The sequence below is a fragment of the Flagellimonas sediminis genome, from assembly GCF_010500845.1.
Classification (GTDB): Bacteria; Bacteroidota; Bacteroidia; order Flavobacteriales; family Flavobacteriaceae; genus Flagellimonas; species Flagellimonas sediminis.
This window is the reverse complement of record NZ_JAAAMI010000012.1, coordinates 57,672-98,171: the sequence shown is the minus strand read 5'-3', so window position 1 is coordinate 98,171 and position 40,500 is coordinate 57,672. Positions and strand designations below refer to the sequence as shown.

Annotated in this window: 39 protein-coding genes (1 of these 39 cut by a window edge); 23 read left to right on the top strand and 16 right to left on the bottom strand. The window is 43.1% G+C overall.

The features are described 5' to 3' along the window. Positions 1-16: 16 nt before the first annotated feature. From GTK07_RS17730 to GTK07_RS17700, 7 genes are all read left to right on the top strand, one after another. The gene (locus tag GTK07_RS17730; RefSeq protein ID WP_203583840.1) at positions 17-5,575 is read left to right on the top strand and encodes a beta strand repeat-containing protein; all 5,559 of its coding nucleotides are present in this window, start codon (positions 17-19) and stop codon (positions 5,573-5,575) included. 70 nt (positions 5,576-5,645) lie between these two features. Next, complete coding sequence (locus GTK07_RS17725) at positions 5,646-7,619, top strand: T9SS type B sorting domain-containing protein (RefSeq protein ID WP_163636512.1); 1,974 nt, start codon at positions 5,646-5,648, stop codon at positions 7,617-7,619. Positions 7,620-7,642: 23 nt separating this feature from the next. Next, entirely contained in the window at positions 7,643-8,578 is a 936-nt protein-coding gene (locus GTK07_RS17720) for a PorP/SprF family type IX secretion system membrane protein (protein ID WP_417939657.1), read from the top strand. A gap of 55 nt (positions 8,579-8,633) precedes the next feature. Beyond that, complete coding sequence (gene idi / locus GTK07_RS17715) at positions 8,634-9,167, top strand: isopentenyl-diphosphate Delta-isomerase (RefSeq protein ID WP_163636503.1); 534 nt, start codon at positions 8,634-8,636, stop codon at positions 9,165-9,167. After that, complete coding sequence (locus GTK07_RS17710; RefSeq protein WP_163636502.1) at positions 9,164-9,571, top strand: 6-pyruvoyl trahydropterin synthase family protein; 408 nt, start codon at positions 9,164-9,166, stop codon at positions 9,569-9,571. The genes idi and GTK07_RS17710 overlap by 4 nt, the downstream gene beginning before the upstream one ends. Next, positions 9,571-10,539 (top strand): type I phosphomannose isomerase catalytic subunit, encoded by a 969-nt coding sequence (locus GTK07_RS17705; RefSeq protein ID WP_163636501.1) that lies wholly within the window; start codon positions 9,571-9,573, stop codon positions 10,537-10,539. The genes GTK07_RS17710 and GTK07_RS17705 overlap by 1 nt, the downstream gene beginning before the upstream one ends. 26 nt (positions 10,540-10,565) lie before the next feature. Beyond that, a complete protein-coding gene (locus tag GTK07_RS17700) occupies positions 10,566-10,838 on the top strand; it encodes a hypothetical protein (protein ID WP_119645592.1) in 273 nt (90 codons plus the stop codon). Here the strand turns inward: GTK07_RS17700 and GTK07_RS17695 are convergent. The 5 genes from GTK07_RS17695 to GTK07_RS17675 all read right to left on the bottom strand — a co-directional run bounded on the left by GTK07_RS17695 (position 10,835) and on the right by GTK07_RS17675 (position 14,502). Continuing rightward, positions 10,835-11,533 carry a DUF4369 domain-containing protein gene (locus tag GTK07_RS17695; protein ID WP_163636500.1) on the bottom strand — a complete coding sequence of 233 codons (699 nt, stop codon included), beginning with the start codon at positions 11,531-11,533 and terminating at the stop codon, positions 10,835-10,837. The genes GTK07_RS17700 and GTK07_RS17695 overlap by 4 nt on opposite strands. A 41-nt stretch (positions 11,534-11,574) precedes the next feature. After that, a complete protein-coding gene (locus GTK07_RS17690; RefSeq protein ID WP_163636499.1) occupies positions 11,575-12,837 on the bottom strand; it encodes a DUF819 family protein in 1,263 nt (420 codons plus the stop codon). Positions 12,838-12,920: 83 nt separating this feature from the next. After that, a complete protein-coding gene (locus GTK07_RS17685; protein ID WP_163636498.1) occupies positions 12,921-13,316 on the bottom strand; it encodes a VOC family protein in 396 nt (131 codons plus the stop codon). Between the two features lie 31 nt (positions 13,317-13,347). Continuing rightward, positions 13,348-13,713 (bottom strand): helix-turn-helix domain-containing protein, encoded by a 366-nt coding sequence (locus GTK07_RS19495; RefSeq protein WP_417939656.1) that lies wholly within the window; start codon positions 13,711-13,713, stop codon positions 13,348-13,350. A gap of 138 nt (positions 13,714-13,851) precedes the next feature. Continuing rightward, on the bottom strand, positions 13,852-14,502 hold the full coding sequence (locus GTK07_RS17675) for a DMP19 family protein (protein WP_163636496.1): 651 nt from the start codon (positions 14,500-14,502) through the stop codon (positions 13,852-13,854). A 169-nt stretch (positions 14,503-14,671) separates the two neighbouring features. On the opposite strand from GTK07_RS17675, the gene GTK07_RS17670 reads away from it, so the two are divergent. After that, positions 14,672-14,839: a lmo0937 family membrane protein gene (locus tag GTK07_RS17670; RefSeq protein WP_163636495.1), complete on the top strand. Its 168-nt coding sequence runs from the start codon at positions 14,672-14,674 to the stop codon at positions 14,837-14,839. Between the two features lie 131 nt (positions 14,840-14,970). Here the strand turns inward: GTK07_RS17670 and GTK07_RS17665 are convergent, their stop codons facing one another. After that, positions 14,971-15,555 carry an SRPBCC family protein gene (locus tag GTK07_RS17665; protein WP_313790831.1) on the bottom strand — a complete coding sequence of 195 codons (585 nt, stop codon included), beginning with the start codon at positions 15,553-15,555 and terminating at the stop codon, positions 14,971-14,973. A gap of 9 nt (positions 15,556-15,564) precedes the next feature. Continuing rightward, positions 15,565-16,035, bottom strand: coding sequence for an SRPBCC family protein (locus tag GTK07_RS17660; RefSeq protein ID WP_163636494.1), 471 nt, complete (start codon positions 16,033-16,035; stop codon positions 15,565-15,567). Positions 16,036-16,169: 134 nt separating this feature from the next. On the opposite strand from GTK07_RS17660, the gene GTK07_RS17655 reads away from it, so the two are divergent. Further along, positions 16,170-17,153 (top strand): GlxA family transcriptional regulator, encoded by a 984-nt coding sequence (locus tag GTK07_RS17655; protein WP_163636493.1) that lies wholly within the window; start codon positions 16,170-16,172, stop codon positions 17,151-17,153. 43 nt (positions 17,154-17,196) lie between these two features. Here the strand turns inward: GTK07_RS17655 and GTK07_RS17650 are convergent, their stop codons facing one another. Continuing rightward, on the bottom strand, positions 17,197-19,395 hold the full coding sequence (locus GTK07_RS17650; protein WP_163636492.1) for a DUF5916 domain-containing protein: 2,199 nt from the start codon (positions 19,393-19,395) through the stop codon (positions 17,197-17,199). Positions 19,396-19,544: 149 nt separating this feature from the next. Here GTK07_RS17650 and GTK07_RS17645 point away from each other — a divergent pair, with 149 nt between their 5' ends. After that, positions 19,545-20,315: a S1/P1 nuclease gene (locus tag GTK07_RS17645; RefSeq protein WP_163636491.1), complete on the top strand. Its 771-nt coding sequence runs from the start codon at positions 19,545-19,547 to the stop codon at positions 20,313-20,315. 7 nt (positions 20,316-20,322) lie between these two features. Here GTK07_RS17645 and GTK07_RS17640 read toward each other — a convergent pair whose 3' ends face one another. Further along, a complete protein-coding gene (locus GTK07_RS17640; protein ID WP_119642068.1) occupies positions 20,323-21,192 on the bottom strand; it encodes an AraC family transcriptional regulator in 870 nt (289 codons plus the stop codon). 213 nt (positions 21,193-21,405) lie between these two features. Between GTK07_RS17640 and GTK07_RS17635 the strand changes: the two genes are divergently transcribed. After that, the gene (locus GTK07_RS17635) at positions 21,406-21,786 is read left to right on the top strand and encodes a hypothetical protein (protein ID WP_163636490.1); all 381 of its coding nucleotides are present in this window, start codon (positions 21,406-21,408) and stop codon (positions 21,784-21,786) included. A 50-nt stretch (positions 21,787-21,836) separates the two neighbouring features. Here GTK07_RS17635 and GTK07_RS17630 read toward each other — a convergent pair whose 3' ends face one another. Together GTK07_RS17630 and GTK07_RS17625 are read right to left on the bottom strand one after the other, a co-directional pair. Beyond that, positions 21,837-22,469, bottom strand: coding sequence for an MOSC domain-containing protein (locus GTK07_RS17630; protein WP_163636489.1), 633 nt, complete (start codon positions 22,467-22,469; stop codon positions 21,837-21,839). Between the two features lie 63 nt (positions 22,470-22,532). Further along, the gene (locus GTK07_RS17625; protein WP_163636488.1) at positions 22,533-22,886 is read right to left on the bottom strand and encodes a DUF6249 domain-containing protein; all 354 of its coding nucleotides are present in this window, start codon (positions 22,884-22,886) and stop codon (positions 22,533-22,535) included. Between the two features lie 133 nt (positions 22,887-23,019). Between GTK07_RS17625 and GTK07_RS17620 the strand changes: the two genes are divergently transcribed. After that, positions 23,020-23,598 carry an RNA polymerase sigma factor gene (locus GTK07_RS17620; RefSeq protein WP_163636487.1) on the top strand — a complete coding sequence of 193 codons (579 nt, stop codon included), beginning with the start codon at positions 23,020-23,022 and terminating at the stop codon, positions 23,596-23,598. Then, complete coding sequence (locus tag GTK07_RS17615; protein ID WP_163636486.1) at positions 23,591-24,007, top strand: hypothetical protein; 417 nt, start codon at positions 23,591-23,593, stop codon at positions 24,005-24,007. Before GTK07_RS17620 ends, GTK07_RS17615 begins: the two co-directional genes overlap by 8 nt. Here the strand turns inward: GTK07_RS17615 and GTK07_RS17610 are convergent. The 3 genes from GTK07_RS17610 to htpG form a co-directional block, all read right to left on the bottom strand. Then, complete coding sequence (locus GTK07_RS17610) at positions 23,999-24,355, bottom strand: DoxX family protein (RefSeq protein WP_163636485.1); 357 nt, start codon at positions 24,353-24,355, stop codon at positions 23,999-24,001. The two genes, GTK07_RS17615 and GTK07_RS17610, sit on opposite strands and share 9 nt — an antisense overlap. A 4-nt stretch (positions 24,356-24,359) precedes the next feature. Then, positions 24,360-25,697, bottom strand: coding sequence for a YfhO family protein (locus GTK07_RS17605; RefSeq protein WP_163636484.1), 1,338 nt, complete (start codon positions 25,695-25,697; stop codon positions 24,360-24,362). 90 nt (positions 25,698-25,787) lie between these two features. Continuing rightward, positions 25,788-27,671, bottom strand: coding sequence for a molecular chaperone HtpG (htpG, locus tag GTK07_RS17600; protein WP_163636483.1), 1,884 nt, complete (start codon positions 27,669-27,671; stop codon positions 25,788-25,790). Positions 27,672-27,997: 326 nt separating this feature from the next. Here htpG and GTK07_RS17595 point away from each other — a divergent pair, with 326 nt between their 5' ends. From GTK07_RS17595 to GTK07_RS17585, 3 genes are all read left to right on the top strand, one after another. Continuing rightward, positions 27,998-28,654, top strand: coding sequence for a TetR family transcriptional regulator C-terminal domain-containing protein (locus GTK07_RS17595; protein WP_163636482.1), 657 nt, complete (start codon positions 27,998-28,000; stop codon positions 28,652-28,654). 6 nt (positions 28,655-28,660) lie between these two features. Further along, entirely contained in the window at positions 28,661-29,971 is a 1,311-nt protein-coding gene (locus GTK07_RS17590; protein ID WP_163636481.1) for an ABC1 kinase family protein, read from the top strand. Positions 29,972-30,067: 96 nt separating this feature from the next. After that, positions 30,068-31,075 (top strand): 3-oxoacyl-ACP synthase III family protein, encoded by a 1,008-nt coding sequence (locus tag GTK07_RS17585; protein WP_163636480.1) that lies wholly within the window; start codon positions 30,068-30,070, stop codon positions 31,073-31,075. 114 nt (positions 31,076-31,189) lie between these two features. On the opposite strand, the gene GTK07_RS17580 is transcribed toward GTK07_RS17585, so the two are convergent. Further along, positions 31,190-33,640 (bottom strand): TonB-dependent receptor, encoded by a 2,451-nt coding sequence (locus GTK07_RS17580; protein WP_163636479.1) that lies wholly within the window; start codon positions 33,638-33,640, stop codon positions 31,190-31,192. Positions 33,641-33,990: 350 nt separating this feature from the next. On the opposite strand from GTK07_RS17580, the gene GTK07_RS17575 reads away from it, so the two are divergent. Further along, a complete protein-coding gene (locus GTK07_RS17575) occupies positions 33,991-34,350 on the top strand; it encodes a CoA-binding protein (RefSeq protein WP_163636478.1) in 360 nt (119 codons plus the stop codon). On the opposite strand, the gene GTK07_RS17570 is transcribed toward GTK07_RS17575, so the two are convergent. Then, on the bottom strand, positions 34,334-35,815 hold the full coding sequence (locus GTK07_RS17570; RefSeq protein WP_163636477.1) for a sodium:solute symporter: 1,482 nt from the start codon (positions 35,813-35,815) through the stop codon (positions 34,334-34,336). The genes GTK07_RS17575 and GTK07_RS17570 overlap by 17 nt on opposite strands. Before the next feature lie 76 nt (positions 35,816-35,891). On the opposite strand from GTK07_RS17570, the gene recR reads away from it, so the two are divergent. The 6 genes from recR to GTK07_RS17540 all read left to right on the top strand — a co-directional run. Then, complete coding sequence (gene recR / locus GTK07_RS17565; protein WP_163636476.1) at positions 35,892-36,512, top strand: recombination mediator RecR; 621 nt, start codon at positions 35,892-35,894, stop codon at positions 36,510-36,512. Positions 36,513-36,607: 95 nt separating this feature from the next. Further along, positions 36,608-37,966 (top strand): dihydrolipoamide acetyltransferase family protein, encoded by a 1,359-nt coding sequence (locus tag GTK07_RS17560; protein WP_163636475.1) that lies wholly within the window; start codon positions 36,608-36,610, stop codon positions 37,964-37,966. Positions 37,967-38,045: 79 nt separating this feature from the next. Beyond that, the gene (locus tag GTK07_RS17555) at positions 38,046-38,819 is read left to right on the top strand and encodes a 3'-5' exonuclease (protein ID WP_163636474.1); all 774 of its coding nucleotides are present in this window, start codon (positions 38,046-38,048) and stop codon (positions 38,817-38,819) included. A 24-nt stretch (positions 38,820-38,843) separates the two neighbouring features. Next, a complete protein-coding gene (locus GTK07_RS17550; RefSeq protein ID WP_163636473.1) occupies positions 38,844-39,455 on the top strand; it encodes a fumarylacetoacetate hydrolase family protein in 612 nt (203 codons plus the stop codon). Beyond that, a complete protein-coding gene (locus GTK07_RS17545; RefSeq protein WP_163636472.1) occupies positions 39,455-39,793 on the top strand; it encodes an Hpt domain-containing protein in 339 nt (112 codons plus the stop codon). The genes GTK07_RS17550 and GTK07_RS17545 overlap by 1 nt, the downstream gene beginning before the upstream one ends. Before the next feature lies 1 nt (position 39,794). Beyond that, on the top strand, positions 39,795-40,500 hold the 5' portion of the coding sequence (locus GTK07_RS17540) for a competence/damage-inducible protein A (RefSeq protein ID WP_163636471.1). Its footprint extends 542 nt past the window's final position; only the first 706 of its 1,248 coding nucleotides appear in the window; it begins with the start codon at positions 39,795-39,797; the stop codon falls past the right edge of the window.

The window sequence follows — 40,500 nt, the reverse complement described above, 5'->3', positions numbered from 1 at the left end:
TACAGATGACCAGACCTTGAGCCTATCCGGGAACACCCTATCCATCGCCGATGGTAACAGTGTGGACCTATCCGTTTTCAATAACAGCGGAACCGATGATCAGGCCTTGAGCCTGAGCGGCAACACCTTGACCCTTGAGGACGGTGGCAACGTGGACCTGAGTGGATATTTGGACAACACCGATGCACAGACCCTTTCCTTGAGTGGAACCGATCTTAGCATTGCCGGTGGCAACACCATCGACATCAGTTCCATTGACACGGATACCGATGACCAGACCTTGAGCATTTCAGGTTCGGATCTGACCATTTCCGAAGGAAACACAATAGACATTTCCGGTGTGAACACGGATTCCCAGACGCTTTCCTTAAGCGGAACAGATTTGAGCATCACCGGTGGCAACACCATCGACATCAGTTCTATCGACACCGATACCGACGATCAGACCTTGAGCCTATCCGGAAACACCCTTTCCATCGCGGACGGGAACAGTGTGGACCTGTCGGCCCTGGACAACAGCGGAACGGACGACCAGGCCCTGAGCCTGAGCGGCAACACCTTGACCCTTGAGGACGGTGGCAACGTGGACCTGAGCGGATATTTGGACAACACGGATGCACAGACCCTTTCCTTGAGCGGAACAGATTTGAGCATTGCCGGTGGCAACACCATCGACATCAGTTCCATTGACACGGATACCGATGACCAGACCTTGAACCTATCCGGAAACACCCTTTCCATCGCGGACGGGAACAGTGTAGACCTTTCGGTCTTCAACAACAGTGGAACGGATGACCAAGCATTGAGCCTGAGCGGCAACACCTTGACCCTTGAGGACGGTGGCAACGTGGACCTGAGTGGATACTTGGACAACACGGATGCACAGACCCTTTCCTTGAGTGGAACCGATCTTAGCATTGCCGGTGGCAACACCATCGACATCAGTTCCATTGACACGGATACCGATGACCAGACCTTGAGCATTTCAGGTTCGGATCTGACCATTTCCGAAGGAAACACAATAGACATTTCCGGTGTGAACACGGATTCCCAGACGCTTTCCTTAAGCGGAACGGATCTGAGCATCACCGGTGGCAACACCATCGACATCAGCTCCATTGACACGGATACCGATGACCAGATCTTGAGCATTTCAGGTTCGGATCTGACCATTTCCGAAGGAAACACAATAGACATTTCCGGTGTGAACACGGATTCCCAGACTTTATCCTTGAGCGGAACGGATCTAAGCATTACCGGTGGCAACACCATCGACATCAGTTCCATCGACACGGATACGGATGACCAGACCCTTTCAACCAATGGAACAGCGGGGCACATTGCCATCTCGGAAGGTAACAATGTGACCATCAATGTGGATGATGCGGACTCTATTGTCGGGAACGAATACAATACAGGGGTATCCATGAACTCAGGAAGCCTTCAGGTTACCGACAATGGTGGGACCCTGTCCACAGGATTGATCAGTACCGATGCCAACAACAACATTACTGCCGGTACCGATGGTGCCCTTTACCTGAACGTGGCCTCGGTATCCATAGCGGAGACCAACACGTCACTTTCCTTTAATAGCGGTACCAACCAACTGACCTATACTAACGAATTGGGCAACAACCCGGTCATCGACCTATCGGCATTGGACAACAGCGGAACTGACGACCAGACCCTAAGTTTGAGTGGTAATACCTTGACCTTGGAAGATGGTGGCAACGTTGACTTGAGTGGATATTTGGATAATACTGACGACCAAGCATTGAGCTTGAGTGGCAACACCCTTACCTTGGAAGATGGCGGTAGCGTAGACCTGTCCACCTTCGACAACAGTGGAACGGACGACCAGGCCCTGAGCCTGAGTGGCAATACCCTTACTTTGGAAGACGGTGGCAACGTGGACCTGAGCGGATATTTGGACAATACGGATGCACAGACCCTTTCCTTGAGTGGAACCGATCTTAGCATTGCCGGTGGCAATACCATCGACATCAGCTCCATTGACACGGATACCGATGACCAGACCTTGAGCATTTCAGGTTCGGATCTGACCATTTCCGAAGGAAACACAATCGATATTTCAGGTGTGAACACGGATTCCCAGACCCTTTCTTTAAGTGGAACGGATCTGAGCATCACCGGTGGCAACACCATCGATATCAGCGGCATCGACACCGATACGGATGACCAGACCTTGAGCCTTTCCGGTAACACCCTTTCCATAGCGGACGGGAACAGTGTGGACCTTTCGCCCTTCAACAACAGTGGTACCGATGACCAGGCATTGAGTTTGAGTGGCAATACCCTTACTTTGGAAGACGGTGGTAGTGTAGACCTGTCCACCTTCGACAACAGCGGAACGGATGACCAGGCATTGAGCCTGAGCGGCAACACCTTGACCCTTGAGGACGGTGGCAACGTGGACCTGAGCGGATATTTGGACAACACCGATGCACAGACTTTATCCTTGAGCGGAACAGATTTGAGCATCACCGGTGGCAACACCATCGACATCAGTTCCATTGACACGGATACCGATGACCAGGCACTTAGCCTGAGCGGCAACACCTTGACCCTTGAGGACGGCGGCAACGTTGACCTGAGCGGGTACTTGGATAATACCGATGCGCAGACACTATCCTTAAGTGGAACGGATTTGAGCATCGCAGGTGGGAACACCATCGATATCAGCGGCATCGATACGGATACAGATGACCAGACCTTGAGCCTTTCAGGGAACACGCTTTCCATCGCGGACGGGAACAGTGTGGACCTGTCCGTTTTCAACAACAGCGGAACGGATGACCAGGCATTGAGCTTGAGTGGAAATACCTTGACCTTGGAAGATGGTGGCAACGTGGATTTGAGTGGATACTTGGACAACACGGATGCACAGACCCTTTCCTTGAGTGGAACCGATCTTAGCATTGCCGGTGGCAATACCATCGACATCAGCTCCATTGACACGGATACCGATGACCAGACCTTGAGCATTTCAGGTTCGGATCTGACGATTTCCGAAGGAAACACGATAGATATTTCAGGAGTGAACACTGATTCCCAGACCCTATCCTTGAGCGGAACGGATCTGAGCATTGCCGGTGGCAACACCATCGACATCAGCGGCATCGACACGGATACCGATGACCAGACCTTGAGCCTATCCGGAAACACCCTTTCCATCGCCGATGGCAACAGTGTGGACCTATCTACTTTCAACAATAGCGGTACGGATGATCAGGCCTTGAGCCTGAGCGGCAACACCTTGACCCTTGAGGACGGTGGCAACGTGGACCTGAGCGGATATTTGGACAACACGGATGCACAGACCTTATCCTTGAGTGGAACCGATCTTAGCATTGCCGGTGGCAACACCATCGACATCAGCGGCATCGACACCGATACCGATGACCAGACCTTGAGCATTTCAGGTTCGGATCTGACCATTTCCGAAGGAAACACAATAGACATTTCCGGTGTGAACACGGATTCCCAGACGCTTTCCTTAAGCGGAACAGATTTGAGCATTGCCGGTGGCAACACCATCGATATCAGTTCCATCGACACCGATACAGATGACCAGACCTTGAGCCTGTCAGGGAACACGCTTTCCATTGCAGATGGTAACAGTGTGGACCTATCCGTTTTCAACAACAGCGGAACGGACGACCAGGCCCTGAGCCTGAGCGGCAACACCCTGGCCCTTGAGGACGGTGGCAATGTGGACCTGAGCGGATATTTGGACAACACGGATGCACAGACCTTATCCTTGAGTGGAACCGATCTTAGCATTGCCGGTGGCAACACCATCGACATCAGCGGCATCGACACCGATACCGATGACCAGACCTTGAGCATTTCAGGTTCGGATCTGACCATTTCCGAAGGAAACACAATAGACATTTCCGGTGTGAACACGGATTCCCAGACGCTTTCCTTAAGCGGAACAGATTTGAGCATTGCCGGTGGCAATACCATCGACATCAGCTCCATTGACACGGATACCGATGACCAGACCTTGAGCATTTCAGGTTCGGATCTGACCATTTCCGAAGGAAACACGATAGATATTTCCGGTGTGAACACGGATTCCCAGACGCTTTCCTTAAGCGGAACAGATTTGAGCATCACCGGTGGCAACACCATCGACATCAGCGGCATCGACACGGATACCGATGACCAGACCTTGAGCCTATCCGGAAACACCCTTTCCATCGCCGATGGCAACAGTGTGGACCTATCTACTTTCAACAATAGCGGTACGGATGATCAGGCATTGAGCCTGAGCGGCAATACTTTGACCTTGGAAGATGGTGGCAACGTGGACCTGAGCGGATATTTGGACAACACGGATGCACAGACCTTATCCTTGAGCGGAACCGATCTGAGCATCACAGGAGGCAACACCATCGATATCAGTTCCATCGACACCGATACAGATGACCAGACCTTGAGCCTGTCAGGGAACACGCTTTCCATTGCAGATGGTAACAGTGTGGACCTATCCGTTTTCAATGACAGCGGAACGGACGACCAGGCCCTGAGCCTGAGCGGCAACACCTTGACCTTGGAGGACGGTGGCAACGTGGATTTGAGTGGATACTTGGACAACACGGATTCCCAGACGCTTTCCTTGAGCGGAACAGATTTGAGCATTGCCGGTGGCAACACCATCGACATCAGTTCCATTGACACGGATACCGATGACCAGACCTTGAACCTATCAGGGAACACCCTATCCATCGCCGATGGTAACAGTGTGGACCTATCCGTTTTCAACAACAGCGGAACCGATGACCAGGCACTTAGCCTGAGCGGCAACACCTTGACCCTTGAGGACGGCGGCAACGTTGACCTGAGCGGGTACTTGGATAATACCGATGCGCAGACACTATCCTTAAGTGGAACGGATTTGAGCATCGCAGGTGGGAACACCATCGATATCAGCGGCATCGATACGGATACAGATGACCAGACCTTGAGCCTTTCAGGGAACACCCTTTCCATCGCGAACGGGAACAGTGTGGACCTGTCCGTTTTCAACAACAGCGGAACGGATGACCAGGCATTGAGCTTGAGTGGAAATACCTTGACCTTGGAAGATGGTGGCAACGTGGATTTGAGTGGGTATTTGGATAATACAGATGATCAAACTGCCTCAGAAGTAAATTCTGACACTCCAGTAGATATAGATGGAGATGGCGCTACCGAAACCACCGTTGAAGATGTGATTCAGGCCATTGCACCAATCACTTCCAAAGCCGCTCGTATTTTCTATCCACCTTCGATTGCTATTGATGCATCATCCAATGGAACTGGACTTACCGTTAACCTTTATGCCCAATATGTGGCTCAATATGGTACGCCGGCAGTGGCCAGTACAGGTGCTCCCGCAGCGCTTCCAACCTATGCGGCAACAGATTTATATTATTATGTAACCTATGCAGATCCAACGGTTTTTGCCAATATGAGCATTAATGCCAGTGGGGTTCTGACTTATGATATTATCGGACAACCAGCAGATTACAATGCCTTGATCAATGTGGTATTCGTTGTAAAATAATAATGATTAAAGACGCATAGATTTGAATTCAACTAACCCATACAAGTCTTTACTCATTGGACTGTTCCTCATGTTCATAGGAGCGGGTACAGTAAATGCCCAGTTTTTGCTCCAGGCACCTAACACCGGCGATGAGAACAATTATAGATGGTACGAAGCTTCGGATTTGGCTACCGTTTTAGGGACCAATTCCTTTTACGAAGCTACCCAACCGGGAATATACTTTGCCACTTATGATGGTACCCTTTGTGGTTCCAATGCAACAGGATACTTCATTCTAACAGACTGTAATGCTCCCAACAATCAGGTAACTCTGGATATTTCTGCCAGCATTCCTTCAGGGGTAACCGTAAGTTGGAGCCCTGCGGTCAGTGGAGACCAATCCCGGCCAACGGTGACGAGTACCCAAACGGTGACAAGATATGTGGCGACCATAACCAAAGCAGGAAATAGTTCAGCTTTACCCAGGTTTACAGTGGTGTGTATGAGTCAGGCTGCAAATTTGGTGGATGACCTGATTGCTGTTAACGAGGATGAAAGTATCGTCGTTCCTATTTTTGATAATGATTCGGACCTGCCCACAAATGGAACGTTGTCCATTACAGGACCATCCAATGGAGCAGTTTCCATCGATGATAACGGTACGGCTAATGATCCATCGGATGATGTGGTAACCTATATTCCTAACCCGGACTTTAATGGAAGTGATAGCTTTGACTATACCATTTGCAACAGTTTTGGCGATTGTAGCACTGCTACCGTAACCGTAGATGTGTTGCCAATTGTGGATACCAATGATGATTCGGTTTCTACGGATATTGATACGGATGTGGTCATTTCATGGCGCGCCAATGATAATGACATTCCTACATCAGGAACGATCACAGCGACCAATCCTACCAGCGGAACCATTGTTCTTAATGAAAATGGTACACCGAACAATCCTTCGGATGACAATATTACTTACGTCCCCGATCCAGGTTTCAATGGCACCGATACCTTCGAGTATACGGTTTGTGATGCCAATGGAAATTGCGATACGGCCACTATTACGGTAATTATCAATCCTCCTGGAATTGACTTGGATAGTGATAATGATGGAATTGTTGACAGTTTTGAGGATTTGAACGCTGACTCTGACAATGATCCTTCAACCGAACCAACGGATACCGATGGCGACGGATTCCCGGATTATTTGGACATTGACAGTGATAATGATGGAATTCCGGATAACGTTGAAGCGCAATTGGCCTTGGGCTATATACCTCCAAGTTTGGTGGATACCAATGCCAACGGACTTGATGATGCCTATGAACTTGACGGCAATGTTGGATTGATTCCTGTAGATTCCGATAACGATGGCTTGCCCGATTATGTGGATTTAGATAGTGATGATGACAATGTTCCCGATGCTATAGAAGGCCATGACCATGACCATGACGGTATCCCAGAAGTAACGTTCATCGGTTCGGACAAGGACAATGACGGTTTGGATGATGGATATGAAGGTGAAACGGTCATTGATATCGATGTGAACGATGAAATGGACGAGCCAAGCTTGTTCTTAACTGACACGGATTCTGATGGCATCCCTGATTTTAGGGACTCGGATGATGATGACGATGGTATTGAAACCATCGATGAAGACCTTGATCAAGATGGCAATTACGCCAATGATGATACCGATGGTGATGGAGTACCAAATTATTTGGATCCTGACCTTGGCGAAACAACAGTTGATGAAATAGATGTGATCAATGTAATCACTCCGAATGGGGATGGTGTACATGATGTATTGGCCATCAACGGAATCGAAAATTATCCAAACAACACAGTAAGAATTTATAACAGATGGGGTGTCATGGTCTATCAAACCAGGTCCTATAACACCAATGGCAACGTGTTCGACGGTACCTCGCAAGGTAGGGTCACGGTTGACCAAGACAACAAACTTCCCGTAGGAACGTATTTCTATGTTCTGGATTACGAGGATATGGGAGGAAACATGAAACAGCTTTCAGGCTACATATACATTAACAGATAAGCAAAATGATTACTGTGGAGAAAATGATTTTGAACCGAAACATCCAATGTTTGCTAGTGTTTCTTGTGCTTGGACTTGGAATTCTACAGGCCCAACAAGATGCCCAATATACCCAGTACATGTACAATACCGTGAGCGTGAATCCGGCCTATGCTGGTTCCCGAGGTCATTTGAGCATAGCTGGGTTGTACCGTAATCAATGGTTGGGATTGGATGGTGCCCCGGAAACCCAAACGTTCAATATCCATTCTCCGATTGGTTACCGAGGGGTAGGATTGGGTGTTTCCATTGTAAATGATAAGATTGGTCCTACTTCGGAAACGTATTTTGATATGGACTTTTCCTATACCATCCAGACTTCCTGGGAAGGTAGATTGAGCTTCGGTCTTAAGGGGAGTGCCCATATGCTGGACATCCGTTATTCGGAATTGGACGAGTTTGAAGTGGATCCACAGTTACAATCGCAACAAGATATCCAAAACAAGTTTTCACCCAATTTCGGTGTAGGGGTCTACTATCACACGGATAGGTTTTATGCAGGACTGTCGGCACCCAGAATTTTGGAAACCACCCATTTTGATTCTTCTTCCGTATCTACTGCCAAGGAACAAATCAACATGTACCTCATTACTGGCTATGTGTGGGATTTGAATCCCTTCTTGAAGTTCAAACCAGCATTGTTGACCAAGGCAGTCCAAGGAGCACCCTTGCAAGTGGACGTTTCGGCCAATTTTATGTTCAACGAAAAATTCATCGGGGGATTGGCCTACAGATGGGATGCCGCTTTCAGTGGGCTTATCGGATTTATGTTGTCCGATCAATTTATGGTAGGTATGGCCTACGACCGGGAAATTACCGAATTGGGAGCCGCGACCTTCAACGACGGTTCTTTTGAAATCATTATTCGATATGACTTCATTAGAAATATTGGAAACCTAAAATCCCCACGTTTCTTTTAGCAAGATTTAAGAACCCGCTACCGTCTATGTCCCACAAAGGTCATATTTTTGCAACATGGTAGAGGAACATGTGATACTGGTGAACGAGTCCGATGAACCCATTGGTCTCATGCCCAAGATGGAAGCACACGAGAAAGCCCTTTTACACAGGGCATTTTCCATTTTTGTGATGAATGATAAAGGGGAAACCATGTTGCAGCAAAGAGCAAAGAACAAATACCATTCACCGTTACTATGGACCAACACCTGTTGCAGCCATCAAAGGGATGGGGAAAGCAATATTGGGGCAGGAAAACGAAGGTTGATGGAAGAAATGGGCTTTACCACAGAGTTGAAGGAGCTCTTCTCCTTCATTTACAAGGCACCTTTTGATAATGGACTTACAGAATATGAATTTGATCATGTGATGATAGGCACTTTTCTTGGGGAACCGAACATCAATCCTGATGAAGTTGCGGATTGGAAATGGATGCTTCCAGGGGATATCAAAAAGGATATAGAGGAAAATCCGGATCGGTACACGGCATGGTTCAAGATTATCTTTGAACGTTTTTACGATCATCTTATGCAAAACATTCCTACAACATGAAAGTAAAGGTTAGTAGAAAGGCTATCTTCAATGCAGCGCACAGACTTCATAGACCCGATTGGGACGATGCCAAGAACCAAGAAGTTTTCGGCAAATGCAATAACCCTCGTTTTCATGGTCACAACTATGATCTTATCGTAAGCGTTACTGGAGAAATTGATCAGGAAACGGGATTTGTGATGGATCTTAAGGTGTTGAAGGAAATGATCCAAGAGCATGTCATAGATGTTTTGGATCACAAGAATTTGAATACCGATGTACCCGAGTTCAAGAATCTGAACCCGACAGCGGAAAATATAGCGGTGGTTATTTGGAATAGATTGAGGCCACTTATAAACACGGAAAATGAATTGGAGGTTGTTCTCTATGAAACCCCACGGAATTTTGTAACCTATTCAGGATAATGGAACTATATCCCTTAAAATTTAAACCCATTTTAAAAGAACGCCTCTGGGGTGGTACCAAATTGAAAGAAGTCCTCGGAAAACCCATAAAAAGTGATATTACCGGGGAAAGTTGGGAACTCTCTGGGGTGTCTGGAGATATTTCCGAGGTGTCCAATGGACCCTTGGCTGGAACTTCTTTAAACAACCTTATTGCCAACCACGGGAGGGACCTTTTGGGTAAAAGCGTTACCGATCGCTTCGGGGACGAATTTCCGATTCTCATAAAATTTATTGACGCAAAACAGGATCTTTCCATTCAATTGCACCCGAATGACGAGTTGGCCAAACAAAGGCACAATTCATTCGGGAAGACCGAGATGTGGTACATTATGGATGCGGATCCTGGGGCAAAATTGATTGTAGGATTCAATAAGGATGTGGAAAAGGAAGAATATGTGCAAAGCTTGGAAGAAGGTTCCCTATTAGATCTTATGAATTATGAGGAAGTGGAAGAGGGTGATACCTTTTTCATCAACACCGGTAAGATTCATGCTATTGGGGCCGGAGTTCTTTTGGCCGAGATACAACAGACTTCCGATATTACCTACAGGGTCTATGATTTTGACAGAAGGGACAAAAATGGCAATTTGAGGGAACTGCATACCAGTTTGGCAGTGGATGCCATCGATTATAAACAGAAGGACGACTTTAAAGTGAGCTATTCGGTTCGGACAGATGTGGTGAACAAAATGGTGGATTGTCCCTATTTTAAGACCAACTTTATGGAACTTTCAAAATCCATGAAACAAGATATTTCCGATAGAGATTCCTTTACCATCTATATGTGCGTAGGAGGGAATGCAACCATTTCCAATGATTGGGGGAGTGCCTCTATCAAAAGGGGGGAGACCATTTTGGTGCCTGCCTTGAGTAGCAAGGTGGAAATTGAAACCAAAGGCACCAAACTTTTAGAAGTGACCATTTAATTAGTACCTTTAATAAAAACACTGATATGGCAAGTATTCGCGATTTAAAGAAAGATATCAATTTTGTGCTCGGAGATATTATCGAGGCCGTTTACATATGGGAAGCCGGTGACGGAAATAAGGAATCCGAAGAAGGAACCGTGATCATAGACAAGGCCATCGATATTTTTGACGAATTGATGGACAAGGTCAACAAAAAAGATGTGGAAGACCGCAAGGCCCACTTCAGGAGCATCCGAAACGAATTGGAAGAAAAAGCTACCGAACTGGTAGACCAATTGAACAGTTTGGCCGGCTAGTTCTTATCCAATAATTCCTTCAACATTTTTCCATATTTTGACGATGCCACTTCTGGGCTAAGTCCTTTATAAATAGAATCCAAATATTTTGGATTGGCTTGGCTTGCCTCTGCCAGCATCAGATATGGAGTGGCGTAAGAATCGCCATTGTTCAATCCAAAGTTAAGGGCGTACCTGTACTTCCTAATGGTATTTTGATCAATTTGGTTTTGAAGTGAATCCAAGGCCAAGGAATCATTTTGAAACTGGGGTAAGGTAGCTTGTTGTACCAACATTAGTTCCTTAATATTGAATTTGGAAGTCATTTCGTAGAATTCTTCCATTTTTTCCTGTGACTTGGAACCGGTGACTTCCGCCTTGGTATCAAAAGTGTTCCATGCCGTTTTAACGGTAATCAATCCAGGTTCACCAAAAATGGTAATTCGGTCGTTGATGTCGTTATTGTCTTTTTTGTTCAGGTATAGATAATAGATATCCGGGTTTTCCACTTCTTCGGTAAACGTAAAGCTCCCATCTCCCTTGATTTCCAAAGAATCTAACACCACAATGGTGGAATCTTTTAACTGTTGTAGGTATAAGGTCCCTTTTTTAAGACCTTTAATGTTTCCTGTGAGGGTCATGGTGTTCTCTGTATTCTTCTCGCAAGAAACAACCACCAATCCCAAAAGCATTACGAACAATATCCGTTTCATCATTAAATTTTTGCAGGGCAAATATCAATAAACTTCTGAACTTTTTAAACTTTGGAGGCCACTTCCATTAACAAAGCGCATAAATAGGCGCCTGCGGTGCCTACCACGTACCCAAAAACGGCCAAAAGAATGCCCACAGAGGTAAGGGATGGATGGAATTCCGCTGCCACAACGGGTGCGGATGCAGCCCCGCCCACATTGGCCTGACTTCCCACGGCAAGGAAAAAGTAGGGGGCTTTGATCAATTTGGCGACCAGGATCATCAATAAGGCGTGAATACTGATCCAAATAAGCCCGATGGCAATGAGCCCTGGATTTTCCATAACCTTGCCCAAATCCATTTTCATACCTATGGTGGCCACCAAAATATAGATGAACAATCCACCTAGTTTACTGGCCCCGGCCCCTTCGTAGTTTTTGGCTTTGGTAAAAGACAATCCGATGCCTAACATTGTGGCAAAAAGTACCACCCATAAAAATTCGGAACCAAGGGAGGAAAGAATTTTATCCTTATCACGGATCACTTCAAAATTATCCTGAAGAAACACCACAAAGTGATGTCCTAAAAAATGGGAGATGCCCACCCCTACAAATGCATAAAAAAGGATCATGATAAAATCCTGCAAGGTGGTAACCCGGGCAATTTTTGCGGTATAGGTAGATACTTTCTGTTTGAGTTCCTCAATGGACGAAGTATCCGCCTTCAACCATTTATCAATTTTTTGGCTTTTGCCCACTCCAAAAAGGATAACGGCCAGCCAAAGATTGGCTACAACAATATCAATGAGGACCATACCTCCATAATTGTCTTGGTTAAATTTGAAGACCTCCAGCATAGCTGTTTGGTTGGCACCACCTCCGATCCAACTTCCGGCAATAGTGGCCAAACCGCGCCAAACCGCATCAAAGCCTACACCGCCAACTGTTTCTGGCGAAAAGATGGAAACGATCAATATGGCAATAGGACCGCCTATTATAATTCCAACAGTTCCTGTTAAAAACATGATAAGGGCCTTGGATCCCAGGTTCAAAATGGCCTTTAGGTCAACGCTTAATGTCATCAAGATCAAAGCTGCCGGTAACAAGTATTGACTGGCTACCGAATAGGTCATGGAGGAAGATTCGTCCACAATGCCCACACTGGCCAAAATGGCGGGTAATAGGTAGCACATGAGCACTGTGGGCACCACATTATAAAACTTGCTCCAGAATCCGGTCTTAATGGATGAAGTATAAAAAACAAAGCCCAAACAGAGGCAAAGCAGTCCGAATATTACAGTGTCATCGGTAAAGGGTAGTTGGTCCATATTTGTAAGCTATGGTCCCAAATATAGGAAATTCAAAGGGGAGAAAAAGTTACAAGGACCTTTCAAAGGTCAACTCCCAAATCTTACAACATCTCCACGATTTGAATGTTATTGCCACAGGTGTCGTCAAAAACCGCAATTTTAACGGTACCCATTTCAGTAGGTTTTATGCTGAAGACCACGCCAAGCGCAGAAAGACGGTCGTATTCCTGTTGCATATTTTCAACATTGAACTGTGTGTACGGAATGCCTGCTTCAAAAAGGGATCTTTGATAGGTCTTTGCAGGTTCAAAATGTTTGGGTGATGGTTCCAGTAAAATTTCGGGGCCATCTTGCTCTTCCTTACTTACCACCGTTAGCCACCTGCTGTCTTCACTTAAGGGCACATCAACTTTCTTTACAAAACCTAATATTTCGGTATAGAAGGCAAGGGCTTTTGCTTGATCTTGGACCGGTATGCTCAATACTTTTACTTTCATTGGCTATACTTTTGGATTGGATGGTCAAAAATCAAAAATCTCCAATGGACCGACTTTGTGAAAATTGCTTTTTTTGAAAGTTGCTAGGCATGTATCCCGTCTTTTTTTTGAAAAGTGTACTGAACGAACTTGGGCTTTCAAACCCGACCAGATAGCACGTCTCTGAAATCGTTATTCCCTTTTTTAGGTAAAATTTTGATTTCTCTATTCTTTTATCAATTAGAAATTGCATTGGGGTTTGCCCATAATAGCGCTTGAAGAGTCGCAATAGGTGATATTTTGAGGTAAACCCAGCATGGGAAAGGCTATCCAGATTCAATGGCTTGTCGAAGTGTTTCTCAATATAATTCCGGGTTGCAACCACTTTCTGGATCTGCGCGGTATTGGCATAACACATGTTTTTGATCCTAAGGATCTCATTTTGATAAAATGTCACAACAAACTTTTTTTCATTATGTTATAGATTTTTGAATCCCTTCAATATTAGGGAATCGTGCTCTGAGAAATGGATAAGCATCCCAATGGCTTAATTTCCTTATTGTACTTCTAATTTCGGCCAAAGATCATGACTGTTCTCATCAAAATAAGTCAAACTCAATTTCCAAAGATATTCTTCCGATTTGTAAAATTGCTTGTCAAGTTCATACATATCATTCACTAGGGCCTCATTCTGAAATAATTCACCAATTGGTAAAATTTCATGTAATTCATGATTGTCTAAAAGATTTCTTAGGCTTTCAGGTGAAACGTTATGCTTTTCAAGGATCTTTACTGCACTTAAAAGCAAACTTTTGTTGAAACTTGCTCCGATTTTGTCTAAACTTTCAATAGTTCCTTTTGTATATCGACCTGTTGAATTCGTGAAAAATTGCAAAAATCCGCCATTATTGACTTCCTTTTCCAAACAATCAATGAAGTAAAAAGTTTTGAGGGGTTCCGGCATTTCCTGTAAAGAAGTTATTCCGTAGTCATCACTTTTTCTGATTTTTTGTACGAAATAATATAGTAATTCCATTCTTTCCTCTTCAGCCGCATTTTCATAAAGTTCCTTGTTCAGTTTGGCAAACCTTACTCTATAATGCCATTCTCCTTTCGGTTTTGAAGGTGTCGGTTTCCCGAATTTTACCAATCGGGGAATGATATACCCTAAAATGGCCAGAATAGCTATAATGATCGTAAAATTCATGCAGACTATGCTTGTAATGCCAAGATACACACATTAGCGTCATCTAAATACCCCATTATTTGAAAAAGAAGACGAAATCGGTTTTGAGTCAACAATTGCATGAATCGCGCTAAGGTTAGGGAAAGGGATGCCCTAACTTTATTGTTATAAACACTAAAACATAGAAATCATGAGAAGTTTACTTTGGTTGGTTGCCGTAATATGTATCATCATTTGGGTATTGGGCTTTTTTGGAATTGTTGCCGGAATGGCCACCAGTAGCTTGATCCATGTATTATTGGTAATCGCAATTATCGCAATTTTGTATAATATCATTTCTGGTCGTAAACCTCTGTAATCCTGAGCTGACCGAAATCATGGTTATCCACCTAGAACAATGACTTTGGAAGCAATAAGCTTCTGTAAAAGAAACAGCCACAAAAACTTGTGGCTGTTTTTATTTTTAAATAGTGGGTTGTTTTTTGGTGCTCAGTTCAATTTCCATTTATCAGCAAGTGCTTTGTTGTAACCATCACCTGCCTTCGGGTTGGGCTCGCCCTTACCTGTAGTGATCAATTTGTACAGACTGTTTTGGATGTAATGGGTCCATGCTTCGCGGCACACGTTGTAGCATTCATAAAAATGGGTCAAACCCTCTTGGGTAAAGGTCAATCTGGTTTTGTCACCTTCACTTTTAATTTCAAAAATGAGATGATTGCCCACCCATTCTTCTTGGTCTTTCACAAAATTGAAACTGTTTTCCACAACTTCCCAAACCACTTTTTTGTCGGCTTCAAGAGCAACCACCTTCATTTTGCATAGATGGATATCCTTATAGTGATAAAACCATTCCTTGTTCAGTTCATCCGTTGGGCCCTCAATTTCTTCGGACCACCACCCGCGGACATTGTTTATGGCCTTATACACTTCCGAAGGAGTCTGGTTTACAAGGATAGTTGTTGTAAAGTATTTATTTTCCATGTTTGAAGTCTTTTCTTGTTGTTTAATTTCCGGTTGAGGCGTTCCAATAAAGGAGCTAAAGAGTAAGAAGAAGAGTATGATCGGCGTTTTCATGAGCTTATTTTAGGTGTTCAAGTTGTTCTCGAGGGCTTCCATATATTGCGTCCATGCCCCGGAGCATCCTTCAAAGCATTCAAACTGAGGAACCAATCCTAGGTGGGTAAAGGTCACTTTGGTATCATCTACAAAACTTTCAATATCAAATTGCAGATGTGTTCCCACCCATTCGCTATGGTTGGTCACAAACTGTAGATGGCATTCCCTGATTTCCCAAATAATCCTTTTATCCGGTACCAATTCTATCAATTTTTGTTTGGTATAATGGGCGCCTCCACCCGCTTTAAACTCAAATTCATCCCCAACCTGCTTACTTGGACCGGCTATGGTTTCCTCAAATATCCCCGACCACCAAGCTGGAATGTTCAATAATAAATTAAATATTTCCTGGGCAGTCTTTTTTGTTCTGAATGAATAGGAGTAGCTCAAAGTTGTTCCAAATTCCTTCGTTGTAGTACTTAAGGTCTTCATTTTCATTGAAATGTTTTGGTGCTAGATTAATATTGTTAAAACAAAGATATTGTCTAAATTGACCTTAAAAGAGGTGTTATTAGACATTTCAGTAGGTTGATATGGACATTATCCCTCCATACTTTTGCTAAAATTGAATTATGAAACATTTGACAATTTTGGTACCCGTTGGTCAGAATAACCTTAGTAGTATTGTTGGCCCCTATAAGATTTTTGATCGGGCCAATACTTATCATCAACAGTCTGGAAAACAGAAAATCTTCCAAATAGAATTGGTCGGGACTCGGTCCCAGGTTGATTTTTACAATGGATTATTTACGGTCAATCCACAAAAATATATTTCCGATATCCACAAGACGGATTTGATTATCATTCCTTCATTGAACCATAATTTCGAAGAAGCAGTTTTTGGAAATGAGGATTTGATTTCTTGGCTACGTAAACAATATAAATTGGGTGCAGAGATTGCCAGTATCTGTACCGGTGCCTTTTTATTGGCTGCCAGCGGGGTTTTGGATGGAAAGCATTGTTCAACACATTGGGCCGCTGCGGAGAATTTTAATAAAAAGTTTCCAAAGGTACATTTGAAAGCCGATCAATTGATCACGGATGAAAATGGTATCTATACCAATGGCGGTGCCTATTCCTTTTTGAACCTCGTGATATATCTTGTTGAGAAATTTTACGATAGGGAAACGGCAATATATTGTTCCAAAGTGTTCCAAATCGATGTAGCTAGGAACATGCAATCGGAGTTTTCCATATTCAATGGGCATAAAAAGCATGATGATGAGGTAATTCATGAAGCCCAGTCGTATTTGGAAGAAAACTTTAGGGAAAAGATCTCCATACAGACCTTGGCCAAGAATCTGAACATGGATCGAAGAAATTTTGACCGTCGCTTTAAGAAAGCCACAGATTTTACCCCCTTGGAATACTTGCAAAGGATAAAGGTGGAGGCGGCCAAAAAATCATTTGAAAACACCCGTCTCAATATAAACGAAGTGATGTATGACGTTGGTTATAATGACGCTAAGGCCTTCCGTGAAATTTTTAACAGGATCACAGGTATTTCACCAGTGGATTATCGGGCCAAATACAATTATTTTTTTTCCACTAAGTAAAGTAAGGATTCCAACAACCTAATGCTTTTTCAAATGAGGCTCCCTAAATGTTCAACCAATACGTCAGTTTTAAGTTGATGGAACGGTTCCTTGGTACAAAAGAATTTACAAAATAGTTGTCGTTATACACCAAAAATAGGTCCGAAAGTGGGGCAAACCGCCATTGAAGCCTTGAGTTGAAACCTAAATTGTCCAATTGGTTGCTGTATTGGACCAAGGTAGACCAAAATACCGATTTGTTGAAGGTGATGTTTATTTTAGGGCTCACCAACCAAAGGTCTTCACTTTCATAGGGTTCCGGTAGTTTGATGCTGTTATAGTTTAGTCCCAAAGAAATAAAAACGGTAGGCTGAAGACGGAGGCTCAAATCACCTTCCATTACAAATCGGGTTCCATTATAAAAATCCCCATAGCCTGGCTCCAAAGAGTAAGAGACCACTTTGCGACGATCACTTTGGAATTCGACCTCGTAACTGGTATAGTAATATCCGATATCGGCAGGTAGTTCCACCCCATCCTTGCTTCCAGTGGGATCAAACCCATCGGTCAAATATGTATATCGGTTAAAAAGCCTAACGGCAATCTCTTCTTGGGTTTTGAATTTGGCCTGCCATCCGGTGTAAAAAAAGTAATCGGTATTCTTATAATCCAATGTGGGCCGCCAAATCATGGAGGGTCTAAATAGGAATCCATGTGTGTTCAGACTTCCCTTTCTGGGCCAAAAGTTGATTTCGACATGGGGTTTTGCCACCACAATATCCTCCCTTGGAATATAGCCCAGATCCGATCTAAAATCATTTCCAACGAAATTTCCCCGAAGCCCAAAATTCAGATATCGGCTGTTGTATTGGAGATTGGCCCCGCCCGAGGCATCCCTATTGCCCATTGCATGGGCAAAAGATTTGTGATAGTAAAACTTACCGGTCCAAGTATTGTTTGCGGAAGCCAAGTTGTAATCGATACCCAGCACCCTGTTATATCGGTCAATTTCGTCCAGAAAATCGTAATCATCAAAAGTTTGGCGATTTACAAAGATGAAACTAAGGTTGGATCTAGAGAACATTTTTTTCTGTAAGGCAAAAACGGTGTTGTTGTTACTGGGGATATGGTTCGCCTCATCTTTCTCGGTTTGTATGTTCAAAAGGCCCAAACGCCAATCTTCCGTAAGTTTCCCGCTTAACCGAATACCACCCAATATTCCATTCTCAATGGTTTCGTCATCTAAATTCTGGGCAATCCCAATCCTTCTGGAGAAAAAGGGGTTGGAATCCTCTTCACTTCCAAAAGACCCAAAAAGATCACTGTTGTCAATAAAGAATTGCCTTTTTTCGGGAAGGGAAACCTCAAATCGGGTAAGGTTGGTCACTAAATTGTCCACTTCAACGTTCGAGAAATCGGGGTTAACCGTAATATCCAGGTTCATCCCGTTCCCAATGGATACCTTGGCATCACCACCAAAATCGAGCTTGTTCAGTTTTTCATCATATTCATGATCCTTGCCCACAATACCATTAACATAGGGAATGAGTGCCATGGGTGTCCTGGATTTGCCCAAGGGCTTTTCAAATACCATGTCCCCCATAAAGGCCAAGCTATAGATCAATTGGTTCTGCGGGATTTTTGTCCAAGTACTTGTCTCGTTGGTCTGCATATCAAACCGATAACTGTTGAACCGCCATTTGGTTTCCCCTTGTTTAAACTTAAAAGAGGTTAGGGGAATTGCTATCTCACAGATATAGTAGCCATCGTACAATTTGGTTTCCCCTTTCCATTTAACATCCCAAGAAGTTGTGAAATTACTTGGGCCTGCACCACCATTTGAAATAAGGGCCTCCCTGCGAACCCCATAAGGATTCATGCCAAATAGAAAGGCATTGGTGCCATCGTTAAAAGTGTCGAACAATAGACTTATGTTGTCATTTCCACCGGCACGGTAATCGCGTTGCAAAGATGGAACAACATAATTGTTTCCTTGTGTCATTAACTTGATGCCTATGTACAATGTGGTATTGTTGTAGAGCATCTTTATGTGGGTCTGTTGTACCGCCAACGTTGTATCGGAGGGAAAGTACTGATGGAAGTCTTCCGCACTCTCTGCTTGGTTCCATACAGGTTCATCCAGAATTCCGTCGACTTCGATGATCTGGTCAATATACCTAACAGTAAAAGTATTATTGGATGTTTGGGATACCAGGGCAATCGGAAATAGGAAAATAGCTATAATGATCAGTAGCTTAGGCATTTGTTTAGTTTAGTTGGTTTTCCAAATGTAAGGGTATAGTTAAAATATTCCCAAAAAAATGATTGGGCATTGTGCATTGCAAAAAGATTCAGAAAATTGATCTTTGTTATTTCCATAGTGTAAACCTTGTATTTCTTTATTCAGCCAAAATGAAAAAGACCTTCCTATTGCTCCTTTTGTTGCCCATGTTCATGTTCGGGAACGCCATTTGGAGCAAAACAGGGCACCGGGTTACCGGACAGATTGCCCAAAACCATTTGAAGGGCAAGACCAAAAGAGCCCTGAACGACCTGTTGGATGGTCACAGTTTGGCATTCGTTTCTACTTATGGGGACGATATAAAGGCAGACCGTGCCTATTCCAAATATTCGCCTTGGCATTATGTAAACTATCCTCTAGGGATGAACTATGTGGATTCGGAAAAAAGCGAGGATGGCGACATTATTACTGCCATAGAGGAATGTAAGGCTGTCATCAAGGATAAGAATAGGCCAAAGGAAGAACGCATTTTCCACCTAAAAATGTTGGTCCATTTGATCGGGGACCTTCATCAACCCATGCATGCCAGTAGGGAAGAGGATAAAGGTGGAAACGACATTCAAGTGCAATGGTTTGGCCAAGGCAGCAACTTGCACAAAGTGTGGGACCAAAATCTTATTGAATCCTACGGGATGACCTATACTGAATTGGCCCATGAACTGGACAAGGTTTCTACCAAACAGGTTAAAAAAATCCAGGAAGGTACCATTTATGATTGGGTAGACGAATCCCATGATATTTGTGGTGAACTGTATGGCTCCGTTAAAGTGGGGGATAAATTGGGCTACCAATATACCTATAATTATAATGACCTCCTGTTCGAACAACTTCAAAAAGGAGGTCTTAGATTGGCAAAGGTCTTGAACGACCTGTTTGATTAAACGTTTTTTATTGCAGCACCGTTTTTAACTGGTTGCGGTATTCCGAGGGGTTTTGTCCTGTAAATGCCTTGAAAGATTTGTTGAAATGCGAAAAATTGTTGAAGCCGCTATCATAACACACCTGGGTTATGCTGATGGGCTGCTCGGCCAATAATTTGGAGGCATGTACCAAACGGTATTCGTTCACAAACTGGGTAAATGTCTTGTTGGTGATCTTTTTAAAGTACCTACAGAAAGAGGGTACCGTCATGCTCACCATATCCGATATTTCCTCAAGACTAATGTCTTCCTTGAAATTCGCCTTTACGTGGTTGAACACGATATTGATCCTATCATTGTCCTTCACCTCGGTCTCCAAAGAGAAACCTTCGGCATTCAGCACGTTCATCTCATCCGAGGTGGCCAATTGGTTCAATATATTAAGGATGGAAAGTAACCGTTGAAAATCGGTCTGGTATTCCAAGATTTCCATTTTCTCTCCTACCTTCATTTTAGTCTTTCCATAAAAGGCAATACCGCCTTTGGCCACTTCAAAAAGCTTTTGGATGTTCTTCATTTCGGGAATATTGAAAAAATCACTACCCAGAAAATCAGCTTTCATTTGTATTAGGGTCTCACTTTTGTTACCGGTGAGCTTATCCGTAAATCCACAGTGGGGAAGGTTGGATCCAATAAGGATCAGATCCCCGTTTCTATAATAGGATACGTGGCTGCCTATCTGTCTTTTTCCTGAGCCCCCATTCACATATACCAGTTCCAGTTCCGGATGGTAATGCCAGCCATTGTTCTTGTTCTCATTGCTTTCGTTGAACTTTTGAAAAGTAAACGAATGACCAAAACTTGGGGCTATGGCTTCAAATGCAGGTTTTTGAATCATAAGTTCCAATTTTTTATTTGGTAATGTAAAGTTAGGACGGTGTCCTTTATGCACTTATCTGCAAAATTACCACAAATGTGTGTTAAATTAACATTAACGTCCAATTAACATGCCTACTATGGTAAAATTGCACATAAAATGGAAAAGATGGTGGTATTCCTGTCCTCAATTGCGCCATACATTTGTATTGTAATCTTAAAAAAGCGAAATGTTATGAAATCAGTAGTTAAAAATCTAACAGTAGCAGCGGCCCTTTTGGTTAGTGCCATCGGGTTGGCTAATGGAACTGCAGTTGATTTTGGTAAAAAAACAGCTGCCAAATACGAAGTTGAAAAGAATTTGGTGAAAGTTAACCTTGATCCAGTATTTGTAAAGAAAGGTCAAAAAATCATGATGAACCTTTTGAACATCTCTCAAGGGAAAGTTCTTCTAAAAGTTTATGATTCCCAAAACAGACTTGTTTTCGATGAGGCTATCGAAGGGGATATCGTTGTTGAAAAAGCTTTCAACTTTGAAAAAGCGTACCAAGATAAATATACCGTAGTTGTAGTGGACAAATTTGGTACCTACAAAGAAACTATGGTAGTAAGATAGTTTGTTTAGTTAATTTTTATGTGCATTGGGGGCCGGGAGGCCCCCTTTTTTTATGCCCATTTTTTTAAACCTTCCCTTTTACTTGGGGGCAATGCCTCATTGGTAATGGCCCATTGCAATAATTTCTGGTCCTTTTCCCTGTTGAACAATAAACCATAAAACTGTTGGATGGTCAACGGATTGGAAGATTCCTTTACCAGTTCCATATGGTCTCCTGTACTGACTTCGCCCTTTTCCAATATGCGAACATAAGTACCAGGAAAGCCATGATCAATAAATTCCTTTATAATATTTTGGTTGCCGAACCGGATGCCCAATTTAAAACAGGGTTCTCGGGGCTGGGTAATTTGAACCAACGCTGAACCCAATTTGTAAATGTTGCCGATTTTCAACCCGGATTCATCAAGACCTTCCATGGTCAGGTTTTCGCCGAACATGCCCCAATCCCATTGCAGGTCTGGGTATTTTTGTCGCCAATAGGGATATTGGTCCGAAGAAAATAAATAGCATGCCTTGAATGCTCCGCCATGAACTTTCCTATTGGCAATGGTATCATTACGAACTGCTTCCGTATCCAAATAAATGGGACCGGTAACCGGATATTTAAAAATACCAGTGGTCGTTTTTTCATTGTTCCACATAATTTCCGTGGAAGGGCCTAAGTTGGTGGAGATAACTTTCATGCCACCAAGATAAAAAAAAACCACCGCGATGGGCGGTGGTCTTCATAACAGTTCTATCATTTTTTAATTTTCCTTCTCAAGGCGTTTGGTCATTGTAAAACCGACCAATAAACCTGCACCTGCCAAGGTAAAGATGGTTCCAGGGTAGGCCACACTTTCTTCCATACCAAGATTGTAGACCATAATGGATCCCACAAAAATGGCAACCCCTATACCGATGAGTAAAAGTGCGATGTTTAGGATTACGATTTTCCAAAAAGGAGCGGCTCCTTCCCGGCGTCCCTTTACAAAGATGCTGGCATCGGCACCTTTTTCGATCAAGGCCAACCTTTCTTTGTTACGTGTTGAAAAATAGAGGTATGCAATAGCAAAGATGACCCCAAAAATTACTGGTAAAATGATTACTTCAGATCCCATGACGATTCGTTTTTATGATTATTTATATTTTTTGTTCATAGCTTATGACGACGCTTTTTTGATCTAGGTTACATAATTTTATAAAAATTGTTTTCCATGTAACCTAAAGGGTTCGCTAGTCGTCCAATGTGCAATGCTGACCAACAAAGAAACAGATCTGATCGAGGAAATACGCCGTGGCAATACCAGGGCCTTCACCGATTTGGTGGAAAGCTATAAGGATTTGGTGTTTACCTTATCTTTAAGGTTGTTGGGCAATAGGGAAGAGGCCGAGGAAGTTTCACAGGATGCCTTTATAAAAATTTATAAAGCTTTGGCTACCTTTAAGGGAGATTCCAAATTATCTACCTGGATCTATAGGATTGCGTACAACACCGCCTTAGATCGGATAAAAAAGAACAAAAGGGCCTATGACCATGTGGAGATCGATCAAGTGAGAAAAATGGGTTTGGCCGATATGGACGATGCCCTTGACAAAATGGTACAGGAAGAAAAAAGACAGTTGATCCATCATAGTTTGGCCAAATTACCGGCTGAGGATGCAGGGATCATTACCTTGTTCTATTTTGAGGAAAAGAACCTTTTGGAGATGGAAAAGATTTTAAAACTTTCCGCCAATACGATAAAAGTAAAGTTGTTCAGGGCCAGAAAAAAACTGGCCAGTATCATGGAAACCAGTTTAGAACGTGAAATACTAGAAAGCAATGGATAAGCACGAAGAGAAGAAATTGGAAGAATTTGTGGATCGCCTTATGGCCGATGCCCCATTGGAATCCCCATCCGTGGACTTCACCAAAAATCTAATGCTTCGGATTGAGGCACAGTCCCAAAAAGAGGCCTTTCAGTATAAACCCATCATGTCCCGATCTGTTTTGGTAGGGTTATTTGTGGCTTTTTCGGTATTGATGGTTTATGTGATCTCACAATATGACTTGGGAGATGGAACAGGATGGTTCGATAAGATTACTTGGGAGCCCAACTTTAAACCGTTTTGGGGTTGGTTGGAAAACTATACCTCTTCCAAAGTGTTGGTATACGCAGTGCTGCTATTTGGGTTGCTGTTTTTTGTGCAGGTACCTTGGCTCAAAAAACACATGGATCGTACGGCCATGTTAGAATGAAACATAATTGTAAGCCCAATACATAAGTCCAAACTGTAACGGAATCCGAAGGATCAGGACCCATTTGGGAATTCCCATCGCAGCTTTCTCGTTCGCCAACATATAAAAATGAACGGGCAGGAAAGCAATCAACATGCAGATAATCCCTATGGCGGCCCAAGTCCTGTCAGCTTCAAAGAAAAGCCCTAGTCCCAATAAAATTTCTGCAATTCCACTCAAAATAACCAAGAATTTGGCATTGGGTAAATAGTCTGGAATGATGCGTTGGTACATTTTTGGCCGCGCAAAATGCATAATCCCGGCCAAAATGTAAAGGATGCCCATAAGGTACAAGTGCCATGGTGCCATATCCTTAATTCTTAAATTTCCAAAAAGGGATGACCGCCTCGGTAACGGTAACAACCGTATCCTTTTTCTTTTGCTTCCTTTTTAAACGCAAGAGGTGTTTGCCGTCATCCAAATGGGAGATTTTAAGGAAGGTCTCAAAACCAAGAAGATTGTTCATGCCGGTCGTCAAAATAAAATCCTCGTCCATTTTCAAGGTGTCAATTTGAAAGGAATAAATATCGTTGAAGGTTCTGAGGTACACTTTACGTATGCTGTCCTTTTGGCTGAGGCTTGTGATCTTATCACTCCAATTGGTGTTTATTTTTATGCTGGAAGTAAGCCCGCGTCGGTCCTTTTTGGGCCTTAACGAATCATTGTACAAGAAAATGCGTTCTTCCATATGTTCTGAAAAAGGAATAAAGACATTTAAATAGGAGGTACTGATCACTTTGGATGGGATGACCACTTCACCTGGAAAATCTCCATCCTCCACCAACATATCCAAATAATTTTTTTTGTTGGCAAAAACTTGCGATGAGTTAAGATCCTTTTCCAAATAATTGGAATGGCGGTATTCCAAGCTGGTAATGATCAAGATAACAATGTAAATGGGAGCAAGCAACAAAATCAACCGTTTTCCAAATTTGTTGTCCAAGAAATTATAGACCAAAGGTCTATATAGAAACGAAAAAGTCAAAAAACTGAAGACCCAGTACACGGGGAAGTAAAATTTGGCCACCCACTTGTTCTTTTTGAGCAGGCCTTGCGTCAAAAAGTCAATAAAGGTCAGGAACATGCCCACGACGATGAAAATAATCATAAAGGCTCCCAAAATCTTGCCCAATTTACTGGGTAACCAATCCCCTTCAATGACAAAACTGGCCACCAAAACAATGGAAATAATAATGGTAGTCATGGCCAGAACATAGAAAATCAACAAAAAGGAAATGGCGAAAAGTATGCTGCAATAATTTTCTAGATTGGCAATATAACGGTCAAAGGAAATAATCTTTTTTTTGAGGTAATTGGTAAACCGTTGTGCATAGTTGAGTTGATCAAACTCAATGTCACCCGAAACATACCGAAGCCCTAAGGCCCCGATCCACAAACCCCTTAATATGACATGCAATAACAGGTTGAACAACAGTATGGAAGCGGCAATGTGGAGGATAAAATAGGCTACAAAACGGTAAATATGTTGCTCATTCTCGGCGTTCCACATTTCCAAGCGCAAGGGTTCGTAAGCGGTGAACAACCCAAAAATGGCAAACCCCGAAATGATGAGTTCCAACTCCCAGCTTTGCTGCTGCAGGGAATCCAGTAATCTTTTAAAGGCCGGACTATTATAATCGTTGTTGCCCACGGTTTGGTCGATTGATGCAACAAGATAAACATTAAAAAGAAAAACCGCTCAAAATGAGCGGTTTTGTACATCATACTACTATGCAAATCTTTATTTGATCATTTCATAGCTGCGAGCGATGAACTTGGTAAGTTCTTCACCCTTCAACAAACCTTTGGACAGGCGGGCCAAATCCAAGGATTGGTTGATCAACCGTTCCCGTTTTTTGGCGGTCTTCGTATTTAAGATTTCACCCACCAGTTCGTGGTTGGTGTTCACGATAAGGTTGTACATATCTGGCATGTTTCCCATCCCGAACATACCGCCACCGGTACGCTGCATTTCCTTCATCCGGCGCATAAACTCTGGTTCGGTAATGATGAATGGTGATGCTTGACTGTCCATGGCTTCCAACTGGATGGTATAGCCTTTGCTTGAAATCACCTCTTCCAATTCGGTCTTCAACTGTTCCTTTTCCTCATCGGAAAGTTTGGATATGGCGGTATCCTCTTTTTTGATGAGGTTATCTATATGGTCGGCATCCACTCTAACAAAGGACAGTTTTTCCTTTGTGATCTCCAGTTTTTGGAGCAAGTGTGGTACAATGGGCGAATCCATCAACAACACTTCATAACCTTTGGCCTTGGCAGCTTCAATATAGCTGTGCTGTGCCTCAGTATCCGAAGCATAAAGGACCACCAACTTTTCATCCTTGTCGGTCTGGTTGTCCTTGATCTTGGCCTGTAACTCTTCAAAAGTGAAATATTTGTCATCCACAGTGGGGTATAGGGCAAAGCTTTCCGCTTTTTCAAAGAATTTTTCTTCGGAAAGCATGCCGTATTCAATGACCACCTTGATGTCGTTCCATTTCTTTTCAAAATCTTCACGATTGTTCTTGAAAAGGGAGCTCAACTTGTCCGCCACCTTTCTGGTGATGTAGGATGAAATCTTCTTTACTGCACCATCGGCCTGAAGGTAAGAACGCGATACGTTCAAAGGAATGTCAGGGGAATCGATGACCCCGCGAAGCATGGTCAAAAACTCCGGTACGATGCCTTCCACATTGTCCGTTACAAAAACTTGGTTTTGATAAAGTTGAATACGATCTTTTTGTATGTTGAGGTCATTCGTCAACTTGGGAAAATATAAAATTCCAGTAAGGTTGAACGGATAGTCCACATTCAAATGGATGTGGAACAAAGGCTCCTCAAACTGCATGGGATATAGTTCCCTGTAAAAGCTTTTATAATCCTCATCGGTCAGATCAGTGGGTTGCTTGGTCCACGCCGGATTTGGATTGTTGATGATGTTGTCCACCACTTGGGTTGGTGCGGGCTCATCTTCCTTGGCTCCTTCCGGTTTGGGCAAGGTTTCGGTTTTGGTCCCAAACTTGATCGGAATGGGCATGAACTTGTTGTATTTGACCAAAAGGCCACGGATTTTGGAATCATCCAAAAACTCGGTGGAGTCCTCGGCTACATGCAGGATGATCTCGGTCCCCCTTTCCGTTTTGTCCGATTCAGAAATGGTGAATTCAGGGGAACCATCACAAATCCAGTGCACTGCTGGGGCATCTTGATAGCTTTTGGTGATGATCTCCACCTTTTCAGCCACCATGAAAGCGGAATAAAAACCTAGACCAAAGTGCCCGATGATTCCTGCATCTTTTCCGGCATCTTTGTATTTGTCCAAAAACTCTTCGGCACCTGAAAAGGCCACTTCGTTAATGTATTTTTTGACCTCTTCCTCGGTCATCCCGATTCCTTGGTCTATAATATGGATGCGTTTGTTGTCCTTGTCCACCTTCACCTCAATGATCGGGTTGCCATACTCCACCTTTGCCTCTCCAATGGAAGTAAGGTGTTTGAGTTTCAAGGTTGCATCCGTAGCGTTGGAAATAAGCTCCCTCAAGAAAATTTCATGGTCGCTGTACAGAAATTTTTTGATCAAGGGAAAAATGTTCTCTACTGAAACATTGATTTTACCTGTTGCCATCGTTTTGTGTTTATCATTTGTACATACCGAGTTAGTCAAAAAAAATACCAGATCGGTAAATATGACAAACTGACACGGGAATGCGTCATTTTTTACAGCCTATAAATTTTAACATAATTTTGTTTATTCTTTTTTTGTAAAAATTAAACAAAATGTCGTATCTTTAAAATGTTATAGGAAAAAATTGCTGTGAAGAAGTTCTGCACTATAACAAGTTTGTTTATTTATTGGTTAGGTTGTGGAAAATGCACTTTCGCTCGGAAGTGCATTTTCTTTATTCTTTCGCCACAAGTTGACCAAAAAGTATCACCCTTAAACAAAGTATTATGGCAACATCGGTAAAAACCAACATCACAGAGGAAAAAGTAATAGAATGGTATATGGATTCCGTTTTGGAAAATGGAAAGGTTCCCGAATCGGTTTACAAGTTTTGCAAGGCGCACAAAATTGGTGAGGACACATTTTATGGATTTTTTGGATCTTTCGAGTCCTTACAACAAAGAATTTGGCAAAAGTTTTTTGACAATACCATGGCTTTGCTGAACAAGAACAAGGATTACGCCGCCATGTCCAATGAGGATAAAATGCTGACCTTTTTCTTTACTTATTTCGAGAATCTGACCTTGAACCGCAGCTATGTGCTGTTCGCACTCAGGGAACACCGGCATACTTTTGAAGGATTGGCCCAACTGAAGGTACTACGCAGATCTTTCAAGGAGTTTGCTACCGAATTGATCCATGTCCGAAATGAGGAAAAGAACTTGAAAATCTTAAAATATAATGAGCCACTTTTTTCTGAAGGGGCTTGGCTCCAGTTTTTGTTCCTTTTAAAGTTTTGGATGGAAGACAGCTCGCCAGGCTTTGAAAAAACAGATATCGCGATAGAGAAATCCGTGACCACGATCTTTCAGATTTTTGAGAATACCCCTTTGGAAAAGATTATTGACTTTGGGAAATTTCTGTACAAAGAAAAGTTTGTGTAGTACCACATGAAAACATTGGATAAAATACCCACCGGAAAAATAGAGCGGGCGGGAAAATTGGTGACCACCGGTGTCAAGATCGGCGGGAATTATGTGAAGTACTATGGCAAGAAACTCGTAAATCCGGATACTTCCAAAGAAGAGCTGGACCATGACAACGCCGAGGATATTTACGATGGACTGAAAAGTCTTAAGGGAAGTGCCCTGAAGGTGGCCCAAATGCTGAGTATGGAGAAAAACCTGCTGCCTAGGGCCTATGTGGAAAAATTTTCCCTTTCCCAGTTTTCGGTACCACCCTTATCGGCCCCTTTGGTCCGCAAGACATTCAAAAAATACTTCGGACAATATCCCGAGGATATCTTTGATCACTTTGAAAAAGATTCCGTAAATGCGGCCAGCATTGGTCAGGTGCACCGTGCCACTAAGGATGGCAAGGAATTGGCGGTAAAGATCCAATATCCGGGAGTGGCAGAAAGCATCAGTAGCGATCTTGCGTTGGTGAAGCCAGTGGCCATTAAAATGTTCAACCTGAAGGGGAAGGATTCCGAGAAATATTTCAAGGAAGTGGAGCACAAGTTGATTGAGGAGACCAATTATATTCTGGAATTGGAACAAAGCAGGGAAATCACCGAAGCCTGTGCCGTGATTCCTGGAATGGAATTCCCAAAATACTATCCCGAACTTTCCAGTGAACGTATCCTGACCATGGATTGGATGAGCGGATTGCATTTGGGTGAGTTCACCAAAACCACTTTTGATGCTAACCTTGGCAATCGATTGGGTCAGGCCCTTTGGGATTTTTATATGTTCCAGATCCATCATTTAAGAAAGGTGCATGCCGATCCACACCCAGGAAATTTCTTGGTAAGTGAAAATGGCAATCTGATAGCGATAGATTTTGGCTGTATCAAGGCCATTCCAGATGAATTTTACATTCCTTATTTTGAATTGGCCAACCTTGACATCCTCAACAACAATGTGGTCTTTATGGAAAAGCTGTATCAACTGGAAATCCTGACTCCAACGGATAGTGCAGAGGAACTGGAATTTTTCAAAGCGTTGTTCAAGGAAATGCTCAGTATCTTCACTTCTCCCTTCAACAAAGAGGAGTTCGATTTTGGGGATGCGGACTTCTGGTCCAAAATTGCCGAATTGAGCGAACGTTATTCCAAGGATCAACAGATCAGGAAGATGAACGGGAACCGTGGCTCCAAACATTTTCTGTATATGAACCGCACCTTTTTTGGACTTTATAATCTGCTGCACGATCTTGGAGCCAAGGTGGAAGTGAACCATTTTAAAAAGTACATGGTCTAATTTTGTTAATATATATCCAGTTCTTTGGATATATTTTTTACTTTTCCATTATTTAGCCTATACTTTTTTCAAAAATTTCTATTTAAGCACTTCGCAATGTATAACTCAAGAATTTCAGGATTAGGATTTTACGTACCTGAGCGTGTGGTGACCAATGACGATTTATCCAAACTGATGGATGCGAATGACGAATGGATTCAAGAGCGTACCGGAATCAAGGAAAGGCGCCATGTGGTGAAAGGGGAGGACACTACGACCTCCATGGGAGTGAAAGCCGCAGAAAAAGCCATTGAACGTGCCGGAATCGATAAGGATGAGATTGATTTCATCGTTTTTGCCACCCTTAGCCCGGATTATTATTTTCCTGGCCCTGGGGTTTTGGTACAACGCGATCTTGGTTTACGCACGGTTGGTGCCCTCGATATCCGAAATCAATGTTCGGGCTTTGTGTATGGCATTTCTGTGGCCGATCAGTACATAAAAAGTGGGATGTACAAAAATGTGCTCGTCATAGGATCGGAACTACATTCGTATGGTCTGGACATGACAACCAGGGGCCGAGGGGTTTCGGTCATTTTTGGTGACGGGGCAGGGGCCGCTGTTTTGACAAGGGAGGAAGATTCTTCCAAAGGAATCCTCTCTACCCACCTGCATTCCGAAGGCCAACATGCCGAAGAACTTTCCTTGATTGCACCAGGGATGGGAAAAAGATGGGTGACGGATATCATTGCCGATGCCGATCCAGAGGACACTTCCTATTTTCCCTATATGAACGGACAGTTTGTGTTCAAAAATGCAGTGGTCCGTTTTAGCGAAGTGATCATGGAGGGGTTGCAAAAGAACAACCTTACTCCACAGGATATCGATATGTTGATTCCGCACCAGGCCAATTTGAGGATTTCCCAGTTCATTCAGGGTAAGTTCCGATTGTCCGATGACCAGGTGTTCAACAACATCATGAAGTATGGCAATACCACGGCCGCTTCTATTCCAATTGCCTTAACAGAGGCATGGGAACAAGGAAAAGTGAAAGAAGGGGATTTAGTCGTTTTGGCCGCTTTTGGTAGTGGATTTACTTGGGGTAGTGTCATCATCCGATGGTAGCAAAATGAAAATAAACTAAAAAACAAAACCCCGATCCTTTAGGATCGGGGTTTTTTATTGATGTCCTTGAAAGACTAACCAACCAACACTCTGACTAGGACCATCAAACTATTGTTATAGGATACCACCGCCACCTTGCTTGGTGTTGTCGTCCCTTCTCTTACGCTGTTTGGCACTGTTCTTTCCACTTCCAAAACGATAGGAAAGTCCTACATATACATTGTTGCTCTCCCAGTTGAAGGCACCTTCCTGTGCATAGGGGTAATCCCCTTCAAAGGCAAAACGCATGGTGTTGAAAATATCATTGTAGTTGAAGCTGATGGTGCCTTTGCCATCGTCAAAACTATAGCGGGCACCCACGTTTACAAAGTACATGGGGTCGGCATCAAACTGGATGCTCTTGTTTCTTCCGCGATAAAAACCAAACGCTTGAAGCGTTAGTTTTTTGGTCACGGTGAAACTGTTGTTCATCCTTACGTTCCAGGCCGTGTTCTCCACTTCAACCTGCTCTGTAATAATATCATCCTCCGTGGCATCGGGGTCCGTGGTGTCCAAGGTTTCCGAAAAGCCTCTTTGGGTTTGGGAGTACATATCAAAACTACCGTTGACATTCCACCATTTTAATGGTTTGTAATTTCCGGATACTTCCACACCATAAGCAGATGTTTTGTCAAAATTGTCATAGGTAAGGATGGTCTTGTTCAGATCCAATCTATCCACATAAAGTGCCCTGTTGATCTCATCCGTAATACTGCGGTAGAATACCCCGGAGGTAATGCTGCCGTTTTTAAGTCTTTTGGTGTAATTCAACTCATAGGAACTGGTAAACTGTGGAACCAAACTCGGGTTACCGAATGAGGAGATCAATGGAGTGGCAAACTCCCTGATAGGGTTTACCTGATCCAAACCAGGTCTATCTACCCTTCTACTATAGCTCAATTGCATTTGGTCCTTTTCGTTTGGACTATACGTTACAAATGCCGATGGATAAATCTCAGTGTATTTGTCGGTAAAGGCACGTACTGCATTAGTGTCAGCTTTTACTTCCACGTCCTCTACACGAACCCCCATTTGGTAAGACCATTTTTTATAGGTCTGGCCAAAAGTTGCATAGGCGGAGTAGATGTCCATGGCATAAATGAACTTAGTGGAAGGCGTTGGAACCAGATTGCCTTGGGAGTTGAAGGATTGTCCGGTTGATGAATAATCCACTTTGGACTCAAAATTCCTTGACTGCAACCCAAGCTCCAGTTTGGAAATACTGTCCAACGGGTTCACATAGTCCAAGTTGGCCGTGGTTTGGGTACGTTTGGTGTCCACAAAATCCTTGTAATTTGGATAAACAACGGCACCAACCGATCTAAAGTCGGCATCCTGGCCACTGTCGAACAAGTTATGGTCCACTTCCAACTCAATGTTGTGGCCTTCCTTTCCAAAATCAAGTTTATAATCAAAGTTGTATTGCTCGCTCGTATTGTCGGAAAGGTCATCAAAATATTGGGTCAAGTTGTTCGATGGGGCTTCAAAATAGTCGATGGCCACGGTTCCAAATCCTTTCCCGTCATAGATGTTTTGATTGGTGAAGAAAGAGATGGTATTCTTTTCGTTCAAATAAAAATCGACCCCTAATTTGTACAAGTGTGACTTGTTATTGTTTAGGAAATCGAATTTTTGGCGTGAGTTTTCATCCACCCTCAAAATACTGCCATCATTTACCCATTTACCAATGTTATTACCGTAGTTTCCATAGAAATTAAACTTGCCGTTACGGTAGTTCAAGTCAATGGAGCTGTTGAACTTGGCCTCTATACCTTTGGTAAGGCCCATGCTCACATTTCCATTGAAACCAATATTGGCATTTTTATGCAATACAATGTTGATGATGCCACTCATCCCCTCCGGATTGTACTTGGCAGATGGGTTGGTGATCAGTTCAATGGATTTAATGGAGGTAGATGGAATCTGTTTGAGCAACTGCGCTATGGGCACGTTGGAAAGCTTTCCGTCTACCATCACACGGACGTTGGAATTACCCCTTAATGTAATATCCCCAGTTTGGGCATCCACATTTACCGAAGGGATGTTGTTCATAATGTCCGAAGCCGTTGCGCCGGAAGTGGTCAAGTCCTTGCCCACGTTGATCACTTTTCTGTCCACCCGTTGTTCAATGGTCGTTTTTTCGGCCACCACTTCAACACCTTCCAGATTTTGGGTCTCTTCCACCAAGGTGATGGTACCCATGTCCAGATTACGTTTGTCCTTATTGATGACCAATTTTTGGGAATACGTTTTGTACCCGATATACTGTACTTCAAGAATGAAATTGCCATCGGGCAGTTTTTTAATGTCGAAAGTACCATCATCCAAGGTGATGCCACCAGTGATGGTTTCGGTACCGTCTTCCGATTTAATGACTATTGCCGCATAGGCAACAGGTTGTTGTAGGGTGTTGTCAATTACCTTTCCTGAAATGGAGCCCAAGGCGTTTTCAGGGTCTGTGGTATTTGCATGTGTAGAAAATAATGCGCAAGAAAGCAGCGCAAAAAGTAGGGTCAACTTTTTCATGAGTTGTTCGTTTTTTGATTGATGAATTCGATTGATTGATGATATACTTAAGACGCCGTTGATCGTAGAATGTTACAGCTTCACTTGATTTTAACATTCTTTAACAGTATGGAAAAATGTAATGTATTGATTGTAAGTATATCGCTCTAAAAGAGACCAACAGAAAAAGTTTTAAAAAGAAGAAACCCCGGTAAAAATACCGGGGTTGATACATTGATAAGCTATACTAAACACTAACCATTAACTATAAAAAATACAGTCTTACCAATGAAATATTTTATATATACAATAGACGGAAATTTTTTGTTATCGTTACAGTCTATCTTTAAGTTTAACACTAAAATTAACAAATGGCAAAAACACTTGTTTTCGGGGCTTCTGTAAACCCAGGAAGATACAGTAACATGGCAGTTCGTAGGCTGGTCGATCAAAAAATTGAAACAACCGCATTTGGGATACATGGGGGAACTGTATCAGGAGTACAAATTAAAGACAACTTAGTTGATTTTCAAAATATTGATACCGTAACTTTATATCTGAACCCAACCCACCAAAGCGAATATTACCAAAAAATTGTGGATTTATGGCCAAGAAGGGTCATTTTCAACCCAGGAACCGAAAATCCGGAATTCTATGAAATCCTAGAAAAAGAAGGCATAAAGGTAGAAGTTGCCTGTACTCTAGTGTTGTTGGCTACTGGACAATACTAGGTTCCAATTCCTTTTTTTTGATCAACCATAGCCCAAAAAAAGTCAACAATCCATTGAGAGGCAACAGTTCATACCCCATTTGATATCCACCTAAATAGGAGGCTGGGATGTTAGCCACTAAAATGATAGTGGTAACCGATAATACCGCTACGATCCATACATAAGCATCCTTGATCTTGTGTTTGGTGAAAATTCCAAAGGAAAATAGTCCTAACAAAGGTCCGTAAGTGTACCCGGCTACCGTTAGAAGACTATCGATCACATTACTGCTCAAAATATATTTAAAGGCGATGATAACCACGATCAGCATCACGCTCATCCCCACGTGGGTCTGTTTCCGTATTTTTTTCTGCTCGTTTTCTTCTTTATGCTGAACGTTGAGGAAATCTACACAAAATGAAGTGGTCAAAGAGGTAAGGGCGCTATCGGCACTACTGTAGGCCGCAGCGATCAATCCCAACATGAAAGTAATGGATAGGGCCAGTCCCAGTCCACTATTCAGCGCAATTTCGGGGAACAACAAGTCAGTTTTTGGGGTGCCGTCCATCAAAGGAATGGCCACTCCGTTGCGTTTGGCATAAATGAACAACAAAGCACCCAACAGCATGAACAAAAAGGTGACCCCTACCAAAACAAAACTAAAAGAAACCATATTTTTTTGAGCGTCTTTCAACGATTTGCAGGTAAGGTTTTTTTGCATCATGTCCTGATCCAATCCGGTCATACAAATGGTCACGAACATACCGCCCACAAAGGATTTAATGAAATAATTTCGACTCAAAAAGTCATCGGTGACCAAAAAGGAACTGTAGCTTTTCAGTTCTTCCGATCTTAAAAACTCCCCAAAGCTCCACCCCAATTCCTGATTGATGAAGATGATGGAAAGGATAACGGCCACTATCATGAAAAGGGTCTGCAGGGTATCGGTCCAAACAATGGTTTTGATACCGCCTTTGTTGGTGTAGATCCAGATCAATAAAATGGAAATGACCACCGTAAACTCAAAACGCACCCCCAATCCATCAAAAACGAACTGCTGCAAAACAATGGCAACCAAATACAACCGGAAGGCTGCCCCTAAAACTCGGGATAGGAAAAAGAAAAAGGCCCCGGTTTTATGGCTGACCTTTCCAAAGCGTTCCGCAAGGTATTCGTAAATAGAGGTGAGGTTGTACTTATAATAAAGGGGCAGTAAAACAAAGGCTACCACAAAATATCCAAAAAGATATCCGATCACTACCTGTATGTAGGTAAAATGGATATCGTCCACCCAACCAGGCACCGAAATAAAGGTAACCCCTGACAATGAGGCACCTACCATTCCAAATGCCACCAAGTACCAAGGCGATTGCTTGCCTGCTTTAAAAAAATCTGCGTTCGAATCGTTTTTTCCAGTAAAGTAAGAGATCAATATAAGCACCAAGAAATAAGCACCTATAAGCAAGAGAATCTGTGTGGCTGACATAAACGGTATTTGATTTGCAAAGTACGAAAGTAAATTGGTAACACTAAAATCGTAATTTTGTTGGAGATTTGATGCTATGGAGTTTTCATCCAAATTATTGGAAAATGCCGTGTACGAAATGTCTCAATTGCCAGGAATAGGCAAGCGTACCGCCTTGCGTTTGGTGCTTCACCTGCTCAAACAGCCCGAGGAACGTACAGAGCATTTGACCCATGCCCTTTCCAAATTGAAAAACGAGGTGAACTTTTGTAAAAGTTGCCATAACATCTCCGATACCGAAATCTGTGAGATCTGTGCCAACCCTAAAAGAGACGAGAATTTGGTTTGCGTTGTGGAAGACATCCGCGACGTAATGGCCATTGAGAACACATCCCAATATAATGGATTGTACCATGTACTTGGAGGCAAGATTTCCCCTATGGAAGGAGTGGGGCCGCAGGATTTGAACATCGTATCCTTGATCAATAAAGTGAAGGAGGGAAAAGTAAAAGAACTCATCTTTGCCCTAAGTTCCACTATGGAAGGTGATACCACTAATTTTTATATTTACCGTCAGTTGGAAGGGTTGGAAGTGACCACTTCTGCCATTGCAAGGGGGATTTCTGTGGGCGATGAATTGGAGTATGCCGATGAGGTGACGTTGGGACGAAGTATTTTGAACCGGGTGCCTTTTGAAAATTCGATGAAAGCGAATTAGGTGAGTTGCCAAATAATGAACATAAAACAATAATAAGTGATTTACTTTAGTATTTTTGCAAAATAAGAGTCCAAATCACTTTGATAAATAGGAATATGTCAAAATTTGAATTGAAATTACCGCAAATGGGCGAAAGTGTTGCCGAAGCTACCCTCACCACCTGGTTGAAGGAAGTGGGCGATACCATTGAAATGGACGAGGCCGTTTTTGAGATTGCCACGGACAAAGTAGATTCTGAAGTGCCCAGTGAAGTGGAAGGTGTTTTAGTGGAAAAGCGGTTTGACGTAGATGATGTCATAAAAGTTGGGGAAGTGGTAGCCGTTATCCAGTTAAATGGGGATGTGGAGGTGCCAACTGGGGATTCCAAAATGGAGAGCCCTGTTTCCGAATCGGTTGAAGAGCCTGTCACGGTTCTGGAGAACGATATGGCCCAGACCCAAAAAGCAGTTGCCGTACCTACCCCTAATTTTTCAAATTCGGATAGATTTTATTCCCCATTGGTGAAAAATATTGCCAAGGAAGAAGGTATTTCAATGGAGGAACTGGAAGCCATTGTCGGAACAGGTAGTGAAGGTCGCGTTACCAAAAACGATATCATGGCCTATCTGGAAAACCGAACCACAAAGGACGCTGCAAAACCAGTTGAGGCTCCGGTCGTGAAAGAGGTAAAACCAGTGGAAGCCGAAGTTAAACCAGTGAGGGAAGTTGTTGAGAAACCAAAATCAGCCCCAATTCCCGTTGGTGATGGTGATGAGATCATCCCGCTTACCCGAATGGGCAAATTGATCGCGCACCACATGATCGAGAGTATTTCCACATCGGCACACGTGCAAAGTTTTGTGGAAGTGGATGTGACCAATGTTGTGAACTGGAGAAATAAAGTAAAAAATGCCTTTGAGCAGAGGGAAGGGGAAAAACTCACCTTTACCCCAATTTTTATGGAAGCGGTGGCCTTGGCCTTAAAGAAATTCCCGATGATGAACATTTCTTTGGATGGGGACAAGGTCATCAAAAAGAAAAACATCAATTTGGGTATGGCGGCAGCCTTACCAGATGGAAACCTTATCGTGCCCGTGATCAAAAACGCCGATCAATTGAATTTGGTGGGTATGGCCAAGACGGTTAACGATTTGGCCAATCGTGCTCGGAACAACCAATTGAAGCCCGATGAGGTTAAAGATGGTACTTACACCGTAACCAATGTGGGGACTTTTGGCAGTGTTTTCGGTACGCCGATCATCAACCAACCGCAAGTGGGCATCTTGGCATTGGGCGCCATTAGAAAAATTCCTTCCGTGATTGAAACCGGTCAAGGGGAGTTCATCGGCATCCGAAGCAAAATGTTCCTATCGCATAGCTACGACCACCGTGTGGTGAACGGAGCCTTGGGTGGAATGTTCGTAAAAGCCGTTGCGGATTATTTGGAAGCTTGGGACGTGAATAGGGAAATCTAATGGAAAATTCCATTTTTTCTTTTCACTATGTGTAACTTTAAGATTTTGAAGTCCCATTTATCCATTCAATGAATACCGCATGCAATTACAATTGACCAAACCCATTTGCTTTTTTGATCTGGAAACCACAGGTACCAATGTGGCCAAGGATCGTATCGTAGAAATATCCATTTTGAAGGTATATCCGAACGGAAACAAGGAAAGCAGAACATGGTTGGTAAATCCTGAAATGCCAATACCGCCAGAGTCGGAGGCCATTCATGGCATATCCAACGAAAAAGTGGCCAATGAACCCACCTTCAAACAATTGTCAAAAGAAATCTACAAAATGATCCGCGACAGCGATTTGGCAGGTTTTAATTCCGATCGTTTCGATATTCCCCTATTGGTGGAGGAAATGTTGCGGGCCGATGTGGATTTTGATATGAAGAACATGGTTTCCGTGGATGTGCAGACCATTTTCCATAAAATGGAAAAACGCACCTTGGAAGCGGCCTATAAATTCTATTGCGACAAAAGTTTGGAGGACGCCCATAGTGCCAAGGCCGATACCATGGCCACTTATGAGGTGCTCCTTGCCCAGTTGGAAAGATACCCCGAACTGGAAAACGATATCAAGAAACTGTCTGAATTCACCACTAGGAAACAATCCCTCGATTTTGCCGGATTTATAGCCCTTGATGAAAACGAACAGCCTGTTTTTTCCTTCGGAAAGCATAAAGGAAGGTCCGTGGATGAGGTATTGGAGGCGGAGCCTGGTTATTTTGGCTGGATCTTGAACGCCGATTTTCCTTTGTACACTAAAAAAGTATTGACGCAGATTAAGTTGAGCAAGCTCAACAATAAAATATAATGCAACATAACCCCCTAAAACTGAATGAAACTGATTTGTATAGGACGTAACTATGTGGACCACATAGACGAACTGAACAACGAACGCCCGGATGAACCTGTGGTTTTCATAAAACCTGATTCTTCCGTTCTTCCAAAAGAGCAGGATTTTTATATTCCCGAATTTAGCGACGATGTACACTATGAGGTAGAAGTATTGGTGAAGATCAAAAAGGTCGGAAAACATATCGCCAAAGAATTTGCCCATAAATACTATGACGAAATTGGCCTCGGCATCGATTTTACGGCAAGGGACCTTCAGTCCAAACTAAAAGCAAAAGGCCTGCCTTGGGAAAAGGCGAAGGGCTTTGATGGATCGGCCGTAATCGGGAACTGGGTGTCGAAAAATAGATTCAAGGATGTGGACCATTTGAGTTTTTCCCTATCCAAAAATGGTGAAAAAGTTCAAGATGGGAATACCGCTTTGATGCTTTGGAAGATAGATGAAATTATAGCCCATGTCTCCACTTATTTCATGTTGAAAAAAGGAGATATCATTTTTACAGGTACGCCTGCCGGGGTTGGTAAAATAGCCCCAAATGACTACCTTGTTGGCACCTTGGAAGGTGAGAAGCTATTTGAAATTAATGTACGATAATGATTTACAGCCTCGATAAGTTAAATGAAATGGCAGAGGGAGATAAGGATTTCATTGTTTCCGTGATCTCTGTTTTTTTGGAAGAAGTACCCGAAGATCTTGAAGGTTTGGAAAAAGCCATAGGTGCTCGGGATTACGATACTATTTATAAACTGGCGCACAAGATAAAACCGAATGTGGACATCTTGGGCATGGAACAGACCAGGGCCATGGCCCTCGATATTGAGACCATGGGCAAAAGTGAAGCCAGTATGGAGGATATTGAAAAGAAATTTCCCCTTTTGAAAAAGGATGTTCTTCAGGTGGTCTCCGAATTAAAGAAAGACTTCGATTTATAAAATGCAAGCCGAGATTATCACCATTGGGGATGAGATTCTCATTGGGCAGATTGTGGACTCCAACTCAGCTTTTATAGCCAAGGAGTTGAACAAGATCGGTGTTTCCGTCTATCAGATTACCTCGGTACAGGATGATCGCGAGCATATATTAAGGTCATTGGAAGAGGCGGGCAACCGTTCCTCTGTGGTCATAGTTACAGGAGGACTGGGCCCTACAAAGGATGATGTGACCAAACCGACGCTTTGCCAGTTTTTTGATGATGAGTTGGTGCGTGATGAAAAGGTCCTTGCCCATATTGAGGAACTTTTTAAAAAGTACATCAATTCTCCCATATCCGATCTAAACCGTCAACAGGCACTGGTCCCTACCAAGGCCAAGGTGTTACACAATGCCTTTGGTACCGCTCCAGGACTTTGGATGAAAAAGGATAAAGTTTCCTATTTTTTTCTGCCCGGTGTTCCGTACGAGATGAAGAATCTAATCCTGACATCGGTGTTGCCCGCTATCATTGAGGAGTATGAACGTCCTCACATTGTGCACAAGACCATCATGACCTATGGAATGGGAGAAAGTACCATCGCAGAAAAAATCGAAGATTGGGAAAACAACCTACCCTCTGCCATAAAATTGGCCTATTTGCCCAATTTAGGAAGGGTAAAACTTAGACTTTCTGCCAAAGGCCAGGATAAAGAAGCGTTGGTGTCCA

Excerpts from the sequence above, each read along its gene's own strand:
- GTK07_RS17610 (WP_163636485.1), bottom strand. The coding sequence starts at position 24,355 with ATGGCACCATGGCACTTGTACCTTATGGGCATCCTTTACATTTTGGCC.
- GTK07_RS17665 (WP_313790831.1), bottom strand. The coding sequence starts at position 15,555 with ATGAAAACGCCGATCATACTCTTCTTCTTACTCTTTAGCTCCTTTATT.
- GTK07_RS17585 (WP_163636480.1), top strand. The coding sequence starts at position 30,068 with ATGTATAACTCAAGAATTTCAGGATTAGGATTTTACGTACCTGAGCGT.
- GTK07_RS17595 (WP_163636482.1), top strand. The coding sequence starts at position 27,998 with ATGGCAACATCGGTAAAAACCAACATCACAGAGGAAAAAGTAATAGAA.
- GTK07_RS19495 (WP_417939656.1), bottom strand. The coding sequence starts at position 13,713 with ATGTGTTATGCCAATACCGCGCAGATCCAGAAAGTGGTTGCAACCCGG.
- GTK07_RS17580 (WP_163636479.1), bottom strand. The coding sequence starts at position 33,640 with ATGAAAAAGTTGACCCTACTTTTTGCGCTGCTTTCTTGCGCATTATTT.
- GTK07_RS17590 (WP_163636481.1), top strand. The coding sequence starts at position 28,661 with ATGAAAACATTGGATAAAATACCCACCGGAAAAATAGAGCGGGCGGGA.
- idi (WP_163636503.1), top strand. The coding sequence starts at position 8,634 with ATGGTAGAGGAACATGTGATACTGGTGAACGAGTCCGATGAACCCATT.
- GTK07_RS17620 (WP_163636487.1), top strand. The coding sequence starts at position 23,020 with ATGCTGACCAACAAAGAAACAGATCTGATCGAGGAAATACGCCGTGGC.
- GTK07_RS17560 (WP_163636475.1), top strand. The coding sequence starts at position 36,608 with ATGTCAAAATTTGAATTGAAATTACCGCAAATGGGCGAAAGTGTTGCC.
- GTK07_RS17670 (WP_163636495.1), top strand. The coding sequence starts at position 14,672 with ATGAGAAGTTTACTTTGGTTGGTTGCCGTAATATGTATCATCATTTGG.
- GTK07_RS17640 (WP_119642068.1), bottom strand. The coding sequence starts at position 21,192 with ATGATTCAAAAACCTGCATTTGAAGCCATAGCCCCAAGTTTTGGTCAT.
- GTK07_RS17705 (WP_163636501.1), top strand. The coding sequence starts at position 9,571 with ATGGAACTATATCCCTTAAAATTTAAACCCATTTTAAAAGAACGCCTC.
- GTK07_RS17570 (WP_163636477.1), bottom strand. The coding sequence starts at position 35,815 with ATGTCAGCCACACAGATTCTCTTGCTTATAGGTGCTTATTTCTTGGTG.
- GTK07_RS17630 (WP_163636489.1), bottom strand. The coding sequence starts at position 22,469 with ATGAAAGTTATCTCCACCAACTTAGGCCCTTCCACGGAAATTATGTGG.
- GTK07_RS17575 (WP_163636478.1), top strand. The coding sequence starts at position 33,991 with ATGGCAAAAACACTTGTTTTCGGGGCTTCTGTAAACCCAGGAAGATAC.
- GTK07_RS17725 (WP_163636512.1), top strand. The coding sequence starts at position 5,646 with ATGTTCATAGGAGCGGGTACAGTAAATGCCCAGTTTTTGCTCCAGGCA.
- GTK07_RS17720 (WP_417939657.1), top strand. The coding sequence starts at position 7,643 with ATGATTTTGAACCGAAACATCCAATGTTTGCTAGTGTTTCTTGTGCTT.
- GTK07_RS17550 (WP_163636473.1), top strand. The coding sequence starts at position 38,844 with ATGAAACTGATTTGTATAGGACGTAACTATGTGGACCACATAGACGAA.
- GTK07_RS17695 (WP_163636500.1), bottom strand. The coding sequence starts at position 11,533 with ATGATGAAACGGATATTGTTCGTAATGCTTTTGGGATTGGTGGTTGTT.
- GTK07_RS17690 (WP_163636499.1), bottom strand. The coding sequence starts at position 12,837 with ATGGACCAACTACCCTTTACCGATGACACTGTAATATTCGGACTGCTT.
- GTK07_RS17545 (WP_163636472.1), top strand. The coding sequence starts at position 39,455 with ATGATTTACAGCCTCGATAAGTTAAATGAAATGGCAGAGGGAGATAAG.
- htpG (WP_163636483.1), bottom strand. The coding sequence starts at position 27,671 with ATGGCAACAGGTAAAATCAATGTTTCAGTAGAGAACATTTTTCCCTTG.
- GTK07_RS17615 (WP_163636486.1), top strand. The coding sequence starts at position 23,591 with ATGGATAAGCACGAAGAGAAGAAATTGGAAGAATTTGTGGATCGCCTT.
- GTK07_RS17700 (WP_119645592.1), top strand. The coding sequence starts at position 10,566 with ATGGCAAGTATTCGCGATTTAAAGAAAGATATCAATTTTGTGCTCGGA.
- GTK07_RS17655 (WP_163636493.1), top strand. The coding sequence starts at position 16,170 with ATGAAACATTTGACAATTTTGGTACCCGTTGGTCAGAATAACCTTAGT.
- GTK07_RS17675 (WP_163636496.1), bottom strand. The coding sequence starts at position 14,502 with ATGAATTTTACGATCATTATAGCTATTCTGGCCATTTTAGGGTATATC.
- GTK07_RS17710 (WP_163636502.1), top strand. The coding sequence starts at position 9,164 with ATGAAAGTAAAGGTTAGTAGAAAGGCTATCTTCAATGCAGCGCACAGA.
- GTK07_RS17660 (WP_163636494.1), bottom strand. The coding sequence starts at position 16,035 with ATGAAAATGAAGACCTTAAGTACTACAACGAAGGAATTTGGAACAACT.
- GTK07_RS17625 (WP_163636488.1), bottom strand. The coding sequence starts at position 22,886 with ATGGGATCTGAAGTAATCATTTTACCAGTAATTTTTGGGGTCATCTTT.
- recR (WP_163636476.1), top strand. The coding sequence starts at position 35,892 with ATGGAGTTTTCATCCAAATTATTGGAAAATGCCGTGTACGAAATGTCT.
- GTK07_RS17650 (WP_163636492.1), bottom strand. The coding sequence starts at position 19,395 with ATGCCTAAGCTACTGATCATTATAGCTATTTTCCTATTTCCGATTGCC.
- GTK07_RS17645 (WP_163636491.1), top strand. The coding sequence starts at position 19,545 with ATGAAAAAGACCTTCCTATTGCTCCTTTTGTTGCCCATGTTCATGTTC.
- GTK07_RS17635 (WP_163636490.1), top strand. The coding sequence starts at position 21,406 with ATGAAATCAGTAGTTAAAAATCTAACAGTAGCAGCGGCCCTTTTGGTT.
- GTK07_RS17555 (WP_163636474.1), top strand. The coding sequence starts at position 38,046 with ATGCAATTACAATTGACCAAACCCATTTGCTTTTTTGATCTGGAAACC.
- GTK07_RS17685 (WP_163636498.1), bottom strand. The coding sequence starts at position 13,316 with ATGAAAGTAAAAGTATTGAGCATACCGGTCCAAGATCAAGCAAAAGCC.